A 57,671-nucleotide genomic window follows, 5' to 3' on the forward strand; every position below is an offset into this window, starting at 1 on the left:
ACGAGCGCAAAGGCAGCCACTTCCTGGCCTTCCTCGGACTCGCAGCGGTCCTGACCTGCTACAAGAAACTCGCAAAGTTCACCACGTGAGACAAGCTCTAAGGCCCTTTCTGCAAGCAATTCTCATAGCCCGATCCCCTCGCAAGGGCGGGGCGTCGTTGCCATCGCCGACCAAGGCGGATGGGCCGGCCGCTCCCGCTCGATGCTCGGCTACATGCAGGTCGAGGACGGCTGGGACGACAACGCCTCGGCCGGGCTTACCTCTCAGTGAGTCGTTTTCATCTTGAATATGTGCAGGTCAGCAGGGTATGAACGGCCTGGACTGCCGTGCCGATGCGGTGGGTGGAACAGCGGGCCCGCCGCAGTAGCCGCCACGTCTTGAGTTGAGCGAAGGCGCGTTCGCCGGGAGCTCTCAGTACGTGCGGCGGGAAGGCGCCGCCACCGCGTTCCGATCTCCTGCCGCCGGGCTGTCAGTTGTCCGGTCAGGAACCGCAGGGTGCGGCTGGACAGATCAATCGAGGACGGGTAGACAAGCACGCGAAGCTCCTGGCGGATAAGGGTGATCTTGGTCGAGAACCCGTCTACCAGGAGCTTCGTCGTTGCGCAGGGCAGCCCAACTCGCGGTCAGACACCGCAGCTTGAAAAGGGCTCACTGTCCCCATCGTGGCCGATGGGGCGCCGGTGGAGTGGGGACCTGCGTCGGTGCGGCGTGTCGCGGTTTCCCACGAAATCCGGTGGAGTCTGAGCGGCCGGAAGTGGTTGGGTCCTGCTCAATGCTTCGCTGACACGGCCCGGCACAGTGCGAGGCGCAAGGTCCGAGTCGCAGGCGCGGTCTAGCCCGCGTGGCGTCGAGTGATGGAGGTTATCGCGGTGGCTGGTTATGGGGCGCTTTCCGACGTATACGAGTGGCTGATCGGGGACGACAGGTTGACCCCCGCCAAGGCAGCCGCGGTTTATTACAGCGATGTCGTGGGCTCTCTGCCGCCCAACGCGCGCGTCCTCGACTGCGCGTGTGGAACCGGCCAGCTCGCCGTCGGTCTCGCGAGTCTTGGCCTTGACGTGGTCGCCGCAGACGCCAGCAGTGGGATGGTTCGCCGGACAGAGAAGGCCGCCGACGAGAAGGGCGTCTCGCTTCGAGCCCTCCGCGCGAGCTGGGACGAGCTGCCCGACCACCTGGAGGACTCCACGTTCGATCTGGTGTTCTGCGTCGGCAACTCGCTCGGGCACGCCGAGGGCGCAGCCGGGCGCCTGATCGCACTGGAAGCGATGTCGCGGTTGCTGAATCCGGGCGGACGCCTTGTGCTCCACTCGCGCAACTGGGAGCTCGTGCGCTCCGCCGGCTCACGGGTAGACGTCCGCGATCGACTCATCCGCCGCAACGACCGCGATGCGGTCGTCAGCTACTACTGGCAGATCGAGCAGCGCTGGGAGCAGGAACACTTCCTCGAGATCGTGGTCGCCCAGATCGAGCCGGATGGGGCAGTGCGAGCCTGCTCGGAGCGGTTGTCCATCTGGCCCTACCGGTACGAGGACCTCGTGGCGCAGTTGCGGAGCGTCGGGCTCACGGTGCAGTCCACCACCTTCGACCCCGAGAGTGATGGATACCTGGTGGTCGCCAGCCGCGACCAGGCGCGAGGCACGTCGGAGCCGGCGCGCTGATCCGCCTTTCGTCGTTGTCGTTGCCGACCTGCCGGCTCGCGACCGCCTGCAGCGCTTCGCGAAGTGTTCAGCGCTTGAAGCGGTTGCTGCGGGTGCGGTCCTCACCCTGTATCTGACCTGCTCAAGCTGAGGTTGGAAACAGCTCACTGATGCAAGGTCACGCTGACCAATGCAAGATCACGTGCAGCTTGGAGCCGACTTATGCAAAAGTCCACCGCTCAGGACAGTAACCCTCCGTGCAGGCTGACGGCCATTCGGATATTTCTGACGTATCGTTAATGATTTAAGATCATCTTGCGCATGCGTTGCACAAGACGCCGAAAAGCAACATTGATCAGCGAAGGGCCCTGAAGGTAGGCATTCGCAGGTCAGATGGCACGTTGCGGTGTTGTGCCCCTTGCCTCCAAGGGGCACAACACCCCGCCGGTCAGATGTCCCGGAAGATCTCGATCTGCGCCCCGATCGAGTTCAGCCGCTCCGCCAGGTCCTCGTAGCCCCGGTTGATGACGTACACGTTGCGCAGGACCGACGTGCCCTCCGCGGCCATCATCGCCAGCAGGACGACCACGGCCGGGCGCAGCGCCGGCGGGCACATCATCTCCGCGGCGCGCCAGCGGGTCGGGCCCTCGACCAGGACGCGGTGCGGGTCGAGGAGCTGGAGGCGGCCGCCGAGGCGGTTGAGGTCGGTCAGGTAGATGGCGCGGTTGTCGTAGACCCAGTCGTGGATGAGGGTCTTGCCCTGGGCCGTCGCCGCGATCGCCGCGAAGAACGGGACATTGTCGATGTTCAGGCCGGGGAACGGCATCGGGTGGATCTTGTCGATCGGCGCCTCCAGCTTGGAGGGACGGACGGTGAGGTCCACCAGGCGCGTGCGGCCGTTGTCGGCGAAGTACTCGGGGGAGCGGTCGTGGTCGAGGCCCATCTCCTCCAGGACCGCCAGCTCGATCTCCAGGAACTCGATCGGGACCCGGCGGACCGTCAGCTCGGACTCCGTCACCACGGCCGCGGCCACCAGGCTCATCGCCTCGACCGGGTCCTCGGAGGGGGAGTAGTCGACGTCGACGTCGATGGTGGGCACGCCGTGCACGGTGAGCGTGGTGGTGCCGATGCCGTCGACCTTGACGCCGAGGGCCTCCAGGAAGAAGCACAGGTCCTGGACCATGTAGTTGGAGGACGCGTTGCGGATGACGGTGGTGCCGTCGTGGCGCGCGGCGGCCAGCAGCGCGTTCTCGGTGACGGTGTCCCCGCGCTCGGTCAGCACGATCGGACGGTCGGGGGCGACGGAGCGGTCGACCACCGCGTGGTACTGGCCCTCGGTCGCGGCGATGTCCAGGCCGAACCGGCGCAGCGCGATCATGTGCGGCTCGACGGTGCGCGTACCGAGGTCGCAGCCGCCGGCGTACGGCAGCATGAAGCGGTCCAGGCGGTGCAGCAGCGGGCCGAGGAACATGATGATGGAGCGGGTGCGGCGGGCGGCGTCCGCGTCGATGGCCGCGAGGTCCAGCTCGGCCGGCGGCACGATCTCCAGGTCGACGCCGTCGTTGATCCAGCGGGTGCGCACGCCGATGGAGTTCAGCACCTCCAGGAGGCGGTAGACCTCCTCGATGCGGGCGACGCGGCGCAGCACGGTGCGCCCCTTGTTGAGCAGCGAGGCGCACAGCAGTGCCACGCACGCGTTCTTGCTCGTCTTCACGTCGATGGCGCCGGAGAGCCGGCGGCCGCCCACCACGCGCAGGTGCATCGGACCGGCGTAGCCCAGCGAGACGATCTCGCTGTCCAGCGCCTCGCCGATCCGGGCGATCATCTCAAGACTGATGTTCTGGTTGCCGCGCTCGATCCGATTGACGGCGCTCTGGCTGGTGTTGAGCGCCTCGGCGAGCTGGGCCTGCGTCCACCCGCGGTGCTGACGGGCGTCACGGATGAGCTTGCCGATGCGTACGAGGTAGTCGTCTGACATGAGGATGAGGTTATCTCAGATATGAGATGGCACATCCTGAGGGGTCCATTCGGGTGACGTGATGTCAGTGTCCCCCGGTGCGGCGGGTCCGGCGCCATCCGAAAGGTCCCGGCAAATCCATCGATGTCGTACGACGCCCCGTGCTGCTGTGGGTGTACCGGGGGCCGTTCCTGCCGCCGGTGGTGAGGGACCACGACCGTTTGTTGATGTTCAGCCGCACCCCCGGAAGGATGCGGAAGCTCTTGCGGAACGTGAGCGGCATGCCTGTACTCCTTTCCGTCCGGAACTGACTCCGTCTCAGTCGGTTACCCCGTCCGGGCGCGGTGATGGCATGCGGCGGCCGTCCCGTGGCGGGGCGGGGCAGAGTGGGGCGCGCCGGGTCCGGGCATGACCATTCCGCCCTCGTGTATTAGAGTTATCTCGACATCGAGATATCTGCCGAGGCGCACCGCAGCCGCCACCCTGGTAAGGGATGCCTAACTTAGCCTTACCTCAGCGGATCGGCCAGGGCGGCGTGGCGGCAGGATGCGGTGGTACGCGCACATCAATGAAGGAGACTGTCGTGTCGGCGAACAGCTTCGACGCCCGCAGCACGCTGCAGGTGGGCGACGAGTCGTACGAGATCTTCCGGCTGGACAAGGTCGAGGGCTCCGCGCGCCTTCCCTACAGCCTGAAGGTGCTGCTGGAGAACCTGCTCCGCACCGAGGACGGCGCGAACATCACCGCCGACCACATCCGCGCCCTCGGCGGCTGGGACTCCCAGGCCCAGCCGTCGCAGGAGATCCAGTTCACGCCGGCCCGCGTGATCATGCAGGACTTCACCGGCGTGCCCTGTGTCGTGGACCTCGCCACCATGCGCGAGGCCGTCAAGGAGCTCGGCGGCGACCCGAACAAGATCAACCCGCTCTCCCCGGCCGAGATGGTCATCGACCACTCCGTCATCGCCGACAAGTTCGGCACCAACGACGCCTTCAAGCAGAACGTCGACCTGGAGTACGGCCGCAACCGCGAGCGCTACCAGTTCCTGCGCTGGGGCCAGACCGCCTTCGACGACTTCAAGGTCGTCCCGCCCGGCACCGGCATCGTCCACCAGGTGAACATCGAGCACCTGGCCCGCGTGGTGATGGTCCGCGACGGCAAGGCCTACCCGGACACCCTGGTCGGCACCGACTCGCACACCACCATGGTCAACGGCCTCGGCGTCCTCGGCTGGGGCGTCGGCGGCATCGAGGCCGAGGCCGCCATGCTGGGCCAGCCGGTCTCCATGCTGATCCCGCGCGTCGTCGGCTTCAAGCTGACCGGTGAGCTCAAGCCCGGCACCACCGCCACCGACCTGGTGCTCACCATCACCGAGATGCTGCGCAAGCACGGCGTCGTCGGCAAGTTCGTCGAGTTCTACGGCGAGGGCGTGGCCGCCACCTCCCTGGCCAACCGCGCCACCATCGGCAACATGTCGCCGGAGTTCGGCTCCACCGCCGCGATCTTCCCGATCGACGACGAGACGCTGAGCTACCTGCGCCTGACCGGCCGCTCCGAGCAGCAGGTCGCCCTCGTCGAGGCGTACGCCAAGGAGCAGGGCCTCTGGCTGGACCCGAAGGCCGAGCCGGACTTCTCCGAGAAGCTCGAGCTGGACCTGTCCACGGTCGTCCCGTCGATCGCCGGCCCGAAGCGCCCGCAGGACCGCATCGTCCTCGCCGACGCCAAGGCCCAGTTCACCCAGGACGTGCGCAACTACGTCAAGGACGGCGGCGACGTCGACGAGGCGAGCAAGGAGTCCTTCCCGGCCTCCGACGCCCCGGCCATCTCCAACGGCGCCCCCTCCCACCCGGTCGAGGTCACCGCCCCCGACGGCACGACCTACACGCTCGACCACGGTGCGGTGACGGTCGCGGCCATCACCTCCTGCACCAACACCTCCAACCCGTACGTCATGGTCGCCGCCGCGCTGGTGGCCAAGAAGGCGGTGGAGAAGGGCCTGACCCGCAAGCCGTGGGTCAAGACCACCCTCGCCCCGGGCTCCAAGGTCGTCACCGACTACTTCGAGAAGGCGGGCCTGACCCCCTACCTCGACAAGGTCGGCTTCAACCTCGTCGGCTACGGCTGCACCACCTGCATCGGCAACTCCGGCCCGCTGCCGGAGGAGGTCTCCAAGGCGGTCAACGAGCACGACCTGGCCGTCACCTCGGTGCTCTCCGGCAACCGCAACTTCGAGGGCCGGATCAACCCCGACGTCAAGATGAACTACCTGGCGTCCCCGCCGCTGGTCGTCGCCTACGCGATCGCCGGTTCCATGACGGTGGACATCACCCGCGAGGCCCTCGGGTACGACCAGGACAACAACCCGGTCTTCCTGAAGGACATCTGGCCCTCCGAGGCCGAGGTCAACGACGTCGTGGCGAACGCCATCGGCGAGGACATGTTCTCCAAGTCCTACGCCGACGTCTTCGCCGGCGACGCCCAGTGGCAGGCGCTGCCCGTCCCGACCGGCGACACCTTCGAGTGGGACGGCGAGTCCACCTACGTGCGCAAGCCCCCGTACTTCGAGGGCATGGGCATGGAACCGGCCCCGGTCGAGGACATCTCCGGCGCCCGCGTGCTCGCCAAGCTGGGCGACTCGGTCACCACCGACCACATCTCCCCGGCCGGCGCCATCAAGGCCGACACCCCGGCCGGTCAGTACCTCACGGAGCACGGCATCGAGCGCCGCGACTTCAACAGCTACGGCTCGCGCCGCGGCAACCACGAGGTCATGATCCGCGGCACGTTCGCCAACATCCGCCTGCGCAACCAGATCGCGCCGGGCACCGAGGGCGGCTACACCCGCGACTTCACCCAGGACGGCGGTCCGGTGTCGTTCATCTACGACGCCTCCCGCAACTACATCGAGCAGGGCATCCCGCTGGTCGTCCTGGCCGGCAAGGAGTACGGCTCCGGCTCGTCCCGCGACTGGGCCGCCAAGGGCACCGCGCTGCTCGGCGTCAAGGCCGTCATCGCCGAGTCGTACGAGCGCATCCACCGCTCGAACCTCATCGGCATGGGCGTCCTGCCGCTGCAGTTCCCGGCGGGCCACACCGCCGAGTCCCTCGGTCTGACCGGCGAGGAGACCTTCTCCGTCTCCGGCGTCACCGAGCTCAACGAGGGCACCACCCCGCGCACGGTGAAGGTCACCACCGACACCGGCGTCGAGTTCGACGCGGTCGTCCGCATCGACACCCCCGGTGAGGCCGACTACTACCGCAACGGCGGCATCCTGCAGTACGTGCTGCGCAGCCTGATCCGCAAGTAAGGGGTCCGGCAGGGAGGTTGAGGGCCGTATCCCCGGCGCCGGGGGTACGGCCCTCGCCGTTGGCCGCCGCCGTCGCCACGGCCCTCGCCACGGTCGCCGTCGCGCGCCGGGTCCTCGCCGGGCGGCGGAGGCGACGGTGCGGAAACCGTTTACAACCGGACCGCCCGGCGCTACGGTCCCCTCACGGACGAGGTGGGAGCGCTCCCATTCTTCGGTGGACCGGAACCCGCCGCCGGGAGACTCCCGCCTCGTCCCCTTCACGCATCCCTGCGTCATCCGTCCACCCCACGTTGCGGACAGGTGTGTCATGACCACAACAATCCGAGAGGGCGGAGCGGCTTCCCGACCAGTCCTCCCCACCCGCACCCGAGCCCTCTTCCTCGCCCTGGTCTCCCTGCTCGCCACCGTCCCGGCCATCGGCCTGGTCGTGACGGCGGGCAGTGAGGCAGAAGCCCACGGCACCCCCATGAAGCCGGGCAGCCGCACCTTCCTGTACCGGCAGGACGCACTGACCGGCACCGGCGAGATCAAGCCGGTCAACCCCGCCTGCACGGCCGCCGCACGGGCCGGCGGCGCCACCCCCTTCTCCGACCGGTTCTCCGTCCCGCGCTCCGACGGCGCCGTCCGCATTCGCCGCTTCGTGCCCGACGGGCAGCTGTGCGGCGGCGGGAACACCCGCTTCACCGGCTTCGACACACCCGGCGCCGACCGGCCGCTCACCCACCTCACCGCGGGCGCGACCGTCGACTTCTCCTGCAACACCCTGGACGCGCACCCCGGTTGGCTCCACGTCCACGCCACCGAGGACGGCTTCGACCCGACGCGCGCCCTCACCTGGGCCGACCAGGAGGAGCAGCCCTCCCTCTCCGTCGACCCCCCGCCGCTCCACGGCTCCCCGGACAGCCGGGAGACCTTCTCCTCCTGCTCGGACGTCGTCTTCGACGGCGGCCACGGCGAGGTGACCGGCATCAGGGAACCCGGCGCCCCGACCGGACCCGTCCCCGGTGCGTGCACCGCCACCCGCCGTACGACCGGGAGCTGGAACGGCGGCCACCGCTCCGAGGTGACCGTCACCGACAACGGCGACGTGCCGATGCTCGGCCGGATGGCCGACCGGACCCTCCCGGACGGCCGGCGGATCGACGGCCTGTGGGGCGGCGACGCCACCTACGACGGCCAGGACGTGACGGTCCACGACGCCGGCCGCGACGGCTCCCTCGGTCCGGGGAGGAGCACGACGTTCGGCCATGTGGTCTTCGGCCCGGGCGGTGACGCCGCGACGTCCCTGCCCTGCCGGGTCGGCTGACCGGCGAACGCGCCGAACGGGACGAGCCGTTCGCCCTCGACCCGCTCGGCGCGGCGGTCCCGCGCCTTTGGCGGACGGTCCGCCCCCGCCCGTCCGGCACGGGGGCGAGGACGCTCAGTCGAGACAGAACTCGTTGCCCTCGACGTCCTGCATCGTGATGCACGACTCCTCGTAGCCGTCGGCCACCAGTGTGCGCACGTGCACCGCGCCGAGCGCGACCAGGCGTGCGCACTCGGCCTGGAGCGCGGCGAGGCGTTCCTCCCCCACGAGCCCGGTGCCGACGCGCACGTCGAGGTGCACCCTGTTCTTGACGGCCTTGCCCTCGGGGACACGCTGGAAGAACAGCCGCGGGCCCACGCCCGAGGGGTCACCGCAGGCGAACGCCGCACCCCGCCGCTCGGGCGGCAGGGACCGGTCGAAGTCGTCCCATGTGGCGAACCCCTCCGGCGGGGGCGGTACGACGTACCCCAGCACCTCGCACCAGAAGCGGGCGACCCGCTCGGGGTCCGCGCAGTCGAAGGTGACCTGAAACTGTTTGACCGATGACATCGGCGCACCATAGCAGGGGAGTTCGCCGCTCGCTTCCCGGCGCGCCCCGGCTCCGGGCGCACGGCGGCGACGTCGGGTGACCGTCCGCCCCCGCTGGTCCGGCACCCCCGACTTAGTGCACCGTGTCGCCGTACGCGGCTCCAGCGCGGCGGCCGGCGCGTTCGCGCCGTCGGCGTGCGAGCGGCCGTACGCAAACGGGCCCGGCTGTCCCTCCGAGTCTGCCTTGACGACGTACCCGCCGAAGTCGCCGATCGCCTCGTACACCCGCCAGGTCGCCCCGGCTCACCAGGCGCGCACTGCCCCGTCCAGCGGGTCGGCGGTGGGCAGCCCGCCCAGCACCATCGGCGCGGCGAAGGTGACCGACAGATGCGTGCGGATGCCGTACGGGCGCAACACGTCGGCGATGGCGGCGACTTCACCGATCCGGTCGGTGAGGAGGTGTGCCTCGGCCCGGTGCACATTGACGTTGTTGACGGCGACGGCGTTGATCCCACAGGCCGCGAGCAGCCTGCCGTACGCCCATACCCGGTCCGGGTCCCCGCGCGCCCGTCCGTCGGTCCAGAACAGCGAACCGCCCGCGTAACCGCGCTCGACCTGGCCCATGACCGGGTGCACGGCCACGTTGTCCCAGTGGTCCAGCATGCGCGAGACGAACGCCGGACGGTGTTCCTCGCGGGCGCGCTCGCCGGCGAAGGCGTCCTCCCCGAGCCGTACGACGTGGAAGAAGCCGTGGAGCAGCCCTTGTTCGCCGGACGCGGTGACGGTCGTGGCGCCGTCCCGGCGCGTCAGCGCGAAGCCCTCGTCGTCCGGTCCGTCGGCCAGTTCGAGCACCAGTTCGGCGTCCTCGCCGCCGCCCCGCACGACCCGCTCGCCGAACCGCTCGTAGGCACTCGCCAGTTCGCCGTGCATTGTGTCCACCAACGGCCCGTCGGCGGCACGGAGCAGCGAACACCGGCTGCCGACCGCATGGAACGCGTCCGCCGGCAGCCAGGCCGCGTCGAAGCCGCCCGAGTACGTCACGCGTGCTCTCCCCCCTCGCCCTGGAAGCGCCGCCCGGAGAGCACCGGGCCGCTCCCATTCCGGGGTGCCGGTAAGAGCTCTGTCACCAGTCATGATCGATCGGTCAGCGTTTCGTTGCCACGGTCTTCCTGGGCTGACGCGGGACGGTGTTCGCCACGCTCAGCTTGCGCCGGAGCCCTGCTTGGCAGAGGGGATGCCCATGGCTGCTAGAAGTGGTCGGGTAGCCAGGGCTCGAGCTGTGCCGTGCTGCGGACGAGGGTCGCGAGTGCCTTCTCCGATACCGCGTGGACTCCGGCCATGCGGGCCGATACGGCGGACCGGTAGCCGCCGGCGTACCAGACCGCGAGCTGGCGCCGTGTGAAGGCCACTTGCGCCTCGACGTGGGTGGAGACGATCTCGGCCGCTCCGGCCTTGACCTGAAGCATCCATCGGTCCCACCCGCCGGTCTCGTTCTCGATCTCGATCGGTACGGTGGCGGCAAAGTCGGTGGGCCAGCCGCGGATCCGGACGGCCTCGGAGATGTCGAGGATGCGGAGCATCCAGGGGTGCCAGGCCTCGGCGGTGGTGCGGTGGTGGTGGAGTCCGTGCAGGAGGGTGGGGCAAGGGGGGAGGGTGCCGCGTCGGAAGGTGATGGTGCGGGCGCGAGTGTTGTGGCGGCCGAGGAAGGCGAGCAGGGCGGCGGCGGTGAGCTGGTCGGCGGCCCAGAAGTCGTGGACGGTCAGGCCCATGCCGTGACGCTCGTGCCGTTTGGTGGTGAGGCTGAGCAGTCCTGAGGTGGGATGGCCGGGCCGGGCGAAGCGGTAGGTGGTGAGGCTGCTCTTGTCCTGCTTCCACCGGGTCCACCAGGTGGGCCGGTGGACGGGGCCGTTCCACTGGCGGGCGAGGTTGCGTTGGAGGGTTTCGGCCTCATCGGTCAGCCCGTGCTCGACCTGGAAGTCTCCGCCGGTGAAGCTCCGCTTGAGGTCGTCGGTGGCCACGGTCCAGGCGAGGACGCCGGTGGGGGCTTCCCAGCCGAGGCGGCGGGCGTAACCGGTGGAGGAGGTCACGATCGCGGAGATCACTGCTCCGCGCTCGATCAGGGGGCGCAGTCGTTCGGTCGTCATGTCGGTGGCCAGGTGGTCGCCGCGTTCCTCGGGGGCCACGCAGCCGTCACCGAGGCAGGCACTGGGGACGGGAGCGCCGCCGAAGTACTGGTCGACGAGGAGACCGAGGCCGCCGGCGACGACCCGGCCGCCGCGGACAGCGACCCGGAGGTCGGCGTGCTCGCGCAGGTGGGTGATGTCACCGATCGGGTGGCCGTAGGAGCGGGTGGCGAGCTGGTCGTATTGCTCCCACAGGCCGTCATCGGCTGGGGCGAAGGTCAGCTGCTGGTTCATGGTCTGCCTTCAGTAGTGGACGGCGTCGCGGGCGGCGTCGGCGTCCAGGGGGACGAGGAAGGTGCGGATGAAGGCCAGGACGTTGGTGGTGTCCTGGTTGTGGGCGGTGGTGTGGCAGGTGATGACACCGGTGTCGGGACGGCTTTCGGATGCCCGGCGGGTGAGGATCTTCGTTTCGGCGTACAGGGTGTCGCCGATGTGGACGGGGGCGGTGAAGCGCACGTGGTCGACGGCGAGGTTGGCGGTGGTCAGGCCGCTGATGCTGCGGACGGTCATACCGGCCACGAGATTGAGGGTGACGCCGGAGCAGACCAGGATGCGGCCCCACCGGGTCTGGCTGCTGTAGTGGGCATCGGTGTGGATGGGGGCGACGTTGCCGCTCAGTGCGGCGCCGAGAAGGTTGTCGAGTTCGGTGACCGTCCGACCGGGCCGGTGCTCGATGATCAGGCCGGGGACGAGTTCGGGGTAGGAGAGGCCGACGCTCTCGCGGATCCGGTCCTCGCCGGTCCGGCGGTAGCCGTGGGGCATTCCGGGGGTCATGGCGAGCGGTCCGCTTCGGCGACGAGCGCGCGAGCCTTGTTGAAGAAGGGGGTGCCGCGCATCTGCCCGTTCACGGTGGTCACCGTTCCGCCGCTGGCGTCGGCGGCCGCGATGATGGCGCGGGCTTGGGCGATCTCCTCGGCGGTGGGTGTGAAGACGTCATTGATCACCTGCACGTGGCGGGGGTGGACGCAGCCCTTGCCGTGGAAACCGAGTTCCTTGGCCCGCTCGGCGTCGCGGCGCAGGATGGCGGGGTCGTCGAGGTCCCAGGTGGGAGCGTCGATGGCGGGGATGTTCGCGGCGCCGGCGGCGTTGACGAGGGCCGAACGGGCGTAAAGGAGGGCGTCCCAGCCCAGGCCGCAGCGGACGGAGGCGGCATAGTCGGCGGAGCCGAAAATGACGCCGCCGAGCCGGGGCGCGCGCATGATCTCAGGGAGGGCGTCGAAGGCACGGGGACTTTCGATCAGCGCCCAAATGCCGGGGATGTAGCCGTCGGCGTCGAGCGCTGCGGCGACGAGTTCGATGTCGCGGGACGCTTCCACCTTGGGGACCACGATCAGGTCGGGGCGGGCGGTGTAGGTGGCGAGGGCAACGAGGTCCTTGACGCCGTCGATCGTCGTGAGACTGTTCATCCGGATGCCGAGGGTGCACGGCGGGTCGGGGAGGGCGAAGAACGCTTCTGAGGCGGTTCGGGCGGTCTGCTTGTCGGAGCGGGCGACGGAGTCCTCGATGTCGACGACGGCGACCGCGGCGCCGGACTTTTGCGCGCCGGCGAAGCGGTCTCCGCGCAGGCCGGGGGTGATGATCCAGGCCCGTCCGGGCCGACGGCCGGTGTGAGTCACGGGGCGGTCACCTTCCGCTGCGCTTGGTGGTGATGAGCAGGTCCAACCGGCCGAGGGTGGCGACGTCCTTGATGTCGCTGTCGCTGATGTCGATGCCGTAGCGGTCGGCGAGGAGGACGGACAGCTCGACGACGGCTAGGGAGTCGAATCCGGCGTGGTCGAGGCTGGCGTCGTCGGTGAGCCGGTCGGCGGGCAGCTTGAGGTCGTGGATCAGGATGCTGGTGAGGTCACCGGTCATGTCCGGCTCCTTTTCGGAAGGCGGGTGAGGGAGAGGTCGGGCCACGTGAGGGTGGTGGCGCCCCAGGACAGTCCGGCGCCGAACGCGGTGAGCAGGGTGCGGTGGCCGGGCTTGAGGCGGCCGTCGGAGGCGGCTTGGGCCAGGAGCAGGGGGATGGACGCGGCACCGGTGTTGCCGACCTCGTCCACGTTGCCGAGCTGACGACCGTCGGGGATATCGAGCTGCCGGGCGACGAACGAGGTGATGCGGCTGTTGGCCTGGTGCGGGACCAGGCGGTCGACGTCCGCGAGTTCCCACCCCACGGCGGTGGCAGCCTGGCGGGAGGCCGTGGACATGCGGTCGACTGCGTGCCGGAAGACATCGGATCCGTTCATGCGCAGAGCGCCGGGGCGGAAGGCCCGGATCAGGTCGGCGCCGGTGCCGTCGCTGCCCAGCATCACCGGCCCGAGGGCTCCGGCCTCGTCCGCGCTGCCGCGGCGCAGCACCACAGCACCGGCACCGTCGCCGAACAGCGGGACGGTCGTGCGGTCCTCGGGGTCGGGAAGAGTAGCGAGGCGGTCGGCACCGACGACCAGGGCGGTCCGTGCGGTACCGGCGGCGATGAGCCCGGCCGCGGTGGCGAGGGCGTAGAGGAAACCGGTACAGCCGGCCGCGAGGTCGTATGCGGGGATGCCGGTCAGCCCGAGCCGGGTGGCGACGGCGGGGGCGGTGGCCGGACAGCAGCGGTCCGGGGTGGTCGTGGCCACCACCAGGGCCTCCACCATGACCGGTTCCCCGTCGTCGAGGGTCTGGGCGGCGGCCCGGACGGCGAGGTCGGTCGTGGACAGGTCCGCCCCGGCGACGTGACGCCGGGTGATGCCGGTCCGCGAGCGGATCCACTCATCCGTGGTGTCCAGACGCGCGGTCAGGTCGGCGTTCGAGACGATGTACGGGGGCAGCGCTGCGCCGACTCCGCAGACCACGGCCGCCCTCCTGGCAACTCCGGATGCGGCGGTCATCGGGCGGCCGCCTTGACCTGACGGGCGATGTCGCCGATCAGGTCCTCCTGCCCGGCGACAACCTGCCGTTCACCGAGGGCGAGGAACAGATCGACGGGGTCGATGCCTTCGGCACGGGCGGTCTGAAGAACGGGTCGCCTGAAGCCGGAGAACACCCCGGCGAGCCCACTGGCCACGGCGAGCGAGTCGACGGACGGCGGGGCTTTCATCAGGCGGTCGGCGGCGACGTCGGTGGCGGCCAGGACCTCGCGCAGGCCGATACCGGTCTCGACGCCACGGCGTTCGAGGACAGCCACGAGGACCTCGAGCTGGGTGTTGCCGGCCCCGGCGCCGAACCCGCGGGCGGTCGCGTCGATGATGGACGCCCCGGCGTCCACGGCGGCAAGGCTGTTCGCCACGGCCAGGCCCAGGTTGTTGTGGCCGTGAAAAATCACCGGCACGTCGACGGCGTCGACAATGGCGCGCACGCGCTCAGCGACATCGGCCGGGAGGTAATGGCCCGCGGAGTCCATGATGCCGACGGCCTGCGCGCCGAACCGCACCATCAGGGCGCACTGTTCGGCGAGCCCGCCGGGGCCGGTCATGTGGCTCATGAGTAGGACGCCCTGGGCTTCGGCTCCGAGGTCACGGACGACGCCGATGTGGCGTTCGGTGACGTCGGCCTCGGTACAGTGCGCGGCGATCCGTACGACGTCGGCGCCATGGCGGACGGCGGCCGCCAGGTCGTCGGAGGTGCCCCAGCCGGGGGCCATGAAGACGCCCATCCGTGACGAGGTGAGAGCCTCGCGGACAGTGGTGAGCATCGTGGCGTCGTCGAGTCGGGCGCGGCCGATCTGAAGGCTGGAGGCGCCCAGACCGTTGCCGTGGCCGACCTCCACCACCGGCACTCCGGCGGCGTTCGCGGCGGTGGCGTAGGCGCGGAGCTGGTCGGCGTCGAGCCGGTGGCCGACCGCGTGGTGTCCGTCGCGCAGGGTCGGGTCGTGCAGGAGAATCCGGCGCCGCTCGTGCGGGGGTGTGTTCATGGGTGGAGTCCCCTTCCTCGGGAAGCGGCGGCCGACTGCTCGGCGAGCAGGACAGCGGCGGCGTTGATGATGTCGACGCTTCCGGCGTGGCGGGGCAGGCGGCCACCGGAGGCGGTCACCTCCACCACGACCGAGATCCGACCCGGGTCCACGGCGAGCGACGTCACCTTGAACCCGGGCGCGTAGGCGCGCACGGCCTGGGCGGCGGCCGCGATGCTCGTGCGGACCGGTGCGGGGCGGATGCCGTCCGCGAGGACGGTCATGGCCACCCGGAACGGCGGTGCGGGCCGGGCGGGGCTGAGGTTGACCATCACCTTCACGTCCCGGGTGCCGGTGAAGGCCCGGATCGCGGCCGAAGTGGTGGCGATGTACTGATCGAGGTTCAGGCGGGTGGCCCGGCCGGCACTCGCACTCGCCCCGGTGGAGACCACTTCGATGTACGAGGGGGTGCAGCGCCGGGAGAGGGCGTACAGGACCGGAATGGCCGCCTGCCCGCCGCAGCTGACGAGGTTCAGGTGCCGACGGGCCGCCGGCGGGTGGCTGTTGACGCCCGGCACGATGACCGTGCCGAGACCCGTGGGGGTCAGGTCGATCAGAGTGGTGCCGGTTGGCCGCAGCGCCGTCCAGTGCTCGGCATGGATGTCGGCGTTGGTGGCGTCGAAGACCATGTCGAGGGGCCCGGCGTCCACCACGGCGTGGATCCCGCCGGCGGTGGTCGGGTGGCCCGTCTCGGCCGCCCGTCGCAAGCCCAGGCTGTCCCGGTCGCGGCCTGCGACCAGGGCCAGTTCCAGCTTCCTCGACCGGCAGATTTTGTCGACGAGGTCGATCCCGATCAGGCCCGCGCCGAGCACGGCGACACGCAGACGCTGTTCATCAGCAGCCATCGGCCGCTCCTTCGTTCAGTGGAGGGGTGGTGCATGAGGGGCGCGCTGCCGGCTAGCGCACGTGCAGCTCGACCGGCGGAAGATGCGACGAGCGGGCGCGTACCGTGCTCCGGGCTTCCAGGGGGAGGCTGGCGTGTACGGCCCCGGCCAGGACCAACTGCCCGGCGCGCAGGCCGTCGCCAGAGCGGTGTAGCCGTCCGGCGAGCCAGGTCAGGGCACGGAGCGGGTCGCCGAGGACGGCGCGGCCTTCCCCGGTCGCGACGGCGGTACCGTCGATGCTGACGACCAGCAGTTCGGCGGCCAGGTCCATGTCCGCGCTGAGCGGCACCATGGGCCCGGTGACGACCCGAGCGCAGGACGCGTTGTCGGCGATGCTGTCCGCGACCGTGAGGCGCCAGCTGGTGAACCGGGTGTCGATCACCTCCAGGGCGAGGAACACTTCCTTCACTGCTGCCCTTACCTCATCCAGACCCACGTTCGCGCCCGCCAGGTCGCAGCCGAGCCGGAACGCGATCTCGGCCTCCACTCGCGGTTGCATCAGCACACACCGGTCCAGGGCGCTGCCGGCGGGCAGCACCATGTGGTCCAGCAGGACGCCCGAGTCCGGCTCGTCGACACCCATCTGCTCCTGCATGGCCCGAGAGGTCACCCCGGCCTTGTGGCCGACGACGCGGACGCCGCTCGCGGTTCGCCGTGCCACCGCTACCTCCTGCACCCGGTAGGCGGTCTCCACCGACAAACCCGGCCGTCGAACGGTCAACGCTTCAATCGGGACGCGCTCGTACTCCGCCGCCAGCAGAGCCGCCGCCGCAGCGGCGATCCAGCGGTCATCCTGCTCGTCCATGACGATCCCTCCTCGGGGCATCACATGCGGTTCGCAGACGTGAGCACGGAAGCAGGACGGCACTGGTGTCGACCGCCGGGCTCGGGTCTGATGAAGAGTCAACCGGCGGACTCTTCGTAGCGATACGGTGGCGGGCAGGCCAAGCGGTATATCTCGTATATACGGGGCAGGTGCTCATGACCACACGCACGTCGAACATCCATCTCAGCGCCCTTGTCGCCGAGTCCGGCCTCACCTACGAGGCGCTGGCCAAGGCAGTCTGCGCGGTCGCCGCCGAATGCGGCGCACGCTTGCGCACGAACAAGTCCAACGTCGAACACTGGCTCAGCGGAACCGTGCCCCGTGGTGACACACCCCGCTACCTCGCCGTCGCGCTCTCCCGGCGCCTCGGCCGCCTCCTGACCCCCGCCGACCTCGGCCTGCCCTCCCCGGCAGAGGCCGAGAATGACACCATCGGACTGTCCCTCGGGAGCGACCCGATGGATGCCCTGCTGCCGATGTGGAGGTATGAGTTGGACCGCCGCCGCTTCCTGACGGCCGCCGCCTACTCCGTGACAGCCGCAGCCCTACCCCTCAGCCACGTCCAGGACATCGCCGCCCGCACCGAGGCCGCCCGCACCGGAAACACCGTCGGCATGGCCGAAGTCGCCGCCGTCCGCGACATGATCCACGCGTTCTCCGAAATGGACGAACGCCACGGCGGACAGCACGGCCGCAGCGCCCTGGTCACCTACCTCCGTGACGACGTCGCCCCGCTGTGCCGGGCCCGGTTCCGTACCGACGAAGCCCGCCGGCAGATGCTCTCCGCCGCCAGCCGCGGCGTCCACTTGTTGGGCTGGAAAAGCTACGACGCCGGGCAACAGGGACTCGCCCAGCGTTACTACCTGCAGTCCTACGCCCTGGCCGCCGAATCCGGCCTGCGCGGGCACGACGGATTCGTGATGCGCACGATGGCCATGCAGGGCCTCAGGCTCCACCGTCCTGAACACTGCCTGGGCCTGGCCGAGACCGGCCTGAACCGGGCCAAAGGACGGGTGGACGCCCAGACCGAAGCCCTCTTCCGCGTCGTTCACGCCCACACCCTGGCCAAGAGCGGCAAGCCCTGCGCGGCCCTCGCCGAGGCCGAACGCGCCCGCACCCTGCTGGCCGGTGCCCCCGGCGACGAGGTGCCGTTCTGGGCGCTGGCCTGGGGCCCACCGGCCGCGTCGGTGTACTCCCGCACCGCCAAGGTCCACGAGACCCTGGGCGATCACCGGGCCGCCGCCGCGCAGTACGCGTTGGCCGCCACGGCCCGCCCGGCAGACACCTACGCGCGGATCGTCGCCCTGGATCTGGTCGCGGGCGCGGAGATGCACCTCAAGCGCGGCAGCGTCGAGCAGGCGTGCGCCACCTGGCACCGGGCCATCGATCACATGGGCGGTGTCCGCTCCGCCCGCACCGCTGAAAGCGGTCTCCCGTATGCGCAGCGACCTCGCACGCTTCCGGGCCCGTGGCCTGCGGTGTGTGGCCGAGCTCGACGAACGGGGACGCGACTTCCTCACCGGTGCCTGACCTCAGCGGCACCCGGAGAAGCGGCGGACGATCGGATCCAGGTAGTCCGCGTGCGGGCCGGCCAGACCGGCCAGTTCGTCCGGCGAGTGCACCAGGGCGATGCCGTCGAGTTCAGGTTCGCGGCCCTGGACGCGCTCGGCCGCCGCAACCATGGCGAAGGCCGCGCGCAGCGTTACCTCGGGAAGGGCCGGGGCCAGGTAGGTCAGGCCGATACTGCCGTTCTCGCCGCAGGTGACGACCCACAGCTTCAGGTCCTCGGCGGCCGCGTCGATCCCCAACTCCTCGGCGAGCTCTCGCGCCGCCTGACCGGCCAGTGCCGACTCGTCCAGCGCTGCTCCGTCCCGGGGAGGCTCCACAGACCCTCCTGGCAACTGCCAGCGGCCCGGGGCGGCCGTGGAGGGCGACATCCTCGCTGCCAGCACACGGCCGTCGTCCGTCGGCTGGACGACGTTCACGAACAACGAGGGCAGCGCGGTGGCACCGGGAACGCGACGCAAGGCGTAGTGCCGATAGGTCACACGCACCCAGGACAGGCGCAGGATGCACGGGTCCATCCACTTCAACCCCCCGCAGGCCACCACAGGCCCGTCGAAGAGGCTGGGGTTGGCCCGGACCGCCATGTCCCACACCCGGTCCCTGGCCTCAGCGTCCTGGGGCGGCAGCGGCGGCTCAGCAGCTTCGGTCAGCAGAAGTTGTTCGACGTCGAAGAGGTCAATGCCCATGAGGGCAGTGTCTCGGTCACCGGCCCGCCCTAGGACCGGCTCCACGCAGGTCGGTCCGACTGTTTCTCCAGAAAGGCGGGCCCGGACGAGGTCCGGGCCCGCCGTGCGGGCGGAGGCCGGCTCAGCTCAGCAGTTCCACCTCCGCCAGCGTCGCCTCACCGGTCAGCACCAGCCGGTAGTGGCCGTAGGCCTTCGGCTGCCCGACCGAGAAGGCGCGGGTCTGGCGGTCCCAGCGGAAGGTCTCGTCCGTCCGCCGGTCGAGGTCGGTCCACTTCTCCCCGTCGGCCGAGCCCTGCAGCACCCAGCCCGTGGGCGCCTTGGCGCGGTCCGAGGAGGTCAGCGTGTACTGCACCGCCTCGGTGGCCCCGGTGACGGGCAGTTCCACGGTGGACACCGTGGCGCCGGTCGCCGACGTGTCGTCGAACAGGGCGCCCCCGCCCTTCAGCGCGTCCTTGCGGGGCGTGGGCACCTCGTCGTCCTGGGTGATCGACACGGGCGCCGCGTTCTCGCCCGTGCCCCACGACGACGGACGCGATCCCATGTCGAACTCCAGGACGCCGCCCCTGGAGATCACCGAGTGCGGCAGCGAAGTGGAGTTCCAGCGCTTGCCGTTGACCTTCAGACCCTGCACGTAGACGTTCTTCGCGCTGTTCCTCGGCGCCTTGACGACCAGTTCGCGGCCGTTCTCCAGGTGCACGGTGACCTTCTTGAACAGCGGGGAGCCGATGGCGTACTCGCCGCTGCCCATCACCAGCGGGTAGAAGCCGAGCGAGGAGAAGAGGTACCAGGCCGACTGCTCGCCGTTGTCCTCGTCGCCGTGGTAGCCCTGGCCGATCTCGCTGCCGGTGTAGAGGCGGGACAGCACCTCGCGCACGTTCGCCTGCGTCTTCCAGGGCTGCCCGGCCGCGTCGTACATGTACAGGGCGTGGTGGGCGACCTGGTTGGAGTGGCCGTACATGCCCATCCGGACGTCCCGCGCCTCGGTCATCTCGTGGATGACACCGCCGTAGGAGCCCTTGAACTCCGGGGAGGCCGTCTCGGGCGTGGACAGGTACTCGTCGAGCTTGTCGCCGAGGCCGTCCCGGCCGCCGTACAGGTTGGCCAGACCGCGGCTGTCCTGCGGGGCGGTGAAGGCGTAGCCCCAGCCGTTGGTCTCGGTGTAGTCGTGGCCCCACACGCGCGGGTCGTACGCCGAGGACTTCACGCGCCAGTCGCCCTTGGCGTTCCTGCCCTGGAAGAAGCCGGCCTCGGAGTCGAAGAGGTTGACGTACTTCTGGGCGCGGTCGAGGAAGTACGCCGACTCCTCCTGGTAGCGCTTCTCGCCCGTCTTCTCGTGGAGGGCCTCGCCCATCTTCGCGATGCCGTAGTCGTTGAGGTAGCCCTCCAGCGCCCACGACAGGCCCTCGTGGGTGTCGGTGCCGGTGTAGCCGAGGAACGGCGAGGTCGCCATGCCCTTGCGGCCCACACCCGACGACGGGGGCACGACGGTGGCGTTCTTCACCGCCGCGTCGTACGCGGCCTCCGCGTCGAAGTCGACGCCCTTGACGTACGCGTCGGCGAACGCGACGTCCGAGGAGGTGCCGGTCATCAGGTCGGCGTAGCCGGGGGAGGACCAGCGCGAGGTCCAGCCGCCGTCCTTGTAGTGCTGCACGAACCCGTCGACCAGCTCACCGGCCTTGGACGGGGTCAGGAAGGAGTACGCCGGCCAGGTGGTCCGGTAGGTGTCCCAGAAGCCGTTGTTGACGTACACCTTGCCGTCGACGATCTTCGCGCCGGTGTGCGTCGGGGTGTCGGCCGACTCCATCTTCGAGAAGGGGGAGGCGTACTTGTACGCCCCGTCGACCTTCTCGTGGCCCGCGTTCGGGTACAGGTACAGCCGGTAGAGGCTGGAGTACAGCGTGGTCAGCTGGTCCGGCGTGGCGCCCTCGACCTCGACCTTGCCGAGGATGCGGTCCCACTGGCGCTGGGCGTCGCGCTTGACCTTGTCGAAGGAGGTGCGGCGGGGCAGCTCCTGGCGCAGGTTGTCCTTCGCCTGCTCGACGCCGATCAGCGAGGTGGCCAGGCGCAGCGTGACCGTGCGGTCCTTGCCGGCGTCGAAGCGCAGGTAGCCCTTGACGCCGTCGGCGTCGCCCTCGGTGACCTTCTTGTCGAACTCGCCGTAGACGAACAGCCGGGTGGCGCCCGTGGAGAGCCCGGACTTGACGTCCGAGTAGCCGGTGAAGGCGCCGTTCTCCTCGTCGAGGGTCAGGCCGGCCTGGTCGGTGACGTTGTCGAACAGCACGCTCGCGTCGTCGCCGGGGAAGGTGAAGCGCATCGCCGCCGCGTGGTCGGTCGGCGCCAGCTCTGCCTTCAGGCCGTTCTCGAACCGCACGCCGTAGTAGTACGGCCGCGCGGTCTCGTTCTCGTGCCGGAACGCCAGCTCGCGCTCCTCACGGCCGGTGTCCGGGGTGCCGGAGGCGGCCGACGGCATCACCTGGAAGGTCTGCCGGTCGCCCATCCAGGGGCTCGGCTCGTGGCTCGCGCTGAACGCCTGGAGCGTCGGCAGGTTGTCCGCGTTGTTGCCGCGCGCGTAGTCGTACAGCCAGCTCAGCGAACCGGCGTTGGTGACCGGGGTCCAGAAGTTGAACCCGTGCGGCACCGCCGTCGCGGGGAAGTTGTTGCCGCGCGAGAAGCCGCCGCTGGAGTTGGTGCCCCGGGTCGTCACCGCGTAGTCGGAGAGGTGGGCCTTCGGCCGCTCGGGCTTCACCGGCTTCAGCGCCACGTCGTCCAGCCAGCCGCGGAACCTGGTCTCGCCCTTGGGGGAGTCGTACGCCACCAGGATCCGGTCGACGGTCTTGCCGGCGGCCACCGAACCGATCCGGGAGACCACGTTGTTCCACTGGTTGACGTAGAGGATCTTCGACGCGCCCTGTCCCCGCGGGGTGAGCGGGAACCCGTGCTGGTCGGTGGCGCGCAGGTCGCTCAGATAGGTGCCGTCGGTGAAGGCGAGGTCGACGGAGACGTTGGTGGAGTCGTAGTCGAGGTCGCCGTCCGCCATCGAGGGGAAGACGCGGTACGACAGTTCGGTGTTCCGGTCGACCCTCGTGTTGACGTCGAACACCTTGTTGTACGAGTACGCCCGCCCGTCGGCGGTGTGCCGGCCGGCGTACCGCAGGGCGCGCTTGCCGGTGAACCCGGCGCCCGCCTTGGCCGTCGGCGAGCCGGTCGGACCGCGGTCGACCAGCGAGAGCATGTCCTGCGGGACGGGCGCCTCGTCGTCGCCGGTGGAGAACTGGACGTCGGCGAGCTGGACGATGCCGCCGCCGCCGTTCCTGGTGATCTCCAGCCGGAAGTGCCGGTACTCGGCGACCGCGGAGGCGTCGATGTCGTAGAGCTTGGTCTGGAAGCGCTGGGTGAACGTCTCGCCCGAGCGGGTGTCGAGGGTCTTCCAGTCCTCGCCGTCGGCGGAGCCCTTGAGGGTCCAGTCCCTCGGGTCGCGCTCGGCGGCGTCGTTGGCGGACGTGAGGGCGTAACGGAGCGCCTTCACCGGGGTGTCCAGGTCGAACTCCACCCAGCCGGTGGACTCGAAGGCCAGCCACTTGCTGCTCGGCTCGCCGTCGACGAGGTTCTCCTTCACCTCCCCGCCGCCGGTGTTCTCCGCGCTGGCGCGGACCTCCGTGACGTGGTCGGTGACATTGCCCGGAATGCCGGAGCTGTAACCGCCGTCCACGCCCGAGGCGCGCTTCTCGCCGCCCCGCGTGGTGTCGACGGTGTTCAGCCAGTCCGGGGCGGGCTCCCCGGACTCGAACGACGACGCGAACTCACGGTCCGCCTTCGGCGGGGCCTGGGGCAGCGCCACCGCGACGCCCTGGGAACCCGCGGCCAAGGCGAAGGCGGTCGCCGCGACGACCGCCGTCCCCCATCTGTGCCGAACCCTGCTGTGCATGCGTGCGGACCCTCCCTGCGCTGGACAACGTTGTCAATCGGATGCGCAAGGTCTAGTAGTGCGTCATGTGGCCGCTGGTGTCAAGGGTGTTGAATGTGGCGTTCCGGCCCGACGGCAACGATTCTTCCGTCGGGGAAAGCGCCGGAGGCCGATATTTCCGCGAGGTCTCAACTCGGAAAAGACCATGGGCGAACCTTGCGCTCGATCTTGCTCCGTCGGCGTGAAGTGGACTATACCTGTCGGCACTCCGGGGCGTCCTCACCGCACCCGACCCGTACCAGCCGCACCTCCTGCACGACCCAGTTCGACCCGAACGCGGTGCCGGGGAGGATCCGGTTCACCGCCTGAGTCCTGGAGAAGGCGAGGACTTGAGCATGGGATCCACTTCCGCCGAGAACAACGGCACCGGTTCCACCGGGAACCACGGCACCGGCGACGACGGCACGACCGGCGTGGGGCGCCGCGCACTGATCAAGCGGTCCGCCGCGCTCGGCCTGGTTTCCGTACCGGCGATGAGCTTTCTGTCCGCGTGCGCCAGCGGGGGTGGGGGCGATGATTCCGGCGAGAACGAGGGAAAGGCGTCCGAGTCCAACCCGTTCGGCGTCAAGGAAGGCAGCAAACTCGACGTCGTCATCTTCAAGGGCGGTTACGGCGACGACTACGCCAAGGCGTGGGAGGCCGCGTTCAAGAAGAAGTGGGGCGTCACCTCCGTCCACACCGGCACCCAGGAGATCACGGGCAAGCTCCAGCCCCGTTTCAACGCCGGCAATCCGCCGGACATCGTGGACGACTCCGGCGCCCAGCAGATCCCGATCGACGTGCTGCACAAGAACGGCCAACTCCTCGACCTGGCCGAAGTGCTGGACGCCCCGTCCGTCGACGACCCGGGCACGAAGGTCCGCGACACCCTCGTCCCCGGCACGCTCGACGCCGGCCTGCAGGAGGGCAAGGTCGTCGCCCTCAACTACATCTACACGGTGTGGGGCCTGTGGTACTCCGGCAAGCTCTTCGCGGAGAAGGGCTGGGAGGCGCCCAGGACCTGGGACGACTTCCTCGCCGTCTGCAAGGACGCCAAGGCCCAGGGCATCGGCGGCCTCGCCCACCAGGGCAAGTACCCGTACTACATCAACGTCGCCATCATGGACCTGATCGCCAAGAAGGGCGGCCTGGACGCCATGAAGGCGATCGACAACCTCGACCCGAAGGCGTTCGTCGGCTCCGACGCGGCCACCGAGGCCATCGAGGCCGTCTACGAGGTCGTCGAGAAGGGCTATCTGATGCCCGGGACGAACGGCCTGACCCACACCGAGTCGCAGACCCGCTGGAACCAGTACAAGGCCGCCTTCGTCACCAGCGGTTCCTGGCTCGAGAACGAGCAGCTCAAGACCACGCCGGCGGACTTCGACATGAAGTTCCTGCCGATGCCGCTGCTGCCGGACAGCGCGCTGCCGTTCGAGGCGATCCGGGCCGGCTCCGGTGAGCCCTTCCTCATCCCGTCCAAGGCCAGGAACCTCCCCGCGGCCAAGGAGTTCATGCGGATGATGCTCTCCAAGGAGTGGTCGACCGTCTTCGCGAAGGAGGCGAACTCGCTGACCATCCTCAAGGACGGCGTCGACCCGGACGTCCGGCTCCGGCCGGGCACCCAGTCCACCCTCGAGGCCTCCAAGGCGGCCGGCGACCACACCTTCCGCTTCCTGTACACCGAGTGGTACAGCGAGATGGGCACCGCCATCGAGAACGCCTCCAACGAGCTGATGGCCAAGCGCATCCAGCCCAAGGAGTGGCTCAAGCGGGCCCAGACCGCGGTCGACGAGCAGGCCAAGGACCCGTCCTCGAAGAAGAACCGCCGCGACTGATCCCGCTCGACCGACCGGGCCGCGGGCCGGGGCGACTCCCGGCCCGCAGCGGCCACACCCAGGGGGCAGGAACGCCATGCGCAAAGGGCAGCACCGGTTCGTCGCGGGATTCCTCTTCTTTCCCGTGGCGCTCTACCTGATCTTCGTCATCTGGCCGTACGTCCAGACCTTCGGTTATTCGCTGACCGACTGGAAGGGACAGTCGCAGACCTTCGACTTCGTCGGCCTGGACAACTACACCGCGTTGTTCGAGGACGACGTCTTCATGGGTGCCATCGGGCACAACATCCTGTTCCTGGTGTTCATCCCGGTGATCACCATTCTGCTCGCGCTGTTCTTCGCCTTCATGCTGAACGCGGGCGGACGCGGACGTTCCGGAGGGGTTTCCGGAGTCGCCGGATCGACGTACTACCGGGTCGTCTACTTCTTTCCGCAGGTGTTGTCGCTGGCCATCCTGGCGGTGCTCTTCGGGGCGGTCTACCGCAGTGACGGCGGCGGCATGCTCAACGGCGTCCTGATCGAACTCGGACTGGTCGACGAGAACAATCCCGTGGAATGGCTCAACGAGCCGGACTTCGTGCTGTGGGCACTTATCGCGGTGGTCGTCTGGCACGGCGTCGGGTTCTATCTGGTGCTGTTCTCCGCCGCCATGCAGTCCATTCCCCGCGACGTATACGAGGCCGCGCTCATCGACGGGGCGGGCCGCGCCCAGTCCTTCTTCCGCATCACCCTGCCGCTGCTGTGGGACTCCGTGCAGACCGCCTGGGTCTACCTCGGCATCGCGGCGATGGACATGTTCATCCTGGTCTCCACCATGACCGCCGGCGACTACGGCGGCGGCCCCGACCACCACAGCGAGGTCATGTCGACCGTGATGATGCGGAACTTCCTGCTGTACGGCCGGAGCGGCTACGCCTGCGCCATGGGCGTGGTCATGCTGCTCCTCACCCTGATCGTGTCCGTGGTCATGCTGCGCGCCACCCGTCGCGAGCGCATCGAGTTCTGAGGCGGAGCAACGACGATGAGCGCACCTCTCAAGGAAACCGCCCCCGCCCAGGGCCCCGCCCCGCGGCCGGTGGGCCGGGGCGCCGTCCGCCCCGGCGACCGGCGCGGCGAAGGCGTCGTGCTGAACGTCTTCTCGCACGGCTTCCTCGCCCTGTGGGCGGTGCTGATCGTGCTGCCGCTGCTGTGGCTGGTGCTCAGCTCCTTCCGGACCGACGCGCAGATCGGCGGCTCCGCCTTCGGATGGCCGCGGAACTGGGACCTCGGCGTCTTCTCCCGCGCCTGGGAGAAGGGCATCGGCGACTACTTCACCAGCACGGTCGTCGTGCTGGCGATCTCGGTGCCGTTGACGATGCTGCTCGGCTCCATGGCGGCCTACGTGCTGGCCCGCTACGAGTTCCGGGGCAACCGCCTGCTGTACTACTTCTTCGTGGCCGGCGCGATGTTCCCCGTCTTCCTGGCCCTGGTGCCGCTGTTCTTCATGGTCAAGCGGCTGGACATGCTGAACACCTACCACGGCCTGGCCCTGGTCTACGTCGCCTACTCGCTGCCGTTCACGGTGTTCTTCCTGCACGCCTTCTTCCGGACCCTGCCCACGGCGGTCTTCGAGGCGGCGGTCCTCGACGGCGCCTCGCACACCCGCACCTTCTTCCAGGTGATGCTCCCCATGGCCAAGCCCGGTCTGCTGAGCGTCGGCATCTTCAACACGCTGGGCCAGTGGAACCAGTACATCCTGCCGACGGTGCTGATGCAGCCGCAGAGCGGCGACGATCCGGAACGCTACGTGCTGACCCAGGGGCTGATCCAGCTCCAGCAGCAGCAGGGCTACGCCTCCGACCTCCCGGTGCTCTTCGCGGGCGTGACGATCGCCATGGTCCCCATGCTGGTGGTCTACCTGTCCTTCCAGCGCCAGGTGCAGGCAGGGCTCACCTCCGCCACCTTGAAGTGACCCTTCGGAACGCCTCGTACACGCCCCGCTCCCGTCCCTGGGAGGGGGGCGTGTCGCTGTGTCCACGGACCCGGAAACGGTTCAACCTCTTGACGGGAGGCGACCCGAACAGCTCATCTTAGAGTTCACTAGTTGGACATGAGAGGGGCCTCACCGAAGCGGCCCCCGCGCGCAGGAGGTCGTCGTGGAGACTCCGGGGTCGCAGTCGTCGCTGCACCGAGCCAACCTGGAGCGGGTCGTCCGAGCAGTACGTCTTGCGGGTTCCCTCACCCAAGCGGAGATCGCGAGGACGACCGGCCTGTCCGCGGCCACGGTCTCCAACATCGTCCGGGAACTGAAGGACGGCGGAACGGTCGAGGTCACGCCCACCTCGGCGGGCGGACGCCGGGCGCGCAGCGTCTCGCTGAGCGGGGACGCCGGGATCGTCGTCGGGGTCGACTTCGGGCACACCCACCTGCGGGTCGCGGTCGGCAACCTCGCCCATCAGGTGCTGGCCGAGGAGTCCGAGCCACTGGACGTGGACGCCTCCTCGACCCAGGGCCTCGACCGGGCGGAACAGCTGGTCAAACGGCTGATCGAGGCGACCGGAGTGGACCCGTCCAAGGTCGCCGGCGTGGGCCTCGGGGTGCCGGGCCCGATCGACGTGGAGTCCGGGACCCTGGGCTCGACCTCGATCCTGCCCGGCTGGACCGGCACCAGGCCCGCCGAGGAGCTGCGGGGGCGGCTCGGCGTGCCGGTGCACGTGGACAACGACGCCAACCTCGGCGCCCTCGGCGAGATGGTCTGGGGCAGCGGCCGGGGCGTGCGCGACCTGGCGTACATCAAGGTCGCCAGCGGTGTCGGCGCCGGCCTGGTGATCAGCGGGAAGATCTACCGAGGTCCGGGCGGCACCGCGGGTGAGATCGGACACATCACCCTCGACGAGGCCGGCCCCGTCTGCCGCTGCGGCAACCGCGGCTGCCTGGAGACCTTCACGGCCGCGCGCTACGTGCTCCCGCTGCTCCAGCCCAGTCACGGCACCGACCTGACGATGGAGGGCGTCGTACGGCTGGCGCGGGACGGGGACCCCGGCTGCCGCCGGGTGATCGCCGACGTCGGCCGCCACATCGGCAGCGGGGTCGCCAACCTCTGCAACCTGCTGAACCCGAGCCGGGTCGTCCTCGGCGGTGATCTCGCCGAGGCCGGCGAGCTGGTGCTCGGACCGATCCGGGAGTCCGTCGGCCGCTACGCGATCCCCAGCGCGGCACGTCAACTGTCCGTTCTCCCCGGGGCACTTGGCGGCCGTGCCGAGGTGCTCGGAGCGCTCGCCCTCGCACTGAGCGAGATGGGCGATTCGGCCCTTTTGGACGGCACCGCGACCGGGTCGCTCACCGCGGCCGCACCTGCCTTCACTTAGAGAACGGATGGCACCGTTGCCATCTCGTTAAGGATTTACTTCTTGACGTCGCACGTGCGGCCGAGTTGACTTCCAGCCACCTCGGCCGCAACGACGCGGCCTCGTCAGGGAGGTTTGTAGAAGTGAACACGCGTATGCGTCGTGCCGCCTTTGCCGTCGCCGCCGGTGCGATGGCCGTCTCGCTCGCCGCTTGTGGCAGCGCCGCGGAGTCGGGTGACAAGAAGGACTCCGGCGACTCCGCCGCCAAGGGCGACGCCATCAAGGTCGGTCTGCTCCTGCCGGAGAACCAGACCGCGCGGTACGAGAAGTTCGACAAGCCCTTGATCGAGAAGAAGGTCAAGGAGCTCACGAACAACAAGGGCGAGGTTGTCTACAACAACGCCAAGCAGGACGCCAGCCTGCAGAACCAGCAGGTCGAGACGATGATCACCAACAAGGTGGACGTGCTCATCGTCGACGCGGTGGACTCCAAGGCCATCGCCGGCTCGGTGAAGAAGGCCAAGGACGCCGGCATCCCGGTCGTGGCCTACGACCGCCTCGCCGAGGGCCCGATCGACGCCTACACCTCGTTCGACAACGTGACCGTCGGCAAGACCCAGGGCGAGGCCCTCCTCGAGGCCCTGGGCGACAAGGCCAAGGACGGCCAGATCGTCATGATGAACGGGTCCTCCACCGACCCGAACGCCGCCCAGTTCAAGGAGGGCGCGCACTCCGTCCTCGACGGCAAGGTGAAGGTCGGCCGCGAGTACGACACCAAGGAGTGGAAGCCGGAGAACGCCAACGCCAACATGGAGGGCGCCATCTCCGCCCTCGGCAAGAAGAAGATCGTCGGCGTCTACTCCGCCAACGACGGCATGGCGGGCGGCATCATCACGGCCCTGAAGGCCGCCGGCATCAAGGACGTCCCGGTCACCGGCCAGGACGCCGAACTCGCGGGCGTGCAGCGCATCGTCACCGGTGAGCAGTTCATGAGCGTCTACAAGCCCTACGCCCCGGAGGCCGACGCCGCCGCGGAGATGGCCGTCGCGCTCGCCCAGGGCAAGTCGCTGGACTCCGTCGCCAAGGACAAGGTCGACAGCCCGACCACCAAGGGCGTCCCCTCGGTGCTCGTCCCGGTCGTGTCGCTGACCCAGGACAACATCAGCGACACCGTGGTCAAGGACGGCGTCTACACCGTCGAGGAGATCTGCGCGGGCAAGTACAAGGCCGCCTGCGACAAGATCGGCCTCAAGTAAGCAGCCCCCAAGTCCCGTGACAGGCGAGGGAGTCCGTGACCCGGACTCCCCGTACGGGACCGACTGCCACACGCTTCCGCCGGCGCCCCGCACACATCAGCCCCGCAAGCTACGCGGGGCGCCGGACGGAACACCCCCCAAACTTCTGCACAACCTCCCGCCGGGTCAGGCGGCGAAGGAGATGGTTCACGTGTCCGCTACGCCCGTGCTGGCGTTGCGCGGGGTCTCCAAGCGTTTCGGTGCCGTCCAGGCGCTCACCGACGTAGAGCTTGAGGTCCACGCCGGTGAGGTGGTCGCCCTGGTGGGCGACAACGGCGCCGGAAAGTCCACGCTGGTCAAGACGATCGCCGGCGTGCACCCCATCGATGAGGGATCCATCGAGTGGGACGGCAAGGCCGTCCAGATCAGCAAGCCGCACGACGCCCAGAACCTGGGCATCGCGACGGTCTACCAGGACCTCGCGCTGTGCGACAACATCGACGTCGTCGGCAACCTCTACCTGGGCCGGGAGATCCGCAGGCGCGGAGTCCTGGACGAGGTGGAGATGGAGCGCCGCTCCCGCGAGCTCCTCGACACCCTGTCGATCCGCATCCCCAGCGTCCGGATCCCGATCGCCTCCCTCTCCGGCGGTCAGCGCCAGGTCGTGGCCATCGCCCGGTCCATGCTCGGCGAGCCCAAGCTGGTGATCCTGGACGAGCCCACCGCCGCCCTCGGCGTCGAGCAGACCGCGCAGGTCCTCGACCTCGTCGAGCGGCTGCGCGAGCGCGGCCACGCGGTCATCCTCATCAGCCACAACATGGCCGATGTGAAGGCCGTGGCGGACAAGGTCGCCGTCCTGCGCCTCGGGCGCAACAACGGCGTCTTCGAGGTCAAGTCGACCTCGCAGGAAGAGATCATCTCCGCCATCACGGGCGCCACGGACAACGCCGTGACCCGTCGTGCGGCGCGCACCAATGGGGAGATCAAGAAGTGAGCACCGAAAAGACCGCCACCCCCACCGAGGACCACGCCGTCGAGAACCCCGAGGCGGCCGCCGCGGCCGTCGCCGCGGTCGACCCCCGGCTGCTGGTACGCGAACAGGGCTTCGCGGGTTACCTCAACGAGTTCAAGCGGAAGATGAAGGCCGGCGACCTCGGCTCCATCCCCGTCGTGGTCGGCCTGCTGATCATCTGGGCCATCTTCACCAGCCTGAACTCCAACTTCCTCACCGCCGGCAACTTCTCCGACATGTCCGTCGCCATGGTCGGCACGGGCATGATCGCCGTCGGCATCGTCTTCGTCCTGCTGCTCGGCGAGATCGACCTGTCGGTCGGCTCGGTCAGCGGTGTCGCGGGCGCCACCTTCGCGGTGCTGAACATCACGCACGGGATGAACGAGATCCTGGCCCTGGTGCTGGCGATCCTCACCGGCACGGTCGCCGGAGCGATCCACGGCGTCATCTTCGCCCGGATCGGTGTGCCGGCCTTCGCCGTGACCCTGGCCGGCCTGCTGTTCTGGCAGGGCTTCATGCTGCAGATCCTGGGCGACAACGGCACGATCAACCTGGATTCCGACGGCCTGGTCGTCAAGCTGACCAGCTACTACTTCACCGACGTGGCCGCCGCCTACGGCCTGGCGATACTCGCGACCGTGGCGTACTTCCTCGCCGCCTTCTTCGACGGCCGCCGCCGCGAGGCCGCCGGTGTGCCGTCCCGCCCGCTGAACGAGATCATCGTGCGGACCGTGCTGCTCGCGGTCCTGGCCTTCGCCGTCGCGATCGTCTTCAACCAGTACAAGGGCCTGCCGCTGGCCGTGGTGATCTTCCTGGCCTTCCTGGTCCTCACGGACTTCGTGCTGCGCCGCACCTCCTACGGCCGCAAGGTGTTCGCGCTCGGCGGCAGCGTCGAGGCGTCCCGCCGTGCCGGCATCAACGTGGAGCTGATCCGGATCTCGGTCTTCGCGATCGCCGGTACGTTCGCCGCGATCGGCGGCCTGTTCGTCGCCTCGAAGATCGCCTCCGCCAACCAGGGCGCGGGCACCGGCGAGTTCCTGATGAACGTCATCGCCGCCGCCGTCATCGGTGGTACGTCGCTCTTCGGCGGCCGTGGCCGCACGTGGGACGCGCTGCTCGGTGTGATGGTCATCGTCTCGATCCAGTACGGACTCGCCCTGGAGGGCATCGCCTCCCCGGTGCAGTACATGATCACCGGTGGCGTGCTGCTGGCGACCGTCGTCATCGACGCGGTCACCCGCAAGACGCAGAAGACGGCGGGGCGCGCCTAGGACGTGCGTCGGCCGCGGGTCCGTCGTGGGTGACCGCGCCCGCGCGGTGGAGCCGCATGTCGATGGAGCCCCGCGTCCCTTGAGGGGACGACCGTGCCCGGCACCTCGTAGGTGCCGGGCACGGTCGCGTCGTTCGTGGGTACTGCCGATCGGGTGATGCACGACGCACGGCCCGGAGTCCGCACGGCGCGGCGGAACATTAGACTCGACCCGCCCGGCAACAGCTCGATCAGCTCTACTGCAAGGAGGCACGGGTGCCGCTGCTGACCCGCATCAGGGGACCGCGCGATCTGGACCGGCTCACCCTGGAGGAGCTCGACCAGCTGGCCGGGGAGATCCGGACCTTCCTCGTCGACGCGGTCTCCAAGACCGGCGGCCACCTCGGCCCCAACCTCGGTGTGGTGGAGCTCACCATCGCCCTGCACCGGGTCTTCGAGTCACCGAAGGACAAGGTGCTCTGGGACACCGGCCACCAGTCGTACGTCCACAAACTGCTGACCGGCCGGCAGGACTTCTCCCGGCTGAAGATGAAGGGCGGCCTGTCCGGCTACCCCTCGCAGGCCGAGTCCGAGCACGACGTCATCGAGAACAGCCACGCCTCCACCGTGCTCGGCTGGGCCGACGGCATCGCCAAGGCCAACCAGATCATGAAGCGGGACGACAGCCACGTCGTCGCGGTCATCGGCGACGGCGCGCTCACCGGTGGCATGGCCTGGGAGGCGCTGAACAACATCGCCGACGCCAAGGACCGTCCGCTCGTCATCGTCGTCAACGACAACGAGCGCTCCTACTCGCCTACCATCGGCGGCCTCGCCAACCACCTGGCGACCCTGCGCACCACCGACGGCTACGAGCGCTTCCTGACCCGCACCAAGGACCTCCTGGAGCGCACCCCGGTCGTCGGCCAGGCCCTCTACGACACCCTGCACGGCGCCAAGAAGGGCCTGAAGGACTTCATCGCCCCGCAGGGCATGTTCGAGGACCTCGGCCTGAAGTACGTCGGCCCCATCGACGGCCACGACATCGAGGCCCTGGAGTCCGCCCTGGCCCGCGCCAAGCGGTTCAACGGCCCCGTGATCGTGCACTGCCTCACCGAGAAGGGCCGCGGCTACCAGCCCGCCCTCCAGGACGAGGCCGACCGCTTCCACGCCGTCGGCAGGATCCACCCCGACACGGGCCTGCCGATCGCCACCTCGGGCGCCGACTGGACCTCCGTCTTCGGCGACGAGATGGTCAAGCTCGGCGAGGAGCGCGAGGACGTCGTCGCCATCACCGCGGCCATGCTCCAGCCGGTCGGCCTCGACAGGTTCGCCAAGCGCTTCCCCGACCGGGTCTACGACGTCGGCATCGCCGAACAGCACGGCGCGGTCTCCGCGGCCGGCCTCGCCCACGCCGGGGTGCACCCCGTCTTCGCCGTGTACGCCACCTTCCTCAACCGCGCCTTCGACCAGGTGCTCATGGACGTGGCCCTGCACCGGTGCGGCGTGACGTTCGTGCTCGACCGGGCCGGCGTCACCGGCACCGACGGCGCCTCCCACAACGGCATGTGGGACATGTCGATCCTCCAGGTCGTCCCCGGACTGCGGCTCGCCGCCCCGCGCGACGCCGACCAGGTGCGCGCCCAGCTGCGCGAGGCCGTCGCCGTCGAGGACGCCCCCACCGTGGTGCGCTTCTCCAAGGGCGCCGTCGGCCCCGCCGTACCCGCCGTGGGCCGCGTCGGCGGCATGGACGTCCTGCGCGAGCCCGGCACCGACGCCCCCGACGTGCTGCTGGTCTCGGTGGGCGCCCTCGCGCCGATGTGCCTGGAGATCGCCGCCCTGCTCGACCGGCAGGGCATCTCCACCACCGTCGTCGACCCGCGCTGGGTCAAGCCCGTCGACGAGGCCATGGCCCCGCTCGCCGAGAAGCACCGCGTGGTCGTCACCGTCGAGGACAACTCGCGCGTCGGCGGCGTCGGCTCCACGATCGCCCAGGCCCTGCGGGACGCCGGCGTGGACGTGCCGCTGCGCGACTTCGGCATCCCGCCCCGCTTCCTCGACCACGCCTCCCGCGCCGAGGTCATGACCGAGATCGGGCTGACCGCCCCCGACGTCGCCCGCCAGGTCACCGGCCTGGTGGCGAAGCTCGACGGCCTCCCCCACTCCCGGCTCCGCCCGAGCGGGGGGACCTCCGCCGAGCGGTCCGCCGCCGACGCGGTCGACTCGGTGGAGCCGGCCCGCGACTGACCGCGCCCACGCGTCGCCCGGACGGGCCGCCCGTGCCACTGTGAAGAGTGGCGCGCGCGGCCCGTCTGCGTGAACGCGCCCGCGCCGGGGCATACGAGCTACGCCCCCTCTCGATCATGTCGAGGACGACAAGCGTGGGAGGTACCCGTGACAAGCCCGCTCTTCCGGACGAAGAAGGTGGAGCAGTCCATCCGCGACACCGAGGAACCCGAGCACGCGCTCAAGAAGTCCCTCTCCGCGCTGGACCTGACCGTCTTCGGCGTCGGTGTCATCATCGGCACCGGCATCTTCGTCCTCACCGGCACGGTCGCCAAGGACAACGCCGGGCCGGCCACCGCCCTGGCCTTCGTCGTGGCCGGTGTCGTCTGCGCGCTCGCCGCGCTCTGCTACGCCGAATTCGCCTCCACCGTCCCGGTGGCGGGCTCCGCCTACACCTTCTCGTACGCCTCCCTGGGCGAGCTGCCGGCCTGGATCATCGGCTGGGACCTGGTCCTGGAGTTCGCGCTCGGCACGGCGGTGGTGGCCGTCGGCTGGTCGGGCTACATCCAGTCGCTGCTGTCCAACGCGGGCTGGGAGATGCCCGCGGCGCTGGGCAGCCGCGAGGGCGCCGACGTCTTCGGGTTCGACGTCCTCGCCGCCGCCCTGGTGCTGGCGCTCACCGGCATCCTCGTCCTCGGCATGAAGCTGTCCGCACGCGTCACCTCGGTCGTCGTCGCCATCAAGGTGATCGTGGTCCTCGTGGTGATCGTCGCGGGGGCCTTCTTCATCACCGCCGACAACTACGACCCCTTCATCCCGGAATCGAAGCCGGTGCCCGCGGGCGAGAGCCTCAACGCCCCGCTCATCCAGCTGATGTTCGGCTGGGCCCCGGCCAACTTCGGCGTGATGGGCGTCTTCACCGCCGCCTCGGTGGTGTTCTTCGCCTTCATCGGCTTCGACATCGTCGCCACGGCCGCCGAGGAGACCAGGAACCCGCAGCGCGACATGCCCCGCGGCATCCTCGGCTCCCTGTTCATCTGCACCGTGCTCTACGTCCTGGTGTCGCTCGTCGTCACCGGCATGCAGCACTACAGCGAGCTGTCCGTGGACGCCCCGCTGGCCGACGCCTTCAAGGCCACCGGGCACCCCTGGTTCGCGGGCTTCATCAGCTTCGGCGCCGCCGTCGGCCTGACCACCGTCTGCATGATCCTGCTGCTCGGCCAGACCCGGGTCTTCTTCGCGATGAGCCGCGACGGACTGCTGCCCCGTTTCTTCTCCCGGGTCCACCCCCGGTTCCGGACCCCGCACCGGCCGACCATCCTGCTCGGCGTCCTCATCGCGGTCCTCGCGGGCTTCACCCCGCTGAACGAGCTCGCCGCGCTGGTGAACATCGGCACCCTGTTCGCCTTCGTGATCGTCGCGATCAGCGTGGTCATCCTCCGCCGGAGCCGGCCCGACCTGCCCCGGTCGTTCCGCACCCCCTGGGTGCCCGTCCTGCCGATCGTGTCGGTCGCCGCCTCCCTGTGGCTGATGCTGAACCTGCCCGCCGAGACGTGGGTCCGCTTCGGCGTCTGGATGGCGATCGGCATCGTCGTCTACTTCCTCTACAGCCGCACCCACAGCCGTCTGGCCCGGGGCGAGGGGGCGGAACCCGGGACGCCCCTCGGACCGCCCGGCGGCCCGGGCCCCCGCTGAACCGGAGCGGGGGCGGTCAGCAGGCCCGGGCCAGAGCGAGGACGACGTTGTGCCCGCCGAAGCCGAAGGAGTGGCTGACGGCGACGCGGACGTCCTGCCGGCGGGGCTTTCCGGTGACGCAGTCGATGTCGAACCCCGGCGCCGGGGCGTCCAGGTTCGCGACCGGCGGCACCGTGCCGTGCTGAAGGGTGAGCACGGTCAGTGCCGCCTCGACGGCGCCCGCCGCCCCCAGACCGTGGCCGAGCACGCCCTTGGGCGCGGTGACGCTGGGACGGTGCGGCAGCACCCGGGCGATCAGGGCCGACTCGCCGGCGTCGTTGACCGGTGTGGAGGTGCCGTGGGCGTTGACGTGGTCGACGTCGTGCGGAGCCAGGCCCGCGTCCGCCAGGGCGGCGCGCAGGGCCGCCTCCGCGCCCCGGCCGTCCGGGGCGGGCGCGGTGGGGTGGTGGGCGTCCGAGGTGCTGCCGCAGCCCACCAGCAGGGCGCGGGCGCGGGCCCCACGGGCGGCCGCGTCCGCGGCCCGCTCCAGCACGAGGACGCCGGCGCCCTCCGCCATGACGAAACCGTCACGGTCGGCGGCGAAGGGCCGGGACGCGCCGGCGGGCGCGTCGGTGCGCCGGGACAGGGCGCCCGCCCGCCAGAAACCCGCGACCGTCAGCGGGGTGACGGCGGCTTCGGTGGCCCCGGCCACCGCGACGTCGCACCGGCCGGAGACGAGCAGATCACGGGCCACGGCGACGGCGGTGGCGCCGGAGGCGCAGGCGGTGGCCGGGGCGAGGCCGGGGCCGCGGGCCCCGAGGTCGATGGAGACCTCCCCGGCCGCCATGTTCGGGATGATCTGGGGGATGGTGAGCGCGGAGACCAGGTCGGCGCCCCGTTCCGCCAGCCGCCCGGCCTGCTCCTCGCGCACCGCGTCCGCCCCCAGCCCGCAGCCGATGACGACGGCCACCCGGTCGCCGTTCCACGTCCGGGCGTCGAGGCCGGCGTCGTGCACCGCCTCGCGGGCGGCGAGCACCGCCAGCACGGCGTTGCGCGCCATGCGCCAGGCGGTGCGGCCGACGCGCCGGTCCAGGGCGTCGCGGCCCAGCGGGACGCGGCAGGAGAAGTCCACGGGCAGACCGGCCAGCGCCGGATCGTGGGCGGCCGCGGTGCCCGCGCCGCGGCGGACCGTGTCCCAGGTGGCGTCGGCGTCCTCCCCGGCGGGGGTGAGCAGACCGAGACCGGTGACGGCGACGGGATCGGTCACGAGGAGGCCGCCGTCCCCGCGCGCAACGCGTCGAGGTGGTCGGCGACCTGCGCGACGGTCGTGCCCCGGGCGGCGTACGCGCCGTCGATCCTCACCCCGAAGCGCTCGTGCAGGACGAGCACCAGCTCCGTCAGGGCCAGGGAGTCCAGGTCCAGTTGCTGCAGCGTGCGCTCGGGCCGGATCTCGTCCTCGGGGACGCGGAAGGTGCTGGTCAGGATGGAGCGGACGGTGTCGTAGGTGTCCGGCACGGCGTTTCCTCGCTGTCGTCAGGGGTGGAGCGGACGAGTTCCGCGACACCGGCGTCGAATCCGATCGGCGGCTCGAAGCCGAGGTCGCGGCGGGCCGCGGTGAGGTCGAAGTGGTGCGGATGCAGCAGCTCCGCGACCAGGAAGCGGCTCAGGGCGTGGGTGCGGGTACTGCGGACCGCGCGCAGCAGGGCGTCACCGGCCGCCGCCCCGGCGGTGGCGAGCCGGGGCGGCACGGCGCACCAGCGGGCGTCGACGCCGGCGGCCCGCAGGAAGTGCCGGACGATCTCGCGCAGCGGGCGCGGATCGTCCTGGCCGATGAAGTAGGCGCGGCCGCCCACCGCCTGCGGCGACCGCCGCAGCCCGTCCAGGGCGAGCAGATGGGCGTGGGCGGCGGTACGGACATGGGTGGTGTCGACGAGGTTGCCGCCGTCCCCGGGCATCGGCAGCAGGCCCGCCCGCACGGCGCGTGCGAGGGCGGGGACGAAATGGGGGTCGCCCGGTCCCCAGACGATGTGCGGGCGCAGCGAGACGGTGGCCAGCTCCGGGCCGTGCGCGGCCAGCACCAGGGCCTCGGCGCGGGCCTTGGTGGCGGGGTAGGCGGCCAGGTGGCGGGGGGCGACGGGGAGGCTCTCGTCGACGCCCCGCAGGCCGCCGGGCCGGAAGACGACGCTGGCGGTCGAGGTGTACAGGAGCGTGCGCACGCCGTGGGCGCGGCACTGCCCGATCACCTGACGGGTGCCGACGACATTGGTGGCCCAGTAGGGCCGCGGCGGGCCGCTGACTCCGGCCAGCGCGGCGTTGTGGACGACGGCGTCGCACCCGGCGACGGCGCGCGAGACCGCGGCGGCGTCGGCGAGGTCGCCCAGGTGCTGCCGGACGCCCAGCCGTTCCAGCGCGGTGCTCGGGCGGCGGCACAGGGAGGAGACGACGTCGCCGCGCGCGCTCAGCCGCCGGCAGATCTCCCTGCCGAGGAAGCCGCTCCCGCCGGTGACCAGTACCTTCACCGGATCCTCCCGCGCAGCCGCCCCGCGGCCCAGCCGGCCAGCCGCATGCGGTCGGTCTTGGAGTTGTGCCGGGGGTCGGTGGGAAAGGACGGGCGGATCAGCAGGGCGCCGACGCGGTGCCCCTGCGGATGCTCCCGCAGCACGGCGCGGACGGCCGCCAGGGCGGCGGCGTGCGGAGTGGAGGGCAGGGGTTCCACGCACAGGACGGGCAGTTGGCACACGGCCGTGCCGACGCCGACGAGGGCGGTGCGCCGGACACCGGGGGCGGTGTCCGCGGTGGCCTCGATGTCCTCGGTGGTCAGGGTGAAACCGGCGCCGGTGACCAGGTGGGCCTTGCGGCCGAGGAACCACAGCCGCCCCTCGTCGTCGATCCGGCCCAGGTCCCCGGTGCGGTGCAGCACGCCGTGGCCGGTGTCGCTCTTGGTGACGGCGTCGGCGTCGGGACGCGCGTGGTAGGCGGGGCTGACGGTGGGGCCGGTGACGGCGATCTCACCGAGCCCGGTGGCGTCGGCGTCCAGGATCCGGGCGCGGACGCCGGGCAGCGGCCGGCCCAGGCAGGTGCCCGCGTGCCCGGCGGGCGGCGCCGCGCGCGAGGCCCGCAGGTCGTGGTCGCCGATCGCGGAGACGGGCAGGCACTCCGTGGCGCCGTACACGCTGAGGATCTCGGCGTCGTCCGGCACGGCCCCGCGCAGGGCGTCGGCGAGACCGGTGCGCAGCGGGGCGCCGAAGGACAGGACCTGCCGGACCGAGGGCAGGGTGACGCCGTGGCGGGCACAGTGACGGGCGATCAGGGCGAGGACGGCGGGGGAGGCCAGGACGATGCTGGCCCGGTGCTCCAGAACGGGCCCGACCAGTTCCTCCGGCGGGGTGCGGGCCGGGGCCAGGTGGTTCACCGCCGGGGCGACGGTGGTCAGGCCCAGCAGCGGCCCGAGCAGCGCGACCGGCAGGAATCCGGCCAGGAGCACGTCGCCGGGCCGGGGACCCATCAGCGTCGTCAGCGCGTCGAGCTGCCCGGCCAGGGTGGAGCGGCGGTACTCCGCGCCTTTGGGCCGTCCCGTGGAGCCGGAGGTGAAGGCGATGAGGGCCGGTTCGTCGCCGCCCGGCTCCCGCACGTGCGGGAGCCGGGAGCCGTCGGCCCGCGTCCGGGTGAGCAGCCGCCGTCCCGCGGGGAGCGGGGCGGACCCGGTGACCAGGGCGACCCGGACGTGGGGACGGCCCCACCCCAGCGCCCGGCGCCCCAGGTGGGCCAGCGGCTCCCCGATGAAGACGTCCGGGGCGACGTCCCGGAGGCAGCGGCCCACCTCGGCGCGCGGTTCGATCAGCACGGGCACGGCGCCGAGGAGACCCAGCGCGTACGAGACGGCGGTGAGGTCGTGGGCGTCGCGGGTCATCACGACGGCCTTGTGACCGGGCCGGACCCCCGCCTCGCGCAGGGCCAGGGCGATGCGGTGACAGCGCCGCACCAGTTCGCCGCGACGGGTCGTCCGGGAGGCCCCCTTACGGCTTTCGACGAGGGCGACGGCGTCGGGCCGCCCGTCCAGCAGCGCGGCGATGTCCGCGGTGGTCGTGGTCATGGGGCTCCCTGGAGGAAGTCACGGATGTGGTGGCCCAGTTCGGCCGTGGCGTCCTCCATCACGAAGTGCCCGGCGTCGGGGAAGCGGTGGACGACGGCGTGGGGGTGCCTGCGCACCCACTCCTCCAGCAGGTCCGGAGTGAAGACGGGATCGCGCATGCCCCACCCGACGAGCAGGGGCAGGTCCGCCAGGTCCGCCCCGGCGCCGGCGGGTTCGAGCAGCCGCCACGCGGGGTCCGCGGGGCCGCGGGGGATCGCGCGCACGGCGTCGGTGACCGCCCGGCGCTCCGCGCGGCGGGCGTAGGGCCGCAGGTAGGCCCGCCGCTCGGCCGCGAGCAGCGGGCGGTGGACCCCGGCCCGTACGGCGACGCGGGCGAAGGCGTTGGTGGCGTGAACGAGTTCGGCGACCGGCCGGTGGTCACGGATCCAGCGCAGGGGGGACGGCAGCCGGAAGCCGTCCGGGAAGGGGAAGGCCACGGTGTTGCAGACGACCAGCCGGGCCACGACCCCCGGGTTGCGCAGCGCCCAGGCGACACCGAGCGGGCCGCCCCAGTCGTGCAGGACGAACGTCCAGCCCCGCTCGGGCAGGCCCGCGTCCCGCACCAGGTGGCGGTGGAGGCCGTCCAGGCCCTCCAGCTGGGCCTCGTAGGGGTCGGGCACCCCGTCCGCCGGCCGCAGGTGCCGGGACAGCCCGAAGCCCGGCAGGTCGGGGGCCAGACAGCGGGCGTGCGGGGAGAGCCGGTGCAGCAGCCCCCGCCAGACGTAGCTCCAGGACGGGTTGCCGTGCAGGAACAGCACCGGCCGCCCGGAGCCGAGGTCGAGGTAGTGCTGTCCGGTGACCGGCACCCGCCGCCAGTGCCGGGGCGCGGGGTAGCCCGGCATCAGCCGCTCCAGCACGGCGGGATCCGGCGCCGGGGCCCGCCCGGCCCGCGCGGTCACCACCGGACGAGCGCCAGACCGAAGCTGAACCCGCTGGCCAGGCCGATCATCGCCACCAGGTCCCCGCTCTCGACGCGGTCCGCCTCCCGCGCCTTGACCAGTTGCAGGGGCAGGGAGGCCGCCGCGCAGTTCCCGTGCTCGGCCACCGCGGGCATGCACCGGTCCTCGGGGAGGGCGAAGGTGTCGATCACCTCGCGGTACTGCGGCATGGCGATCTGGTGGAAGGCGATGAAGGAGAAGTCGCCGGCCCGCGCCGCCCGGAGCTCCTCCCCGGCGGTGTCCAGGATCCGGGGGAGCACGTCGAGCGCGCTCTGCCGCAGGTCCCCGTTCAGGCGCAGGGTGGTGTGGTCGTCGTGGACGGAGAGGTGGTGCATGCTCCCGCCGCCGGACACCGTGCAGGCCTCCCAGGCCGCGGAGTTGCTGACGAACCGCAGGGACAGGATGCCGGGGTCGCGGTCGCCCGCGGGGCCGGCGGTGAGCACCATCGCGGCGCCGGCGTCGGAGGCGGTGTAGCCGGGCAGCGCCCTGAGCAGGTCCTCCCGGCCGGGGAGGTGCCAGCGGGTGGCCAGGGTAGAGGGTTCACCGCAGGCGATGAGGACCGTGCGGTAGCGGCCGGTTCCGATGAACGACGCCGCCACCTCCATGCCGTTGAGGAAGCTGTTGCAGGCGTTCTTGACGTCGAACACCGGGCAGGAGGCGCCCAGTTTGGTGGCCACGAGGTGGGCGGTCGCGGGTTCGACCAGGTCCTGCGAGGTCGAGGCGAACAGCAGCAGGTCCACGTCGCCGATCTTCAGACCGGCTTCGCCGAGCGCGCTGCGGGCGGCCGCCACGGCGAGGTCGGAGGCGTTCTCGCCGTCCTCGTGGACGTGGACCCCGCGCACGCCGGTGAGGTCCTCCAGCAGGCCGGGCGGCGGGGCGTAGCCGCCCGTATCGGCGATCCTGGCGCGGATGTCGTCCAAGGTCCGATAGCGGGAGGGAAGATGAGCGGAGACGGCGGCGATACGGGCACGGATGGCTTCGGGCACCGCGTCACCGTAGCCAGCCGTCCGGCCGGGATGACGATTACATGGTCTTATCCACTCCAACGAGTGATGTGTGCTGGATTTCCCGGCCACTCGTCCCCTTCAATCCGCACGAGGACCAGTAACCGGCGTGAAGAGGTGGGGACTTGGCGACGCAGCAGCGTGAACGGGCCGTGGCGGTGGTGGGCGTGGGATGCCGGCTTCCCGGAGGGATCACCGATCTGGACGGCCTGTGGTCCGTGCTGCGCGACGGGCGCGACATGGTCGGCGAGATGCCCGCCGACCGGCTGCCCCGCGACCGTACGGTCGACCCGGGAACCGTGCGCCCCGGCCGCAGCTACACCGCCGCCGGCGGCTTCCTCGAGGACGTCGCCTCGTTCGACGCCGGCTACTTCGGCATGTCGCCCGCGGAGGCCCGGCACATCGACCCGCAGCAGCGGCTGCTGCTGGAGATGGCCGCCGACGCCCTGGACGACGCCGCCCTCCCCGCCGCGTCACTGGCCGGGTCGGACACCTGCGTGTACGTGGGCGTCTCCGACCCCGGTTACGGCGTGAACCTGTCGATGATGCAGGACCACACGAGCCCGCACACCATGCCCGGCGCCACCCTGTCCATCACGGCGAACCGGATCTCGTACGCCTTCGACCTGCGCGGGCCGAGCATGGCCGTCGACACGGCCTGCTCCTCCGCCCTGGTCGCCCTGGACCGGGCCTGCCGCACCCTGCGCGAGGGCCGGGGCCGCGTCGCCCTGGCCGGCGGCGTCAACGTGCTGTCCAACCCCTACTCCTTCGCCGGGTTCTCCTACGCCGGCATGCTGTCGCGGCGCGGACGCTGCGCGGCGTTCTCCGCCGACGCCGACGGCTTCGTCCGCGCGGAGGGCGGCGCGGTGCTCGTCCTCAAGCGCCTCGCGGACGCGCTGGCGGACGGCGACCGCGTCCACGCCGTGCTGGCCGCCACCGGCAACAACACCGACGGCCGCAGCACCGGCATGATCGTGCCCAGCGCCGAGACCCAGGAGGCGCTCCTGCACACGGTGTACGCGGAGGCCGGGATCGACGCGGACGACCTGGTCTACGTCGAGGCCCACGGCACCGGCACCCAGGTCGGCGACCCGGCGGAGGCCGAGGCCATCGGCCGGGCACTGGGCCGGCGCCGCAGCCGCGGCCCGCTGCCGATCGGCTCGGTGAAGACGAACATCGGCCACCTGGAACCCGCCGCCGGAATGGCCGGCCTGCTCAAGGCGATCCTGGTGCTGCGCCACCGGCTGGTGCCGGCGTCCCTGCACGCCCTCCCCCTCAACCCCCGCATCGACTTCGACGGCCTGGGGCTGGCCCCCGCCGTCGCACCCGTCCCGCTGGACCCCGGGGAGCGGGCGGCCGTCGGAGTGAGCGCCTTCGGCTTCGGCGGAGCCAACGCCCACGCCGTCGTCACCCCGCCGCCCACCGCCCGGCGGTCCGGGCCGGACCCGGCGCCGGACGGGCGCCCGCTGCCCCTCGTCGTCTCCGCCCGGTCCGCCAAGGCGCTGAAGCGGATGACCGCCCGCATGGCGGAGCGGCTGCGGGACACCGGGCCGGCGGAGTTCTACGACGTGGCCCACACCAGCACCGTACGGCGCACCGCGCACCCGCACCGGGCCGCCGTCCTGGCCGCCGACCCGCAGGACGCCGCCCGGCAGCTGGACCGGCTGACGACCGCGGAGCCCGCGAGCGGGGCCACGGTGCGCACCGGCGAGCGGGACGGGACCGCGTTCGTGTACTCCGGCAACGCCTCCCAGTGGCCGGGCATGGCCGCCGACCTGCTGGAGGGGGAGCCGGTCTTCCGCCGGGCCGTCGAGGAGGCCGACGCGGCCCTGGCGCCCCACCTGGGCTGGTCGGTGACCAAGGAACTGGCCCACCCGTCCCCCCGGAAGTGGCGGCGCACCGAGGTGGCCCAGCCCGCCCTGTTCGCGGTGCAGGCGGGCCTCACCGCGCTGCTCGCCTCGTACGGGGTGCGCCCGCGGGCGGTGGCCGGACACAGCGTCGGCGAGGTCGCCGCCGCCCACGCCGCCGGGGCCCTCACCCTCGAACAGGCGGCGCGGGTGATCGCCGAGCGCAGCCGCACCCAGGGCGCCACGGCGGGCCGGGGCCGCATGGCCGCCGTCGGCCTGCCCGAGGCACGGGCACGCGAGGAACTGCTCCGCCACGACGGCGCACTGGAGATCGCGGGGATCAACAGCGACCGCGACGTGACCGTCGCCGGGGACGCCGACGCGCTCGCGGCCTGGGGCGCGGAACTGACCGCCCGCGGCGTCTTCTTCCGCGAACTGGACCTCGACTACGCCTTCCACAGCAGGGTCATGGACCCCATCGAGGAGCCGCTGCTCGAAGCCCTCGACGGACTCGAACCCGCCCCGGCCCGCATCCCGTTCCTCTCCACCGTCACCGGCGCCCCGCTGAACGGGATCGCGCTCGACGCCGCGTACTGGTGGCGCAACGTGCGCGAACCCGTCCGGTTCGCCGAGGCGGCCGGCCTGCTCGCCGCCGAACACGCGGGCGTCCTGGTCGAGATCGGCCCGCACCCGGTGCTGCGCCCCTATCTGCGCCACACCGGCGCCACCTGCGTCCCCACCCTGCACCGCGACGGCGACGGCCCCCGCGAGACCGCGGCGGCCGTCGCCGCCGCGCTCGCCGCCGACACCGCCACCGACTGGCGGCACCACTTCCCCCGCCCCGGCCGGGTGGTCGACCTGCCCGGCTACGCGTGGCAGCGCGAACGGCACTGGCACGGCACCGCGCAGGACCTGGTCGCCCACACCAGCGGCAGCGGCCTGCTGGACCATCCGCTGGTGGGCGAGCGGATGCCCGCCCCGCACCCCGTGTGGCACGGCACCGTCGAGCCCCAGCTGGTGCCCTGGCTGGGCGACCACCGGATCGGGGACGACGTCCTCATGCCGGCCGCCGCCTACGTGGAGATGGCCCTGAGCGCCGGCCGGCGGGCCCTGGACCGCCCGGTCGAGGTACGGCACCTGGAGATCGGCCGCCCGCTGTCGGTGCCGTGGCCGGACCCGACGCCGGTCGCCCTGCAGACCGCGGTCACCCCCGACGACGGCGCCCTGACCATCAGCGTCCGCGAGGAGCACGGCGGGGAGTGCCTGCCCGTCGTGCGCGCCCAGGTCCACACCCTGCTCGGCACGGCACCGGCCCCGCTCGACGTCGACGCGCTCCGGGCGCGCTGCGACCGGAGCGTCGACGGCCCGGACTTCTACCGCACGTGCCACGGCATCGGGCTGAACTGCGGGCCGGACTTCCAGCTCATCGACCGCATCCACGCCGGCGACGGAGAGGTGCTGGTCGGCTACCGGCTGGAGCACGCCGCCGACGCCTACACCGCCCACCCGGTCCTGATCGACGCGCCGTTGCAGGCCACCGTGGCCCTCGCCGGGGCGCAGGCGGAGTCCGCCGCGTTCCTGCCGACCGTGTTCGGGGCCGTCCGCGTGTGGCGCACCCCCGCCCCCGCCGGCGTCGTGCACCTGCGCCGCCGCAGCCGCAGCGCCAACGAGATGTGCTGGGACATCACCTACGCCGACCCGGACGGCACGGTCACGGTCGAGATCGACGGGTGCCGCACCCGCCGCGGCCACCTGATCGAACGCACTCCGCTGACCGTCCAGCGCACCGTCCTGAGGGCCGCCCCCCACCGGGGGACCCCCGCCGCGCCCTCCCCGCTGCCCGCGCCCACCGAGGTGGCGCTCGCCGCCGGGCCGCGCGTCGCGGCCGCCCGCGCCGCCCTCGACGACGGCGGCCACCGCCGGTTCACCGCCGCCGCCGAGCGGGCGGGCGCCCACCGCTGGGCGGAGACGCTGAGCGGTCTGCTCACCGACCCCGCGGCCCCGTTCTCGATGGGCGACCTGGTGGCCGGGGGCCTGCAGCCCCGGCACCGGCGGCTCGTACGGCTGATGCTGCCCCTGCTGGCCGAGCACGGCCTCGCCCGGCCGACGGGGGAGACCTGGCGGCTGACCGGCGCGGAGCCCCGGGCCGAGGAGCTGCTGCGCGGCCTGGTCGAGGACCATCCCGCGTACGGCGCCCGGACGCCGCTCCTCAACCGGCAGCTGCGCCGGCTGCCCGACGTGGTGCGGGGACGCGCCGACGCACGCGAGCTCCTGCCGGCCGGGGACAGCGCCCACGAGCAGCTCCACGAGACGGACCCGGCCCACCGCTTCGCCCACCGCGCCGTGCAGGCGCTGCTCGGCGACATCGTCGCCCGCTGGCCCGCCGACCGCCCGCTGCGCGTCCTGGAGTTCGGCGCGACCACCACCGCCCTGACGGCCGCCGTCCTCCCCCTGCTGCCGGCCGACCGGACCCGCTACACCTGCACCGCCGCCACCGCCGGCGTGCTCACCCGCGCCGAACACCGTTTCGCCGCCCACGACTTCGTCGACCGCCGCATCCTGGACCCGGACGCCGACCTGATCGGCCAGGGCCTTCCCCGCGGCGGTTTCGACCTCGTCCTCGCGGCCGACGCCCTGCACGCCACCACCGACCTGGCGGCCACCCTGCGCCGGTTGCACACCGTGCTGGCCCCCGGCGGGCACCTGCTGGCCACCGAACCGCACCACGCCCCGCTCCAGGCCCTGCTGTCCGGCACGCTGAACGACTTCTGGGAGCGCGGCGACCACGCCCTGCGCCCGGCCTCCCGCGTCCTTCCGCGCGACCGGTGGGAACCGCTGCTGCACCGGTGCGGCTTCTCCGGTGTGGCGCAGACCGGGCCCGAGGACCGCTCCGTCCTCCTCGCCGCCGCGGACCACGAGCACGGGCCGGACGCCGAGTACGGGCCGGACGCCGAGCACGGGCCGGACGCCGAGCCGCCGCGGACGGCCGCCGGCGCCTCCTGGGTGATCGCCGTCGAGGACGACACCGAGACGCCGGCCGCGCGGGCCCTGGCCGCCCACCTCGAAAAGGCCACCGTCGTCACCGCGCCGGACGGTGCCGCCGCCTGGAGCGCGGCCCTGCCCACGGACTCCGACCCGCACGTCGTCCTGCTGCTCGCCGAACCCGGCCCGCACGACACCGTCGTGCGGACCACCCGCCGCGCGGCCCTCCTGCGCTCCCTCTCCGCCGCCTGCGACGGCCTGGAGGGCGGCGGCAGCCCCCGGGTGTGGCTCGTCACCCGCCCGACCGGCCTCTTCCCGGCCCCGGAACAGCCGTCCCACCCGGACGACGCCGCCGTCTGGGCGGCCTGCCGCACACTCGCCAACGAGCGCCCCGACCTGTCCCTGCGGCGTCTGTCCTGCCACCGCACCGGCGACGCCGGCACCGACGCCCGCCGCCTGGCCGGAGAACTCCTCGCCCCCCTCGACGACCCGGCCGCACCGGAGGACGAGGTCGTCCTCACCGCCCGGGGCCGGTTCGTCCCCCGGCAGGTCCAGCACCCGGCGGACGAGCCCCCCGCCGTCCCCGCCGGCACGCCGTACCTCCTGGAGGCCCGCGAACCCGGCCTGCGCCGACGGCTGGTCTGGCGGCAGACCGGCCTCCCCGAGCCCGGGCCGGGCGAGGTGGCCCTGGAGATGCGGGCCGTGGCCCTGAACTACCGCGACCCCATGCGGGCCAACGGCCTGCTGCCGCCCGAGGCGGTCGAGAACAGCCCGATCGGCCGCGGACTGGGCACCGACGGCGCCGGCGTCGTACGCGCCGTGGGGGAGGGAGTGCGGGACCTGAAGCCGGGCGACCGGGTCTGCGGTCTCGTGCCCGCGGCCCTCGCCTCCCACGCGACGACCCCCGCCACCGCCGTCCTGCGCATCCCCGACGGGATGGGCTTCGCGGAGGCGGCGACCTTCCCCGTCGCCTTCCTGACCGTCCACCAGACCCTGGTCCACCAGGCGCGTCTCGGCGCCGGGGAGACCGTGCTGGTGCACGGCGGAGCCGGGGCGGTGGGCCTGGCCGTCCTGCAGTGCGCCCGCCGTCAGGGGGCCCGCGTCATCGCCACCGCCGGCACGGAGACCAAACGGGACCTGCTGCGCACGCTCGGCGTCGAGCACGTGCTCGACTCCCGCAGCCTGGACTTCGCCCCCCGGGTGCGGGAGCTGACCGGCGGCCGGGGCGTGGACGTCGTGGTGAACTCCCTCAGCGGCGAGGCCATCGCCCGGGGCCTCGACCTCCTGCGGCCCAACGGCCGCTTCGTCGAGCTCGGCAAGAAGGACATCTTCCTCAACAACCCGATCACCCTGCGCCCCTTCCACCGCAGCCTCACGTTCATCGGCTTCAACCTCGACGCCGTCATCGACTCCCCGGAACTGGGCTCCCGCCTCCTCGCGGACTTCGAGGCGGAGGCCGCGTCCGGCGCCTACCGGCCCCTGCCCCACACGGTCTACCCCGCCGCCCGCGTCGACGAGGCCTTCCACCTGCTGCAGCACTCCCGGCACACCGGCAAGGTCGTCGTCACCTTCGACCCCCTCGACGAACCCGTCCCCGTCGAACCCGCGCCCGGCGCCCTCCGCCTCGACGGCGAGGGCACCTACCTGATCACCGGCGGACTGAGCGGACTCGGCGCCGCCGCCGCCCGCCTGCTGGCCGACCGCGGGGCGCGGCACCTGGCCCTGCTCTCCCGCGGCGGGCCCGACGCCCCGGGGGCGCCCGCCCTGCTCCGGGAGCTCGCCGACCGCGGCGTGCGCGCCACCGCCCACGCCGCCGACGTCACCGAGGAGGCCGCGCTGCGCCGGGTCCTCGAGGCCGTGGACGCCACCGGTCACCCCCTGCGCGGCGTCGTGCACGCGGCCATGCACATGGACGACGCGGTGCTGGCCGACCTCACCGACGACCGGTTCGCCGCCGTCCTGGCGCCCAAGGCGGCGGGCGCGGCCCTGCTGGACCGCCTCACCGCCGACCGCGACCTGGACCTGTTCCTCGCCTACTCGTCCGTGTCCGCGAGCATCGGGAACCCGGGGCAGGCGGCCTACGCGGCGGCCAACGCCCATCTGGAAGCACTGGTCCGGGCCCGGCGCGGCGCCGGCCGGACGGGTACGGCACTGGCCTGGGGGCCGGTCGGCACGACCGGCTACGTGGCCCGCAGCGGCCTGGAGGCCGCCATGGCCGGACGCGGTCTCGAACTGCTCACCCCCGCCGAGGTCCTGACCACCGCCGACCGCCTCCTGGCCGCCGGCGCCGACGTCGCCGGGGCGGGCCGCTACCGCTGGGGGACCGCACGCCCTCTGCTGCCCGCCCTGGCCACCCCCCGGTTCGCCCCGCTGGCCCCGGCGTCCTCCACGGCCTCCCCGGACGCCCGCAACGCGCTCATGAGCACGCTGGCGGGCCTCCCGGCGGACGAGGCGGTGCGCGAGATCACCGACACGATCACCCGGCTCCTCGCGGGTGTCCTGCAGACCGACCCGGCCGACCTCGACCCCACGCTCAACGTCACCGACCTCGGCCTCGACTCGCTGCTGGGGATGCAGTTCCTGGTGCGGGCGCGGGATCTCTTCGACATCCGCCTCGGACCGGCCGACCTGGCCACCGGACGCACCCTGGCCCACTTCGCCCGCCTGATCCACCAGCGGCTGGACCTGAACGCCGACGCGTAGCGGGTACCGGGCGTCGCCGGTCTCAGCGGGGCACGGACCGCGGACCGGCGACCTCCGCGCCCAGGGCGGTCACCCTGCGGCGCAGCTCGCGGTCGGCCGTGACGACCAGGACCGGGCGGTGCTCCGCCCCGGCCACCAGCGCGACCACGTGGTCGTCGCCGCTGCCCGGGGCGGACTCCACGCGGATCCCGGGCACCTCCTCCACCCCGCGCGCCGCACCCTCGACCACCAGGACGATCTCCACCGGACCGGGCCGGCCGGGCAGGCCGTCCGCGGCCAGCCGGTCGCGCAGGCGTTCCGCCGCGCCCTTGCGGTCCCGCCACCATCCGTCGGGCACCGACCCGACGACGTTCGCGGCGTCGACGATCACGAGCAGGGCGGCGGTGTCGTTCATACGGCCAGCGTCCCACGCGGGGCCGCCCCGCCCGTGTCCCGCGCCCCGCGAACCGCCCCGCGCGAGGCGGACCGGTGAACGGCGGCCGGCTCCCGCGCGGCCGGCGCTTCGGGCGCGGCAGGAGGTCCAGAGGCCGGGCCTGCGGGTACGGCACGGAACACCGGCGAACGATGGACATATGATGTGCCGAGTCTCAGGGTTCCCGTGTCGGTGATACGGCGGGCTTCAGGAAGGTTCACCAGACGATGCGGAGAAGGCCGGCAGGCCCCACGAGTGCCTCCGTCGAGGGCGGGCGCACCGCCGGGGAGCACCACGGGACCGCGTCCGGGGCGGCCCACGGAGACTGGCTCACCCGCGGCAAGGACGGCCGGCTGACGTTGTACGCCCTCACCGGGGGCGGCCTGCTGCGCTGGACGGAGAACGCCGTCGGCGGCCCGGAGTGGAACGGACCGCACTTCGTGCCGGTGGCCGGACTGACGCATCTGACGGTGGTCCAGGGAGCCGACACCTACGTCCATTTCCTCGGCCGCAGGGAGCGCACCGGCGCCGACGGCGGACGGAACGTGGACATCGTGCACGCCGTCCAGTACCAGACCGGACTCGCCCTCGGCGACTGGCGGTCCCTCGGCAACCCGTTCCAGGGCCCCGAGGAGTCCGGTTCGCCCGCCGCACCGGTCGGGGCGGTGGCCCAGGACGGCACCGTGCACGTCCTCCTGCGCGGCGAACACGGTGGTCTGATGCTCCGACGGGAGGCCCCGAACGGAAAGTGGCGGGCCTGGGAGGACCTGCACGGCGGCGGTGTCGGCGCCCCGCCCGCGGCGATCGCGCTCACCGACGGGCGGATCGAGGTCTGCGCCGCCGCCGAGACGGGCGTGCTCGTCTGGCGCCAGTCCGCCCCCGGCGGCGACTTCGCGGGCCCTCGTGGCTTCTCGCTGCGGCCCGTGCCGGGCACGGTCGCGGCCCTGGAGACCGGACCCGGCCGGGCCACGTTCTTCTGGACGGACGCGGAGAGCGGCGGTGCCGCGGCCTGGCGGGCGGGCGGCTGGCCGGCCGCCCTGGGCGGCACCCCGGCCGAGCGGCCGTACGCGGTGCTCCGCACGTCGCTGGACGGCTACGACTGTGCCGTCCTCGCCTACCGCGGCCGGGACGGCGCGGCCGTGCTCGGCATGGGCGGGACCGAGAACGAGGCCGCCGGATTCTGGTGGTACGAGCTGGCCGAGTCCTGCCAGGGCGCCCCGGCCCTGGCTCTGGACGGGCGGGGCCGCGTGGTGATGGCGCTGATCGGCGCCGACGGCAGGCCCAGGGTCGCCCGGCAGGGGGACGGCGACGGCCTCGACCTCACGCGCTGGGACACGCTCGGGGGCTGAGCGGCCGTGCCGTCGCGCCGCCGTACCGGAGGTCAGCCGCCCGTCGCGGGCGACTTCTTCGCGGACTCGGGGATCTCCGCGTCGGAGCGGATCGCCTCCCACAGCTGATCGGCCTGGGGCTGTGCGGCCACCACCCGGTTCGGGTCGACCTTGTCGTACGCCACCGGGAGCATGATCGTTTCCATGGTCGCCGGGTCGACCCCGTTCATGCTGCGCGCGAAGTCGGCCAGGCTGGTCAGCGAGGCCAGCTCGGAGTCGGTGGTCAGCGCCGAGGTCAGCGTGTCGGCGATCTTGTACGTCTTGGTGGGGCTGCCGAACAGGTCCTGCCGCTTCACCTCGCTCAGCAGGGCGATCATGAACTGTTGCTGGAGTCCTATGCGGCCCAGGTCGCTGCCGTCGCCGACGCCGTGCCGGGTCCGCACGAACGCCAGGGACTGGGTGCCGTCCAGTCTGTGGGTTCCGGCGCTCAGGTCCAGGCCGCTGGAGGTGTCCTTGATGGGTTCCTCGACGGTGACGCTCACGCCGCCGATGGCGTCGACCAGTCCCTTGAAACCGGCGAAGTCGATCTCCATGTAGTGGTCCATGCGGACGCCGGACATCTTCTCCACCGTCTTGACCACACAGGCCGGGCCGGCCGTCGAGTAGACCGAGTTGAACATGACGCGCTCGGCCGCCGGGAGGGCGGAGCCGTCCGACGTGGCGCACTCCGGGCGGGTGACGAGCGTGTCGCGCGGGATGCTCACGGCGACCGCCTGCCGGCGCCCTTCGGGGATGTGGATCACCAGCGCGGTGTCCGAGCGGGCGCCCGACACCTTGCCGGTGCCCAGGCCGGCGTTCGCGCCGGCGCGCGAGTCCGAGCCGAGGACCAGCAGGTTCTGTCCGGACGTCGGCAGTTTCTCCGGACGGTCCTCACCGAGGGCCTCGTCCAGGTCGACCCCGTCGATGTTGTCGTTCAGACCGCTGTAGAGCCAGTAGCCCGTGCCGCCCGCCGCGAGCAGGACGGCCAGGAGCGACAGCAGGACGATGCGTCCCCAGCGCCGGCGGGGGCGCTGCGACCGGCGGCGTCCGCCGCCGGTCTCCGGCTGCGCATGCCGGGACTCCGTGGTGGCGCTGTGCGTCATGGGTGTTCGGTTCCTCTCCTCACGGGCTCCGCGCGGCGGAGTGGCAGGGCCCGGGTGGGGGGAAGACCGGCCCACTGATGCGATCACGTCAGTGGGAGAACTATAGGCAGCGATTCATGCCCCGGTTCCGAGTGGGTGGAGATAGCACGGCAGAGCGACGAATGCCACATGAATCAATCTTGACCACCTTTAAGGGTGGCTTAAGATGTGGGGAACCTGTGGCCGGTGTGGAGGGGGGCTTTCACGAGGCCCGGGGGTACGGGTGGGGCAGGGCGGAAGAAGCCGCCGTGCGCCATGCAGGGGGTGGAGCGTCCAGTGTGGACCGCTGATGTCCTGGTGGGCGAAATGTCTTGGTAGGAGTACGAGTTGGTGGTTCACCCGCGCCTGAGTGTCGTCGTGCCCTTCCAGGACGTCGAGACCTATCTCGCCGAATGCCTGGAGTCCATCGCGCGCCAGTCGTTCCGTGATTTCGAGGTCGTCCTCGTCGACGACGGCTCCACCGACGGATCGGTGCGGATCGCGGCCGACTTCTGCGCCGCCGACCGCCGCTTCCGCCTCGTCCGCCAGCACGCCCACGGGCCGGGACACGCGCGCAACGTCGGACTGCGCAACACCCACCCCGCGGCGGAGTTCCTCGCCTTCGTGGACGGCGACGACGTCATCCCCGAGTACGCCTACGAACTCCTGGTGCGCACCCTCGAGGAATCCGAGGCGGATTTCGTCTCGGGCAACGTGCAGATGATGAACTCCACCAAGAAGTGGCAGTCGCCCCTGCACAAGGGTCCGATGCAGAAGAACCGGCGCGGCACGCACATCACGAAGTTCGAGGCGCTGATCTACGACCGCACCGTCTGGAACAAGCTCTTCCGGCGCTCCTTCTGGGACCGGCACTCCATCAGGTTCCCCGAGGGCGTGATGTACGAGGACTCGTGGGTCAACATGTACGCCCACTTCAGCGCCGCCAAGGTCGACGTCATCACGGACATCGTCTACTTCTGGCGCCGCCGGGAGGGCGGCGCGGCGCCCTCCATCACCCAGCGCCACTCCGAACTGTCGAACCTGCGCGACCGGGTCGCGGCCGTGCGGTCCGTGAGCCGCTTCCTCGGCGACCAGGACTCCCGGGAGTACGCGGACAGCAAGCGGAAGTACGACCTCGCGTGCCTGAAGTCCGACCTCATGCTCCACCTGAAGGTGCTCCCGGACGCCGACGAGGAGTACCAGCACTCCTTCGTGCAGTGGGCCAACGAGTTCCTCGACGAGACCGACCTCACCATCATCGACGAACTGCCCGCGGACGCCCGCGTCAAGTGGCTGCTGGTGCGCGAGCGGCGGCTGGCCGAGCTCCTCGACGTCATCGAGTTCGAGCGCCGCGGCGGCCCCATGCCCGTGCAGCGGCGGTTCCGGCGCTACCTCAACTACCCCTACCTCGGCGACCGGGGGGTGGGCCTCGACAAGAAGGCCTACCGGCTGGACAAGGAGTTCTCCCTGCACGGCTCGCTGTCCGGCGCCCGGTGGAGCTCCCAGTCCGACCTGCTCATCCTCTCCGGAACCGCCTACGTCCGGTTCCTCAACGTGCACAAGAAGCACATGTCGGTGAAGGCGATCGCCCTGCGGAACAAGAAGCAGGGCCGCATGACGATCACCACGGCGAAGACCGTCTACGCGCCGCAGGCCACCGAGGACAGTAAGCAGAATCGTTACTGTTACGACTGGGCCGGCTTCGAGGCGCGGATCGACACCACGCGTCTCAAGCGCAAGGGCCAATGGGTCGAGGGCACCTGGGACGTGGCCGCCGGTGTCCTCAGCCGCGGACTGTTCCGCTACCGGGGCATCGACCGGGGCGGCGCGGGCAGCGCCGCCAACCCGCCCTACCGGTACGTCGACAAGAACACGCGCATCCTCCCGCTCTTCCTCCAGGGCAAACTCAAGCTGCGCGTCGAGATCGTGCGCTGCCGGATCACCCAGCACCGGCTCGTCGGCGACCAGCTGGAACTGCGCGGCGTCTACCTCGGCCCCAAGGTGCCGGAATGGGGCAAACTCCGTGTCACCAGCATGAGCGGAGGCACCCGGCACGACGCGCGCGTCCACTTCACGCCCGGCGGCGACGGCTGGTGCACCTTCTCCGCCAAGCTGCCCCTGAGCAGCCTCGTACCGAAGTCCCGCGTCCACGCGGGGGCGGACGCGGACGTCCCGCAGTCCTGGGGCATGGGCGGCAACGGGTGGAAGACGACCTTCCACGTCGAGGGCCGCAAGATGACCATGTACCCCGTCGTGGCGGAGGAGACGGCGGACGGGCACTACCGCATGCCCGAGTCACTGCAGACCCGGGAGGACGACCGCGAGGTCGTCGTCCACCGCAATGGCTCCGGCTATCTCGTGCTCTTCGAACGCGCGACCCTCCCCACCACGACCCGGTGCGTGTGGCGGGAGGACGGCTCGCTGGAGATCCAGGGCCGTTACCTGGCCGCGGACCGGATGTCCCGGGAACAGTACCGGGACGCCCACCTGGTGGTCCGCTCGCGTGCGCACGGCGCGGAACGTTCCGTACCCCTGACCTGGGACGGCTACGAGTTCCGCTGTGTCCTGGCCCCCGCCGCCATGCGGACCCTGGCCGGGGACATCCCGCTCGCGGCCGGACGGTGGGACTTCTTCCTGCGCCGCCAGGACCTCTCCGCCGTGGCGCGCGAGGACCGCCTCGAAGACCTCATGGTGAAGATCGAACAGGACCAGATCGAGACGTTCCCGCAGGAGTACGAGAGGAACGAACGCCGCTACGAGACGCAGGCCGAGGCCTACGACCGGCTGTCGCTCCTCGTCCACTCGGCGATGCCCGATCACGCCCGCGGCCCCTACCGGCAGAAGCTGCTGCGCACCAAGGCCTACCCCGCGGCCCGTCGGGAGCCGGTGCGCGACGCCGTGCTCTTCGACGCCTTCAAGGGCACCCAGTACTCCGACAGCCCCCGCGCCCTGCACGAGGAACTCGTGCGCCGTCGCGTCGACCTCGAACACCTGTGGGTGGTGCGCGACGACCAGGTCCAGGTGCCGCCCACGGCGACGCCCGTCCGCATGTGGTCACCACAGTGGTACGAGGCCCTCGCCACCAGCCGGTACGTCGTCGCCAACAACCACCTCCCGGACTGGTTCAAGAAGCGGGACGGCCAGGTCGTCGTGCAGACGTGGCACGGCACACCGCTGAAGAAGATCGGCCACGACATCGAGTCCATCCACTTCGCCGACCAGCGCTACCTGGAACGCGTCGAGAAGGAGGTGCAGAACTGGGACATGCTGGTGTCCCCCAACAGCTTCTCCACCCCGATCCTCAAGCGCGCCTTCGGCTTCCCCGGCGAGATGGTGGAGAGCGGCTACCCGCGCAACGACATCCTGCGCCGGCCCGACACGGAGGCCCGGGAGCAGCAGATCCGCCGCAGGATCGGGCTGCCGGAGGGCAAGCGGGTGGTGCTGTACGCGCCGACCTGGCGCGACGACCAGTTCTACGCGCCCGGCAAGTACAAGCTGGACTTCCGCATCGACCTGGAGGCCGCGCGCGCGCAGCTCGGGTCCGACCACGTCCTCATGGTGCGCCGCCACCCCAACGTCGTGGACCCGGTGCCGGGCGCCGGCGACGGATTCGTCTTCGACGTCTCCGACTACCCGGACATGGCCGACCTCTCGCTGATCACCGACGTGATGATCACCGACTACTCCTCCCTGATGTTCGACTACGTCAACACCGGGCGGCCCATCCTGTTCTTCACCTACGACCTGGACCACTACCGCGACACCCTGCGCGGGTTCTACTTCGACTTCGAGGGCAGCGCCCCGGGTCCCCTCCTCTACACGTCCGAGGAGCTGGTGACGGCCATCCGCGAGATCGACCGGATCCAGGACCTCTACGCCGAGCGGTACCACTGGTTCCAGCAGGAGTTCTGCGATCTGGACGACGGCTACGCCGCCGCACGGCTCGCCGACCGGATGCTGGTCACGGGGGGAGACCTCGAGCCCGGACAGGCCCACGCACCGGCCGTCGGCACCGTGGACACCCGGCACGCGGGAAGGCCGATGACCCCCCTCCGGCGGGGCACGTCGCAGTGGTTCCCCGGCCATCACGCGTCCGCGGAGTACGTCGGCGCGATACCGGCCCAGCCCGTTCCCGCGCAGGACGCCGCCCCCGGGCGGCCGACGGGCTTCCCGCAGCAGGCGTCGGCCACCGGCGCACACAGCTACGAGGGCGTGATCGCGTGACGCCCCCGGTCCTTTCCGGCGGCCGGCCCCGGGCCGTGCCGAAGGGCGGCGGCCCCCTGTGACCGCGCCGTCCGCCGTGCCCGGTCCGCCGGCCGCCGGTGACGGGCGTCCCGCCGGCGCGGCCTCAGCCGGCGCCCGCGTCCACCCGGATCAGCAGGGCCCGGTGGTCCGAGACACCGGTGTCGTGCACCGTGCAGCGCGTCCTGGGCAGCCCGGTGAACAGGTAGTCGAGCTTGTGGCCGGACTCGTGCGTGGCACGCCCCGAACGGTCGCCGGCCGACGTCTGGTCGCACTCCCGGTGGGTGCGGTAGGCGGCGAACGGCCACAACCGGACGCCGGCACCGCCCGCGGTGGGGGGCCGGAGATTCAGGTCCCCGCCGAACACCGTGTTCCGCGCCGGAACCGCCGCCACCAACGCCCGCAGCTGGTCGTCGCGGTACTCCCGGTCCGGTCCCGCCCGGTCGCTGCCGGGCGTGCTCAGGTGGGCGTTGCAGACCCGGACGCCGTGCGCCGCGACCGTCGCGCACAGGACGCCCCGGCGCAGCCCCACCACGGGCTGGGGCGAGGAGACCTCGCGGACCGCGGACAGCGGGCGGGACGAGAGGATCGCCAGGCCCGCCGAGCCGCTGCCGGCCCCGTCGCACCGCACCGCGGTGGTGCGCCCGTTCGCGTCGCGCCAGGTGTAGGGCAGGAAGGACAGGTCCCAGGACCGGCCGAGGGCCTCGCGCACCGACTCGGCGGACCTGAGGCACGCCTCCTGGAGGAGCAGGACACCGGCCCCCGCGTCGGCGAGCCGGCGCACCGCCCGGTTCTTGGCCGCCTCGCTTCCGGTGCCCGCACACCCCCACCGCCGCACGCCGCACATGTTCCAGGTCGCCACCGTCAGGGCCTGCTCCCCGGGGCGCTCCGTCCCCGGGACGTCCTGCGCCGGGGACGCCGTGACCAGGAGCGCCGACAGGGAGAGGGCCGCGGCCGCGGCGAGCAGGGCGCGGCGCCGGCCACGGCCCGCCGTGGGCGGAGGGGCCGGAAACATCACGCCATCTTGTCCGATCAGCCGATTCCACGCCAATGGGCCCGCCCGGTCGGCCCCGACCAGCCGTCCTGAGACTGGAGTTCCGTACATGTCCACCACACCGTCGAACGGGCGGAAGCTGTTCAACGGCATCGAGGCGTCGGGGACGTTTCCGGTCGAGTACCGCTTCTCCCACGCCAAGAGCGGCAACCGCCACCTCGTCGTGGTCTTCGCCAACTTCTCGGCGCCCGAGGACTACGGCTGGTCCAACGGCGTCTTCGACAACGTGCGCGCCAACATCCTGTGGATCCGCGACCGCTTCGACGGGATGAACGCCTACTACCTCTGCCGCAACATGGACTTCGGTCTCGCGGACTCGGTGCAGACGCTCATCGCGGGGTTCACCCGGGCGCTGGGCCTGACGCCGGACCAGGTCACCCTGTGGGGCGGCTCCAAGGGAGGCAGCGCGGCGCTGTACTTCGGGCTGAAGCACGGCTACCGGAACATCGTGGCCATCGTCCCCCAGTTCCTCATCGGCGACGCGCTCGAGAAGCGGCACCCGAAGGTCGCCGCCTACATGCTCGGCGAGGGGGCGCCGCCGCACCACGCCCGCGCCCTGGACGCGCTCATCCC

General features: G+C 71.5%; 39 protein-coding genes and 2 pseudogenes (1 of these 41 running past the window's edge). 16 read left to right on the top strand and 25 right to left on the bottom strand.

Annotated features, from left to right (window positions below; all coding sequences use genetic code 11):
• Positions 1-277: 277 nt before the first annotated feature.
• Positions 278-415, bottom strand: a pseudogene (locus ADK41_RS41110) (IS5/IS1182 family transposase); the annotation flags it as partial.
• 439 nt (positions 416-854) lie between these two features.
• Here ADK41_RS41110 and ADK41_RS25810 point away from each other — a divergent pair.
• Positions 855-1,658 carry a class I SAM-dependent methyltransferase gene (locus ADK41_RS25810; RefSeq protein WP_199821896.1) on the top strand — a complete coding sequence of 268 codons (804 nt, stop codon included), beginning with the start codon at positions 855-857 and terminating at the stop codon, positions 1,656-1,658.
• 427 nt (positions 1,659-2,085) lie between these two features.
• Here the strand turns inward: ADK41_RS25810 and ADK41_RS25815 are convergent, their stop codons facing one another.
• A complete protein-coding gene (locus ADK41_RS25815; RefSeq protein ID WP_030832978.1) occupies positions 2,086-3,615 on the bottom strand; it encodes a UDP-N-acetylglucosamine 1-carboxyvinyltransferase in 1,530 nt (509 codons plus the stop codon).
• Positions 3,616-3,679: 64 nt separating this feature from the next.
• On the bottom strand, positions 3,680-3,877 hold the full coding sequence (locus ADK41_RS39760) for a DUF4236 domain-containing protein (protein WP_078662101.1): 198 nt from the start codon (positions 3,875-3,877) through the stop codon (positions 3,680-3,682).
• A 300-nt stretch (positions 3,878-4,177) separates the two neighbouring features.
• On the opposite strand from ADK41_RS39760, the gene acnA reads away from it, so the two are divergent.
• Together acnA and ADK41_RS25825 are read left to right on the top strand one after the other, a co-directional pair.
• Positions 4,178-6,901, top strand: a complete 2,724-nt coding sequence (acnA, locus tag ADK41_RS25820; RefSeq protein WP_030832976.1) for an aconitate hydratase AcnA — start codon at positions 4,178-4,180, stop codon at positions 6,899-6,901.
• A 307-nt stretch (positions 6,902-7,208) separates the two neighbouring features.
• Positions 7,209-8,207: a lytic polysaccharide monooxygenase gene (locus ADK41_RS25825; RefSeq protein WP_051843453.1), complete on the top strand. Its 999-nt coding sequence runs from the start codon at positions 7,209-7,211 to the stop codon at positions 8,205-8,207.
• A 114-nt stretch (positions 8,208-8,321) separates the two neighbouring features.
• On the opposite strand, the gene ADK41_RS25830 is transcribed toward ADK41_RS25825, so the two are convergent.
• The 13 genes and pseudogenes from ADK41_RS25830 to ADK41_RS25890 form a co-directional block, all read right to left on the bottom strand.
• A complete protein-coding gene (locus tag ADK41_RS25830; protein WP_030832986.1) occupies positions 8,322-8,756 on the bottom strand; it encodes a VOC family protein in 435 nt (144 codons plus the stop codon).
• A 183-nt stretch (positions 8,757-8,939) separates the two neighbouring features.
• Positions 8,940-9,869, bottom strand: a pseudogene (locus tag ADK41_RS25835) (alpha-glucuronidase); the annotation flags it as partial.
• A 113-nt stretch (positions 9,870-9,982) separates the two neighbouring features.
• A complete protein-coding gene (locus ADK41_RS25840; protein WP_030832971.1) occupies positions 9,983-11,152 on the bottom strand; it encodes a GNAT family N-acetyltransferase in 1,170 nt (389 codons plus the stop codon).
• Positions 11,153-11,161: 9 nt separating this feature from the next.
• Positions 11,162-11,692, bottom strand: coding sequence for a MaoC family dehydratase (locus tag ADK41_RS25845; RefSeq protein WP_030832968.1), 531 nt, complete (start codon positions 11,690-11,692; stop codon positions 11,162-11,164).
• On the bottom strand, positions 11,689-12,534 hold the full coding sequence (locus ADK41_RS25850; RefSeq protein WP_030832965.1) for an HpcH/HpaI aldolase/citrate lyase family protein: 846 nt from the start codon (positions 12,532-12,534) through the stop codon (positions 11,689-11,691). The genes ADK41_RS25845 and ADK41_RS25850 overlap by 4 nt, the downstream gene beginning before the upstream one ends.
• Positions 12,535-12,541: 7 nt before the next feature.
• Positions 12,542-12,772 (bottom strand): acyl carrier protein, encoded by a 231-nt coding sequence (locus tag ADK41_RS25855; protein ID WP_030832962.1) that lies wholly within the window; start codon positions 12,770-12,772, stop codon positions 12,542-12,544.
• Complete coding sequence (locus ADK41_RS25860) at positions 12,769-13,770, bottom strand: beta-ketoacyl-ACP synthase III (RefSeq protein ID WP_030832959.1); 1,002 nt, start codon at positions 13,768-13,770, stop codon at positions 12,769-12,771. Before ADK41_RS25860 ends, ADK41_RS25855 begins: the two co-directional genes overlap by 4 nt.
• On the bottom strand, positions 13,767-14,792 hold the full coding sequence (dmpG, locus tag ADK41_RS25865) for a 4-hydroxy-2-oxovalerate aldolase (protein ID WP_030832956.1): 1,026 nt from the start codon (positions 14,790-14,792) through the stop codon (positions 13,767-13,769). Before dmpG ends, ADK41_RS25860 begins: the two co-directional genes overlap by 4 nt.
• Positions 14,789-15,676: an acetaldehyde dehydrogenase gene (locus tag ADK41_RS25870; protein ID WP_030832953.1), complete on the bottom strand. Its 888-nt coding sequence runs from the start codon at positions 15,674-15,676 to the stop codon at positions 14,789-14,791. The genes dmpG and ADK41_RS25870 overlap by 4 nt, the downstream gene beginning before the upstream one ends.
• Before the next feature lie 52 nt (positions 15,677-15,728).
• Positions 15,729-16,520 carry a 2-keto-4-pentenoate hydratase gene (locus ADK41_RS25875; RefSeq protein WP_030832950.1) on the bottom strand — a complete coding sequence of 264 codons (792 nt, stop codon included), beginning with the start codon at positions 16,518-16,520 and terminating at the stop codon, positions 15,729-15,731.
• Positions 16,521-17,086: 566 nt separating this feature from the next.
• Positions 17,087-17,932, bottom strand: a complete 846-nt coding sequence (locus ADK41_RS43455) for a hypothetical protein (RefSeq protein ID WP_158717704.1) — start codon at positions 17,930-17,932, stop codon at positions 17,087-17,089.
• A 141-nt stretch (positions 17,933-18,073) separates the two neighbouring features.
• On the bottom strand, positions 18,074-18,793 hold the full coding sequence (locus ADK41_RS25885; RefSeq protein ID WP_030832947.1) for an NUDIX hydrolase: 720 nt from the start codon (positions 18,791-18,793) through the stop codon (positions 18,074-18,076).
• A gap of 121 nt (positions 18,794-18,914) precedes the next feature.
• The gene (locus ADK41_RS25890; protein ID WP_030832944.1) at positions 18,915-22,718 is read right to left on the bottom strand and encodes a GH92 family glycosyl hydrolase; all 3,804 of its coding nucleotides are present in this window, start codon (positions 22,716-22,718) and stop codon (positions 18,915-18,917) included.
• Between the two features lie 374 nt (positions 22,719-23,092).
• Here ADK41_RS25890 and ngcE point away from each other — a divergent pair, with 374 nt between their 5' ends.
• The 9 genes from ngcE (at position 23,093) to ADK41_RS25935 (ending at position 35,317) form a co-directional block, all read left to right on the top strand.
• On the top strand, positions 23,093-24,574 hold the full coding sequence (gene ngcE / locus ADK41_RS25895; protein ID WP_030832941.1) for an N-acetylglucosamine/diacetylchitobiose ABC transporter substrate-binding protein: 1,482 nt from the start codon (positions 23,093-23,095) through the stop codon (positions 24,572-24,574).
• 76 nt (positions 24,575-24,650) lie between these two features.
• Complete coding sequence (locus tag ADK41_RS25900; RefSeq protein ID WP_030832938.1) at positions 24,651-25,580, top strand: carbohydrate ABC transporter permease; 930 nt, start codon at positions 24,651-24,653, stop codon at positions 25,578-25,580.
• Between the two features lie 15 nt (positions 25,581-25,595).
• Entirely contained in the window at positions 25,596-26,525 is a 930-nt protein-coding gene (locus ADK41_RS25905) for a carbohydrate ABC transporter permease (RefSeq protein WP_030832935.1), read from the top strand.
• 184 nt (positions 26,526-26,709) lie between these two features.
• Complete coding sequence (locus ADK41_RS25910) at positions 26,710-27,921, top strand: ROK family transcriptional regulator (RefSeq protein ID WP_030832933.1); 1,212 nt, start codon at positions 26,710-26,712, stop codon at positions 27,919-27,921.
• A 134-nt stretch (positions 27,922-28,055) separates the two neighbouring features.
• The gene (locus tag ADK41_RS25915; RefSeq protein WP_030832930.1) at positions 28,056-29,156 is read left to right on the top strand and encodes a substrate-binding domain-containing protein; all 1,101 of its coding nucleotides are present in this window, start codon (positions 28,056-28,058) and stop codon (positions 29,154-29,156) included.
• Positions 29,157-29,337: 181 nt separating this feature from the next.
• Positions 29,338-30,129 (top strand): ATP-binding cassette domain-containing protein, encoded by a 792-nt coding sequence (locus ADK41_RS25920; RefSeq protein WP_030832927.1) that lies wholly within the window; start codon positions 29,338-29,340, stop codon positions 30,127-30,129.
• Complete coding sequence (locus tag ADK41_RS25925; protein WP_030832924.1) at positions 30,126-31,418, top strand: sugar ABC transporter permease; 1,293 nt, start codon at positions 30,126-30,128, stop codon at positions 31,416-31,418. Before ADK41_RS25920 ends, ADK41_RS25925 begins: the two co-directional genes overlap by 4 nt.
• 254 nt (positions 31,419-31,672) lie before the next feature.
• Positions 31,673-33,643, top strand: a complete 1,971-nt coding sequence (dxs, locus tag ADK41_RS25930; protein WP_030832921.1) for a 1-deoxy-D-xylulose-5-phosphate synthase — start codon at positions 31,673-31,675, stop codon at positions 33,641-33,643.
• 147 nt (positions 33,644-33,790) lie between these two features.
• Positions 33,791-35,317, top strand: coding sequence for an amino acid permease (locus tag ADK41_RS25935; protein ID WP_030832918.1), 1,527 nt, complete (start codon positions 33,791-33,793; stop codon positions 35,315-35,317).
• Positions 35,318-35,333: 16 nt separating this feature from the next.
• Here the strand turns inward: ADK41_RS25935 and ADK41_RS25940 are convergent, their stop codons facing one another.
• From ADK41_RS25940 to ADK41_RS25965, 6 genes are read right to left on the bottom strand one after another with little or no spacing between them, the layout of a single operon-like run.
• Positions 35,334-36,563, bottom strand: coding sequence for a beta-ketoacyl-[acyl-carrier-protein] synthase family protein (locus ADK41_RS25940; RefSeq protein ID WP_030832915.1), 1,230 nt, complete (start codon positions 36,561-36,563; stop codon positions 35,334-35,336).
• Entirely contained in the window at positions 36,560-36,811 is a 252-nt protein-coding gene (locus ADK41_RS25945) for an acyl carrier protein (RefSeq protein ID WP_030832912.1), read from the bottom strand. The genes ADK41_RS25940 and ADK41_RS25945 overlap by 4 nt, the downstream gene beginning before the upstream one ends.
• A complete protein-coding gene (locus tag ADK41_RS25950) occupies positions 36,775-37,815 on the bottom strand; it encodes an NAD-dependent epimerase/dehydratase family protein (protein WP_037804983.1) in 1,041 nt (346 codons plus the stop codon). The genes ADK41_RS25945 and ADK41_RS25950 overlap by 37 nt, the downstream gene beginning before the upstream one ends.
• Complete coding sequence (locus ADK41_RS25955; protein WP_030832910.1) at positions 37,812-39,389, bottom strand: AMP-binding protein; 1,578 nt, start codon at positions 39,387-39,389, stop codon at positions 37,812-37,814. Before ADK41_RS25955 ends, ADK41_RS25950 begins: the two co-directional genes overlap by 4 nt.
• Positions 39,386-40,327 (bottom strand): alpha/beta fold hydrolase, encoded by a 942-nt coding sequence (locus ADK41_RS25960; protein ID WP_234318987.1) that lies wholly within the window; start codon positions 40,325-40,327, stop codon positions 39,386-39,388. Before ADK41_RS25960 ends, ADK41_RS25955 begins: the two co-directional genes overlap by 4 nt.
• Entirely contained in the window at positions 40,324-41,352 is a 1,029-nt protein-coding gene (locus ADK41_RS25965; RefSeq protein WP_030832903.1) for a 3-oxoacyl-ACP synthase III family protein, read from the bottom strand. Before ADK41_RS25965 ends, ADK41_RS25960 begins: the two co-directional genes overlap by 4 nt.
• A gap of 143 nt (positions 41,353-41,495) precedes the next feature.
• Here ADK41_RS25965 and ADK41_RS25970 point away from each other — a divergent pair, with 143 nt between their 5' ends.
• Entirely contained in the window at positions 41,496-48,902 is a 7,407-nt protein-coding gene (locus ADK41_RS25970) for a type I polyketide synthase (protein ID WP_030832900.1), read from the top strand.
• 22 nt (positions 48,903-48,924) lie between these two features.
• Here the strand turns inward: ADK41_RS25970 and ADK41_RS25975 are convergent, their stop codons facing one another.
• Positions 48,925-49,296 carry a hypothetical protein gene (locus tag ADK41_RS25975; protein WP_030832897.1) on the bottom strand — a complete coding sequence of 124 codons (372 nt, stop codon included), beginning with the start codon at positions 49,294-49,296 and terminating at the stop codon, positions 48,925-48,927.
• 245 nt (positions 49,297-49,541) lie between these two features.
• Between ADK41_RS25975 and ADK41_RS25980 the strand changes: the two genes are divergently transcribed.
• The gene (locus tag ADK41_RS25980; protein ID WP_030832894.1) at positions 49,542-50,663 is read left to right on the top strand and encodes a hypothetical protein; all 1,122 of its coding nucleotides are present in this window, start codon (positions 49,542-49,544) and stop codon (positions 50,661-50,663) included.
• A gap of 32 nt (positions 50,664-50,695) precedes the next feature.
• On the opposite strand, the gene ADK41_RS25985 is transcribed toward ADK41_RS25980, so the two are convergent.
• Positions 50,696-51,784 (bottom strand): LCP family protein, encoded by a 1,089-nt coding sequence (locus ADK41_RS25985; RefSeq protein ID WP_030832891.1) that lies wholly within the window; start codon positions 51,782-51,784, stop codon positions 50,696-50,698.
• A 369-nt stretch (positions 51,785-52,153) separates the two neighbouring features.
• On the opposite strand from ADK41_RS25985, the gene ADK41_RS25990 reads away from it, so the two are divergent.
• Positions 52,154-56,026 carry a bifunctional glycosyltransferase/CDP-glycerol:glycerophosphate glycerophosphotransferase gene (locus tag ADK41_RS25990; RefSeq protein WP_078662100.1) on the top strand — a complete coding sequence of 1,291 codons (3,873 nt, stop codon included), beginning with the start codon at positions 52,154-52,156 and terminating at the stop codon, positions 56,024-56,026.
• 124 nt (positions 56,027-56,150) lie between these two features.
• On the opposite strand, the gene ADK41_RS25995 is transcribed toward ADK41_RS25990, so the two are convergent.
• Positions 56,151-57,059 (bottom strand): endonuclease/exonuclease/phosphatase family protein, encoded by a 909-nt coding sequence (locus ADK41_RS25995; RefSeq protein WP_030832885.1) that lies wholly within the window; start codon positions 57,057-57,059, stop codon positions 56,151-56,153.
• 88 nt (positions 57,060-57,147) lie between these two features.
• Between ADK41_RS25995 and ADK41_RS26000 the strand changes: the two genes are divergently transcribed.
• A protein-coding gene (locus ADK41_RS26000) for a hypothetical protein (protein WP_030832882.1) crosses the window boundary here: on the top strand, positions 57,148-57,671 show its 5' end (the start). Its footprint extends 973 nt past the window's final position; 524 of the gene's 1,497 nt are visible here — the first part of the coding sequence; it begins with the start codon at positions 57,148-57,150; its stop codon lies off the right edge, out of view.

Origin of the sequence: Streptomyces caelestis, assembly GCF_001279005.1 — a bacterium.
In the GTDB taxonomy this organism is placed as follows: domain Bacteria; phylum Actinomycetota; class Actinomycetes; order Streptomycetales; family Streptomycetaceae; genus Streptomyces; species Streptomyces heliomycini.

What these genes read in the sequence shown, in the direction of transcription:
- ADK41_RS25840 (WP_030832971.1), bottom strand. Translation starts at nt 11,152, where the DNA reads ATGAACCAGCAGCTGACCTTCGCCCCAGCCGATGACGGCCTGTGGGAG.
- ADK41_RS25975 (WP_030832897.1), bottom strand. Translation starts at nt 49,296, where the DNA reads ATGAACGACACCGCCGCCCTGCTCGTGATCGTCGACGCCGCGAACGTC.
- ADK41_RS25825 (WP_051843453.1), top strand. Translation starts at nt 7,209, where the DNA reads ATGACCACAACAATCCGAGAGGGCGGAGCGGCTTCCCGACCAGTCCTC.
- ADK41_RS25815 (WP_030832978.1), bottom strand. Translation starts at nt 3,615, where the DNA reads ATGTCAGACGACTACCTCGTACGCATCGGCAAGCTCATCCGTGACGCC.
- ADK41_RS25900 (WP_030832938.1), top strand. Translation starts at nt 24,651, where the DNA reads ATGCGCAAAGGGCAGCACCGGTTCGTCGCGGGATTCCTCTTCTTTCCC.
- ADK41_RS25885 (WP_030832947.1), bottom strand. Translation starts at nt 18,793, where the DNA reads ATGGGCATTGACCTCTTCGACGTCGAACAACTTCTGCTGACCGAAGCT.
- ADK41_RS25890 (WP_030832944.1), bottom strand. Translation starts at nt 22,718, where the DNA reads ATGCACAGCAGGGTTCGGCACAGATGGGGGACGGCGGTCGTCGCGGCG.
- ADK41_RS25985 (WP_030832891.1), bottom strand. Translation starts at nt 51,784, where the DNA reads ATGACGCACAGCGCCACCACGGAGTCCCGGCATGCGCAGCCGGAGACC.
- ADK41_RS25915 (WP_030832930.1), top strand. Translation starts at nt 28,056, where the DNA reads ATGCGTCGTGCCGCCTTTGCCGTCGCCGCCGGTGCGATGGCCGTCTCG.
- dmpG (WP_030832956.1), bottom strand. Translation starts at nt 14,792, where the DNA reads ATGAACACACCCCCGCACGAGCGGCGCCGGATTCTCCTGCACGACCCG.
- ADK41_RS39760 (WP_078662101.1), bottom strand. Translation starts at nt 3,877, where the DNA reads ATGCCGCTCACGTTCCGCAAGAGCTTCCGCATCCTTCCGGGGGTGCGG.
- ADK41_RS25870 (WP_030832953.1), bottom strand. Translation starts at nt 15,676, where the DNA reads ATGGCTGCTGATGAACAGCGTCTGCGTGTCGCCGTGCTCGGCGCGGGC.
- ADK41_RS25860 (WP_030832959.1), bottom strand. Translation starts at nt 13,770, where the DNA reads ATGACCGCCGCATCCGGAGTTGCCAGGAGGGCGGCCGTGGTCTGCGGA.
- ADK41_RS25855 (WP_030832962.1), bottom strand. Translation starts at nt 12,772, where the DNA reads ATGACCGGTGACCTCACCAGCATCCTGATCCACGACCTCAAGCTGCCC.
- ADK41_RS25875 (WP_030832950.1), bottom strand. Translation starts at nt 16,520, where the DNA reads ATGGACGAGCAGGATGACCGCTGGATCGCCGCTGCGGCGGCGGCTCTG.
- ngcE (WP_030832941.1), top strand. Translation starts at nt 23,093, where the DNA reads ATGGGATCCACTTCCGCCGAGAACAACGGCACCGGTTCCACCGGGAAC.
- ADK41_RS25980 (WP_030832894.1), top strand. Translation starts at nt 49,542, where the DNA reads ATGCGGAGAAGGCCGGCAGGCCCCACGAGTGCCTCCGTCGAGGGCGGG.
- ADK41_RS25810 (WP_199821896.1), top strand. Translation starts at nt 855, where the DNA reads ATGGAGGTTATCGCGGTGGCTGGTTATGGGGCGCTTTCCGACGTATAC.
- ADK41_RS25920 (WP_030832927.1), top strand. Translation starts at nt 29,338, where the DNA reads ATGGTTCACGTGTCCGCTACGCCCGTGCTGGCGTTGCGCGGGGTCTCC.
- ADK41_RS25845 (WP_030832968.1), bottom strand. Translation starts at nt 11,692, where the DNA reads ATGACCCCCGGAATGCCCCACGGCTACCGCCGGACCGGCGAGGACCGG.
- ADK41_RS25905 (WP_030832935.1), top strand. Translation starts at nt 25,596, where the DNA reads ATGAGCGCACCTCTCAAGGAAACCGCCCCCGCCCAGGGCCCCGCCCCG.
- ADK41_RS25995 (WP_030832885.1), bottom strand. Translation starts at nt 57,059, where the DNA reads ATGTTTCCGGCCCCTCCGCCCACGGCGGGCCGTGGCCGGCGCCGCGCC.
- ADK41_RS25955 (WP_030832910.1), bottom strand. Translation starts at nt 39,389, where the DNA reads ATGACCACGACCACCGCGGACATCGCCGCGCTGCTGGACGGGCGGCCC.
- ADK41_RS25830 (WP_030832986.1), bottom strand. Translation starts at nt 8,756, where the DNA reads ATGTCATCGGTCAAACAGTTTCAGGTCACCTTCGACTGCGCGGACCCC.